The sequence below is a fragment of the Hymenobacter edaphi genome (assembly GCF_003258365.1).
GTDB classification, from domain to species: domain Bacteria; phylum Bacteroidota; class Bacteroidia; order Cytophagales; family Hymenobacteraceae; genus Solirubrum; species Solirubrum edaphi.
Window position 1 is genome coordinate 56,295 of sequence record NZ_QHKM01000013.1, and the last position, 42,599, is coordinate 98,893.

Here is a 42,599-nt window from a genome sequence, read left to right on the forward strand (position 1 = left end):
ATTTTCCAGCGTCGCGCTGGGGTCCAGCCCCGCGTGACCACACAGAAAGGCGGCACCCATCTCGGCCGTTAGCTCCTCGCGGGCGTAGCTAGCGCGGCCGCTCGGGCGCAGGGCTTCGGCCAGGTCGGGGCGGTCCAGGCGGCTGGGGTGGCCGGTGGCGTGGGTCAGCTCGTGAAACAGGGTCGAATAGTAGGCTTCGCCGCTAACGAAGGTTTCCGGACGGGGTACGCTCACGAAGTCGGGACCGGGGGCGTAGTAGGCCTGGGCGCCGCCGTGCTCGATGCGGGGGCAACTCGCCCAGTTGGCGACCAGGGCTTCGGCCGCGGCCAGGGGCTCGTGGGCGCGGTCCCGGGGCTGCTCGGGCAGGACGATGTCCACGCCTTCCACGTCATCGATGGAAAAGACGGTGTAGTACTTGATAAAGGGCGTTTTCTCTTCCTCACCGGTTTGCTTGTCGGTGCGGGTCGTGACATTGTAGTAAATCACGGGCATGCCTTTGGCGCCCTTGCGGATGTTGCCGCCCAGCTCCCGGGCCTGCCGGAAGGTGAGAAAGAACGGCGTGCCGCCCACCAGGTGCAGCAGAAAGGCGTTGATGCCGGTATAGGCCCGCCCGCTGACGTAATTGCGGGGCAGCCCGTAGGCGGCATGCCAGGGCTTGCGCCAGGCAATCTGACCGGATTCGAGAGCGGCAATGACGCGGTCCGTCACAATCTGGTACACGTCGGGGCGGGTAGTTTTTTCGGCGGTGGGGCGGGCTTGCTTTTTCATCGCTAAGTAAGGTCTAAGTGACTGTTTCTAAAACCGTTTCCTTACTTATTAAACGCAAAACAAGGGCTTATTGTTGCTTTTATGACAACAATTTTCCATTTATTTGCAGTCGCCAAACCATTTTTTCCCCACTGCCCCTGTCCCTGGATTTAGGCTGCTGTTCCGCTGTTAGAATGAAAAACAGAAGTGCCCGACAGGAACGGGCTGTCGGGCACTTCTGCTTGTTGGAGACCCGACTTATTCGGACCTACCGAGTTCCTGCTTCAGGCATTTGAGCAGGCTCTCCCGGGAGGCTTCGCCAATCTGTAACTGGCCTACCCCATCGTAGAGGTAGAAAAACACGGGGTCGGCTTTGCTGACTGCCAGCAGCCAGGATTCATCGGGCAGGTGGGGCGGCAGCTGCAGCAAGGGCGTGTACGTGTCGCGAATGAGTTCTAAAAGTATCCCCTTCATGTCGGGGCAAAAACCAGAAAAATGCCGGTGGCCGGTAAATAGCATAGCGGGGTAATGGCGTGGAAAAGAATGCAACGAGGGTTCCGGGACGGCCGCAAAAGCGGCGTCCGGGAAATGACAGCCCGACCCGTCGGCTACAGGCAAGCCGCGGGCAACCGCAGCAGCTGCGGGGGGTGTTTACCAGAAGGTTGGATTAGCTTCGATGCGGACCCACGAACAGGGCCGGGCGCTCGGAAATCGGCAGCGGCCGTCGAGCAGCGGGTGCCAGGGTCCGGCTTGCTCGCGGCAGCACGGACGGCGCATAAAAAGATGTAAACCCTGTATTCGTCTGCATGGGGAGCAGCTTGCTATGCCCGCAAAACTAAAGAATCAGACCATATTTTCGGGGAATTTCCTAGGCTAGCCGACTACCTGCTACCGCTCGGGCCCGGCAGCGCGCTCGGTTAGGGCATTGGCCCCTATGCCGCTAGGCGCCAGACGGTGGCGCTCGGCCCGGTCGCCGGAATGTTCGTGCAGCTGCACGCCGGGCTGGCGGGCCACGTCGTCGAGGGCGGCACTGGCCCGGGCCAGGTTGGGCTGGTCGAGCCGGTAACTCACTTCAATCTCGCTGTGGCGCTGGTGCGTGGCCGGGTCGGTGGCCGAGCGCAGCGAGCCGGTATTCAGGCCGCCTTCGCGCAGCTGCTCGGCCACGGCTTCGGCCCGGCCGGAAGCACCCGCCCGGGGCTCGGGCTCGTCAATGCGGACGATGGCTGTTTTGCTAACTGACTGCTCCGGGGGCAGGGCGGCCAGCTGGCGGCGCTCGGCCTGCTCGGCGGCGTCTTCCCGCAGCGTTACCAGCGGGGACTTGTCGAGTGCATCCAGCGTCTGGCTCAGCTGACGCAGGCCGCCGGGGGTGGCATGGGGCTGGTAGCGCACGTCGAGCTCGCTGCGGAGCTGGCCACTGGTGGGGTCTGCTTCCGCCCGCAGCTCCACCTGCGCGCCGGCCTTGCGCAGTAGCTCGCGCATCTGCTGGGCCTGGCTGGGGGTAGCCTCGTCCGCCGGGGTAGGTTCAGTCACCGTGAGCTGGACCGCGCGCTGCAGCGCCGGGTCGCCGCCGGCCGCGGCTACGGCCATCGTTGCGACCTGGCGCTGCTGCTCAGCCTCGCGGCGCTGAACTTCCGGGGAGCTGGCTTCCTGCTCCCGCCCGGCTTCGCGCTGCTGCGCCTGCTGGCGCTGCTCTTGTTCCTGGCGGGCGCGTTCCTGGCGCTGCTGCTCCTTGGCCAGCTCGTCGGCGCGGGCCTGCTGGGCGACCTGCTCGCGGTTGAGGCCCTGGCTGAGCAGCTCCAGGTCGCGGTTGAAATCCTTGCTGATGGCGTACTCGGTTCGAATGAAGTTCTCGGGCTGGCGCCCGGGCTCGTGCGGCTGCCGCTCCAGCTGCCCGCGCTGCGTTTCGCGCTGGGCGTGGAGCGTGCGGGCCAGCTCTTCGAGGGCCTGGCTGTCGGCATTGGGTACGACCAGGCGCACCACGGTCTGCTGCCGGGTGGCCCGCTGCACCTCCAGCGCCATGGCTTCATCCGCCGAAGGCCTTAATTGCTGCACCTGGGCGATGAGTTGGGTCAGGTGTTCGGTGCCCTCGGCGCGGGTGGCGTGGTGAAACTCGACGCGCAGGGCTGTGTGGTACTTGCCGGCGGCTGTCGCGTGCCACTCTACCGGGCGCGGCGCCTCGTCATAAGCGACCTGGCCGTCGGCCACCTCGCGGGCGCGGCGCGGGGCCTGCAGCTCGTTGAGGTAATTGATGTTGAAGCGCCGGCCAGCCGCGTCGTTGTCGTTGGCCAGCACCACTTCCTGGGGCTCCTGCTTGTCGATAAGCTTTTGAATCAGCTCCACCTGCCGCTCGGTGACGGTGCCGCTGGTAGCCACGTAGAGCGTGTTGGGCTGCCCTTCGGCGCCGCGGTGGTGCAGCTGGTGGTAGCTCATGGCGTCGACCGGACTTTCCGACACGACCAGGCGCTGCACCGGCGTATCCTTGCCCTCTGTTGGGTGCGATACCCATACCCCGGTCTTAGGCAGCTGCAGCAGGTGTTTATAGTCGTCGTTGCGCTGTTCCACGGTGGCAATGCCGTGCTCGTTGTAGAGCGGAAAGGCCGTGTTGCGGAAGTTACCCTGCTGGCTGGTGAACACCCGCCCCTGAAAAGCCGGGCTGTCAATGGTTTCATCCGAGAGGTGGCGGTGGTGCAGGTAGCTGCGGTCCGTCAGCGCGGCGTGGGTGCCCATCACGGCGGCGACGAGCCGGGCCCGGCGCTCGGCCTCGGTTTCCACCTCCGCCGGCTCGCTGGGCCTGGGCGCGTAGGCCGTAGAGGGGGGCAGTGGGGGAGAGGTGGCCGCCTGCATTCCCTGCTCCGGCTCGCCCAGGTACTGGCGCAGGGTCTGGCGCACCTGGCCTAGCGTCTGATTTTCGCGGGTTTTTACGAAGTCGATGATGGAGCCCGCATCCCGGTCGTCGCCGGGGTTCAGGTACACCTGGTGGTCGCCTTTGCGGGAAACGATGAGCATCTCGCCGTCCTTTTCCAGCTGGTGCCAGTGGCCACGGGGGCCGGCTTTTTTCACGTCGTAGCCGTGGCGCCGAGTGGCGTAGTCTACCAGGTCAATGGATTGCTTGAAGCGGTCGAGCTCCTGGGGGTTGTTTTCGCGCGGAGTAGGAGAGGCTGCGGGCATAAGAGTGATAGGAAAGGGTACAGAAACGGGTACAGACCAGCCGCACCGCCGGCATCCGGGGTGGGGAGTACATCCTGAAGGCAGTAGGGAAGAAGAGGCGCTAGCTCACCAGCTGCTCGTGGGCGGCCAGCTGCTCGCGCAGGGTAGCCAGCAGCGCGGCGTCGGAAAAGAGATAGTGCTCGCAGAGCTGGCCACCTACCGGCAGGCGCACCAGCTCCGTCTCAAAGCCGAACACCCGCAGGTGTTTCTGTACGAGGCGGTATTCCTCGCGCTGCAGGCTGCCCGTTTTCAGGCCGACGCTGGTGGTGTAGGGAAAGCCAAAGGCATTGCAGGTGGCGCGCAGGCCCCCGTGGGGCAGGCTGCGCAGGCGCAGCTGCACGTAGCGCCGGGCTTCGTCGTAGGGGATGGCCAGGGCCGGGTCGGGCAGCAGGCGGGCCAGGGAGGCCGCCACAGGCGCGGGTTTCGCCTTGGGGCGGGAAGCAACGGTAGCAGGCATAGCAAAAAGGGCAACGTGGGAGCGAAAAGGCTCCGGGGCCTTTCCGCTAGTTAGGGGGTGAAGGTGGAGACGCCGGGGCGTCGAAAGGTGGGTTGTCGAACAGGTTGAGCTCGGCCTTGAACCGGGTCAGGCTCTCGGGCGAGGTGAACAGGAAAAAGTGGCGGCGTGACTGGTGCACGATGATGCGCAGCAGCTCGGTGGGGAACTGGAAGTGGGCCATCAGGCGCTGCAGCAGCACGGCCTGGGTTTCCTCCTCCAGCTTCTTGATTTCAATCAGCCGGGCGTAGTTGAACTTGTGCTGCTGGGCCCAGGGCTTAAGCTGCCCGTGCAGCAGCGTGTTGAGGCGGTGGCGGATATAGCGCAGAACAGTGGCATAGGAAACAATAAGCGCGGGGTCGGGAAACCCCGCGTTGACCGGCTCGATGGGGGGGGCAGCCGGGGGAGTGGGTACAGAGGTGGTCATGCAGCAGCAATAAGGGGCGTGCAAGGTAACAAACCAGCCGGCCGCGTGCACTACCCGAATGCTGTCGGTACATGGCTACGCCGGGCTTACCATCTAGTGACCCCAAAGCTTCGGCATAGCTGCTTCAAAACTTCTGCAAAACCAGAACTTATACGGAAGTGCTCCGTATAGTTGCCGCAATTGCTCATAAAAAACTTCGGCCTTTCGCTTGAAATCGATGCTGTGGTTGCTGCTTTTGCTGCTGGTGGCGGCGCTGGGGGTACTCTGGTGGCGCTTCGCCATGCCGGCCAGTGCCGGGGCCGCCGTGGTTCCGCCGCCCCTGGAGGGCAACCATCCCTCGCTGCGCACCCGGCACTACCGGCTGGCCGATTTCCATCCAGCGCCCCTGGTAGTGCCAGAGGTGGCGCCTAGTACCAATGAGGAGGTGACGCCACCAGAGCCCGCTGAAACCCTGCCTCCCACGGCCGAAGCGGCGGCAGGAGCGGCGCCCACGCCAGCGGCTGTACCGGACGAGAGTGAGGCCATACCCGCCCCTGCAGACGCCGGCCGCTTACCGGAGGGCGCCCTGCACAACTACCTCTCGGCACCGGCGCCCACGGCCACGGACGAGCACAACCGTGGCGTGGAGCTCACCGCCGCCCAGCGCCGCGCCAAGATGCGCGAGCTGATGAGCACGGCCCTGGAAAACCGCCGCGCTGCCCCGGCCACTGCCTGAGGCCCTCACCCCTGCTTTTCACCTTTTCCCAATCCTTCCACCTATTTCCTTTTCCATGCAAACTCCCTTGCTCACGCGCCTGCACCAGGGCGCTGCCCAGGTTGCTGCCGGAGGCTTCCGCCTGCTGGCAGCTGGCCAAACCTACCACCCTTCCCGTGCGGAACGCCTGGCCATGGCCCTGCTGCTGGCCACGTCCCCGGCCCTGGTATTCGGCCAGGCCGGCGCCGGCGGCCGCGCCGTGGGCGCCCTGCGCAGCGTGCAGACCATTGTCATCAGCATCGTGCAGGTGCTCTTCATCATCGTGCTGGCCATCGGCCTGGTGCGCGTCGTGCAGAAGTTTATCAGCGGCGCTCCCGATGCGCTCGGGGCCCTGGGCTGGCTCATGGGCGGCGTCATCCTCTGGTTCGGCTTCAACTACTTCAAGGAAGACCTGGCCAGCGCCATGGGCGGCGGTGAAGGCGGGGTTACGCCCTAAGCAAGCCGGCCCATGCGTTCCTACAAAAGCATCGAGCGCCCCGCCCAGGTGCTGGGCATGAACCTGCCGGACCTGGGGCTGGTGGTGGGCCTGTTTCTGGCCGCCGTGCTGGCCATCGGCGTCGCGGGCCTGGTGGTTACCGTGCCACGCTTTCTCTACCTGCTGATTCTGGTCGTGCTCGTGGTGCTGCTCTACGCCCTGCGCTACCTGGCCAAGCACCGGCCCCCGGGCTTTCTGCTCAGCTGGCTTTCCTTCCACCGGCGGCAGCCGCGCCGCATCGCCCTGGGCCGCGCCCGGTCCGGGCCTTCGGCGAGCGGCCCCGCCGCTATTCCCACCCCGCATGAACATGTTTCCCACTAAGGCCGCTGACCGCACCGCGGCCCGCACCGCTGATTTTGCGGACCTGCACCCGGCCTACGCCTTCCAGGACGACAAGGTCATCTATCGGGATGGCCGCGTGGGCGTCGGCTTCGTGCTCGAATGCCCCGAAATGGAGAGCTGGCAGGCCGAAGAGTTTGCCAACTTACAGTCGGCCCTGCTCGGCGCGCTGCGCACCCTGCCCGTGGGCACGGTGGTGCAAAAAACTGACATCTACTACGACCGGCCCTTTCAGAATACCGGCGGCGACGCCCGTCCCGGCTACTTTGAGGGCAAGATGAATGCCCACTTCGCCGAGCGGTTGGTGCTCTTCCACCGGGCGTACCTGTTCATTTCCTTCGCCCCCTCGGACGAAGCCAAGCCCGTAAGGCCGAATGCCCTGAGCGCCCTGGTGAACCGCGCCGGCGAGAAGCTGGCCAAGAACCCGTTTGCCGGCGTCGTGCAAACCCTGGACACGGCCGAGCGCATCGCCACCGAGCTGCTGCAAAGCCTGCGCGGCCTCGGGGGCCTGGACTACCGCCGACTCAATCAAGCCCAGTTGCCGCAGGTCTTCACCCAGTACTTCAACTTGGAGTTCGACCAGCAGCCCGCCGGGCTGACCCGCGAAATCACCAACGTGCCGGGCGCCTTCACCGTGGGCGAAAACCGCGTGAGCATCGTCTCGCTGGTGGGGCAGGGGAGTGTGGCCCACCCCGCCGTCCGCAACGGCTACGGGGTCACCTCGCCCATGCTCTACCCGCTGACGGCGTTTCTCTCCTGCCCCCACGTGCTGACCCAGGCGCTACTGATTCAGGACTCCCGCGCCGAGCTAAAAAGCCTCGACAACGACAAGAAAATTAACAACTCGCTTTCCTTTCTGGCCACGCAGGACAACCACCTGCGGGCGGCCGAGATTGACGAGTTCACCGCCGAGGTCCGCTCGGGCAGCAAGCAGGTCGTGGGCCTGCACCTTTCAGTGCTGCTCTGGGACGTCGACGACCAGGCCCGGCGCGAGCACGTGGAAAAGACCACAGCGGCCTTCCGGTCCATCTTCGGGGCCGAAGCTGTGGTGGAAAGCTACCTGACTTTGCCGCTGTTTTTCGGCCTGGCGCCCGGCAACGCCTACCAGGTACCGGACCGCTGGCTGACCACCTCGGCCGACCGCGCGGCCTGCTATTTCCACTGGACCACGACGTACCGGCCCGAGCCCACGGGCGAGTACCTGTGCGACCGGTTCCGCAACCTGGTCAAGGTAAACCTGTTCAACACCGACCTCGACAACCAGAACGCCCTGGTTATCGGCCCCTCGGGCTCGGGAAAGAGCTACACCTTCGGCAACTTCATCGTGCAGCGCTACGAGCGCGGCGCCCGCCAGATTATCATCGACATCGGCGGCACTTACCGCAACGTGTTCCAGAGCCTGACGGGGCCGGACTTCGAGAACACCTACTTCGAGTACGACCCGCAAAACCCGATTGAGTTCAACCCCTTCCTGCTCCCACGCGAAGGGGAAAACGGCCCCTGGCACTACTCCGACGAGAAGCTTAACTTCCACCTGGCCCTGCTGGCCGCCCTGTGGAAGGGCGGCAAGGACCGGGCCCTAAGCAAGAGTGAGCGCACCATCCTTTCGCGCTTTCTCACGGGCTACTACCACGATTTGAACCAGCACGAGCGGCTGGGCCAATCGGACGAGGAGTTTCCCGGAATGGAAAGCTTTTATAAGTACGTGCAGCGCTTCGACCAGTGGATGCGGGCCGAAACGCCTGCGCCCGGGGAGGGCGACGCCACGGATGAAAGCATCGCGGTGCTGGCTCTGCAGCGGGCCCAGTACCAGACCGACATGAAGTACATCGACATGCACGAGTTCTTCCTCGTGCTGGGCGAGTTCGTGTCGGGCGGCCGCTACGCCAAGGTGCTCAACTCCACCCGTGAGGCCCAGCTGAGCCAGTACCCGCTTATCTGTTTTGACCTGGCACGGGTGAAAACCGACCCCACGCTGTATCCCGTGGTGGCCATGCTCATCACCGAGCTGAGCCTGGACCTGTTCCGGCAGTTTCCCGATGCCGTGAAGTACATCGCCCTGGACGAGGCCTGGGCGCTGCTCTCGGGCGTGCTCGAGGAGTTCATCGTCTCGATGTACCGCACCATCCGCAAAACCAACGGCAGCATCACCATCATTACCCAGGGCATCCAGGAAATTATTGACTCGCCCATCGGCTACACGCTGATTGACAACTCCTCCACCAAAATCATCCTGCGCCACTCCAACGAGGCTTCGCTCAACCGCCTGCAGGCGCCGCTGGGCCTCACGGGCCACGAGATGGACTTGATTCGCTCGGTGCGCTCCACCGACTCGTTCCGGGAGTTCTTCATCAAGCAGGGCGCTCAGGCCAAGGTGTACGCGCTGGAAGCCTCGCCCCAGCTCGATGCGGTGCTCACCTCGCGGCCTGCCGAGCGCAACTACCTCAACCAACTCGTGCGCCACTACCAGCGGCAGCGGCCGGTGGAGGTGCGCGACGCGCTGGGCAACCTGGTGCGGGACGCCGACGGACGGCCAACCTACACCACCGTCACCGAGCAGCGGCTGGACTTTGCGGTCGACCAGTTTGTGGAAGAAAAGCGCAAGCGCAAGGGGGCGCTGTCGGCATGAGTGGGCCACTTTTCCTGCTCGTCGGCATGGACCTCGACACCGACTTTATCACGGCCGCGGACGGGGCGCTGCGCAAGGTGCTGCAGGCCTGCCAGCTCTACCTGATTCCGCCCTTTCTCTCGGTGGCGCTGCTCTACACTGTGGGACGCGGCTACCTGCAGGGCGGGCAGCTGCGCATGGACTTCTCGCCCCTGCTCAAAGCCTTGTTCGTGTACTTCATCCTGTTCTTCTACCGGGACTTCATGGATTTGATTGGCGGGGCTATCGGCGGGTTTTCCAGCCTGGTGGCGCCGGATGAGCCGGGCTTTATCGCGCAGTCCTTGCGAAGCCTGACCAATCCGGCCGGCTCGCCGGCTATTCAACCAGACCAGGCTACCAATACCGCGGGGTTTGTGAACGAGCAGATAAGCAACATCTCCTCCACCTTCGACAAGCTCACCCGGTTCTCTCTTATCAACCTGCTCACCGAGCTATTCACCACCAGTACCGTGGCGCTGATTCGGCAGCTGCTGGTCATGATTCGCCAGTACATCGTCGCCTTTTTGTACGTGGGCGGCCCGATTGCTATCTGCCTTTCGGCCTTGCCGCCCTTCGCACAGCTCGGTAAGCAGTGGCTGCAGAATTTCATGGCCGTGCAGTTCTGGTCCCTGACCTACTCGCTGCTCGACACCATTTATGCGAACTATGCGGCCACCCGCCCGGGCACTGGTAATGTGCTCATGCCCACAGGCCTGACGCCAAGTGCTTACGCCGATGATTTAACCTACCTGATTAACTCTATTGGTTTCGTCATCCTCTACTGCATGGTGCCCTGGCTGACGAGCTTCCTTATCGGCTCCTCCGCGGTGCAGGGCTTCGTGGGCATGTTCACCGGGGCCGTAGCCGGAGCTGCTGGGGCTGTTAGCGGGGTAGTATTCCCTGGCGCTTACGGCGGTGGGGCAAGCGGCGCACTCGGTCGCAAAATGGGCTTCGGACCAGACAAATCGGGTGGAGGCAGTTCCGGTGGTTCCTCGGCCAGCGCCTCAGCGCCATCCGCCTCGTCAGAGTTGCCCACTATGTCCTTAGCCGATTCGGGCGCGCCAACGCGCCGTCGGCGTTAACCCTTACTTCCAATGAAATACCTTCTCATCAGCATGCTGAGCGCCTCGGCGTTTCTTACAGCTTGCAAAAACGATAATGAAGCCGCGGCCGACGCCCTACAGCAAGTAGCCCAGGCAGCGGCTAATTCCCCGGAAGCGAAAGCGCGGCAGGCAGCCTGGAAGCTTGCCACAACGCGCCCACCAGCACTACCTATTGGCTCACCCGCTAATCTTCGTCCAGCAGTCGAGCAGCTACTACCTAAAGAGGGCTACCTGAAGCTGATATCAGTCAAGCAAACCGGAGCCGCACAACCCGGAATTATGGCGCTGCCGGTTCTGTGGCGCCATGTAAAAGCTGATTACCCGACCGTAGCCCCTGGCTACCGCCTGCCATTCGAGGCAGTATTGGAATGGCGCCCAACGGGCTATGCCAAGGGAGAAAAGGTCCCCGCCGTCCTTGCCTTGCGCACCCCTGAAGCGCCTGATACGCTGGGCACCTTCGCCCTCCTGGAGCCTGGAGCCACGATTCCCGGGCAATCACAGCAGACTCCAACACTTGTGAAGCCCGGCCAGGGAGTGACTGTTCGGGGAGTCCTGTACGCCTATGCGACGACCCCAAATGCTGGCCAGCAGCCAAGTCTAATTCTCTATCCCTACCAAAACCCACTAGGGCTGCCTGACCCGCGCAAAATGGTCTACCTGCCCCTCTAAGCGTGGGCAGTGGGGCAAAAAGCCCTGGGTGGCTCAGTCCCCTTCATCATCCACCTTCTTCGACTTACCCATGAACTCTGTCCAAGACCTGAACAAGACGTTTATCACCATGCGCACGATGGCGCTGTCCGCCCTGGCCCTGCTGGGGGTGGTGACAGTGGCCTCCGGTGCGCTGCTCTACCGCGCCTACGAGTCCACCGGCCAGCGCGTGTACGTGGTGAGTGACACCGGCTCCTTCTCGGCCCAGATTGGCCGCGGCGCGGGGCACACGCCCTTCGAGGCCCGCAACCTGGTCAAGACCTTCCTGCTGACCATGTTCGGCCACGACCAGTACTCCTTCAAGCACAACCTCGATGCGGGCCTGCCCCTGATTGAAGAGCGCGGCGGGCGTTTTCTGTTTGAGAGCTTCCAGCGCGGGCAGGTGCTGCAGAACTACATCCGCTACGGCGCCCGCCAGGCGGTGACGGTGGACAGTATCCACCTGGATATGAACCGCCGGCCCATCACCGGCCGCGCCTACATCAAGCAGACGGTGTTCATCGGCGACCAGCAAAGCCAGAGCAAGCCCCTGGGCGCCAAGTTTGCCCTCGTCGAAACCGACCGCTCGGATGCCAACCCCTTCGGGCTGCTCATTACCGACTTCGACTTCATCGCCTACAACCCGCCTGTCTCGCAGGAAGAGAAAGACCAGCTGCGCGACCAGGAGCAGGCCCGGCAGCGCAAGCTGCGCGAAGAAGCCGAAGCCGCCGGCGTGCCCCTGCCGCAACCCGCCCCCACGACGCCTGCCCCCGCCGCTCAACCTGCCCAGTAAGCTACCTCTATCCCCTTCTTATGCGTTTCCCCTTCTCCTTTGCTTCCTGCGCGCTGCTGGCGCTTTTACCCGGCCTGTCGCAAGCGCAGACCCTTGCTTCGACTGCCACGCGTCCTGCCGGCGTGCAAACCCCGCATCCGGCCAACGTAGCGCCGAAAATGCAGCTGGAAATCGCCGTTTCCGACTCCTCCACCACGTACCTGGTCTTTCCGGGGCCGGTGTCGCTGGTCGACGTGGGCCAGGCGCCGCACTACCTGGTCAAGATTGAAAGCAACGCCGTGTTCGTGCGGGCCAGGCGCCGCAACCCGCCGCCCACGCCCATCCTGGTGCGCTACGGCTCGCGCTACTGGATGGGGCACCTGGTGTACACCCACCGGCCGGTGCTGCAGCTCTACGACTTTCAGGACGGCGGCGCCCTGGGCGTGAGCGCCGGCGGCAAGGCCCGCAACGGCGCCGGCGTGGATGACGCGCTGGCCCTGAACCAGGGCCACGACAAGCGCGAGCTGGCCGAGGCGCGCCTGGCCAAGCTCGCCACCGCCAAGCACGCCGACACCAGCGGGCTGCGCACGGCCGATAACGACCTGGTGCTCTCGCTGGCCAACGTGCGCAACGACAAAGACTTTACCTACCTGCGCCTGAAGCTGCGCAATACCACCACCATCGACTACGCGGTGGATTTTACCGACTTCGAGCTGGTGGAAAACTCGCGCAAGAAGTTTCTGGGCAAGAAGAAGAACGAGGCCCGGCGGCCCCTGGCGCCCGCCGGCGGGGCCGAAAGCCAGACCATCCCGGCCCGGGCCACGGGCTACCTGCTTTACGCCGTGCCGCTGTACGCGGCCACCGACCGGGGCCACCTTGAAATCACCCTGCGCGAGAAGTTCGGGGCCCGGGTGCTGGTGCTCAAAGTCCCCAGCAAAGTCATCAACACGGCTGCTGCCATTTAATCCTTTCCTCTCATGTCCGAGCACAACATGCAGCCGGTGTATCCTGCCGGCGACAACTCTACTTCTGAATCGCAGCCGGGGCCCGGTCCTGCTTCTGCTCCCACTACCCCCGCTACGCTTCGCCCCTCGGTAGGGGAGCTGGCCCGCCGGCACTGGCTGCCCCTACTCGTGGGCATCGGCCTGCTGACGGCGGTGACGCTTTTTTTCTACGCCCGCTCCCTTTCCCAGGAAGTAGCGCAGCAGGCCAGCCCCGTGGCGGCTACCTCTCAAAATTTGGAGCCCACGATTGCGCCCGCCACGCCCGAAGCGGCCCCGGCGCCCACGGACGTGCTGGAGCAAAAGCAGGCGGCTGCGCGACAGGCCGGCGTGCAGACTCTGGGCACGGTTCCCTCCCCGGACCAATTGGCCGGCGGCATGGCGGTCGATACGGTGGGGCAAGCCGCTTTGCGCCGCCGCACGGCCTTGGCCGCCGCGGAGCGTCAGGCCCGGGCCGCAGCCAACCGGGCGGCGCTACCGCCCCCTGATTCCACGGAAGTAACAGCAGTGGATGCGCAGACCGGTGCCTACCGGGCCGTGCGCATCCCGGTGGTGCAGGCCAGCTACCGGGGTAGCAGTGCCAGTGTCGACCCGCGTCGGCGTTTGCGGGCTGCGGCCCGGCCCCGCACGGCGCCCGACGGGGTGCCCTACGAGCAAAACGACGACGTGCTGGACATGCTCGACGCAGCCCCTGCCGCCTCCCGCGCCTCGTACGAGCAGATGACCGGGCGCCGCTATTTCGACCGGCGGGCTGCCCTCCGGGCCAGCGGGGCGTCTGGTGCCGCGGCAAACAACGCTTCGGGCTACGATGCCTTTGGCACTATTAAAGCCGGCTATTTCCGGTATGCCCCCGATAATCAGGCGCAGCTGCTGCCGGACATTTTCTACAAGGCCGTTATCAACGGGGAACAGAAGATTCGGACTGGTTCCGTCGTGCTGTTGCGCCTCGTCGAGGATGCCGTTATCAGCGGGCAGACCTTTCCTAAGAACCTGGTATTTGCCGGCGTGGCCAGCGTCGAGACCAACCACGTGGCCATCCGCATCTCCCGGCTGGGCCCTACCCGGGTAACCGCCGACATCTACGACTACCATTACCTGCCGGGGTTGATGATTGACCCGCAGAAGCGCCAGCCGCTGCCCGCGGCTGACAATCCCCTCAACGATGCCCGCTCCATCGGTGCCCAGGAAGTGGGCATGGCCATTGACCGCTCGGCCTCGGCGGCTAATTCGGTAGTGGGCGTGGGGGGCCGGGTGGCGGCCGCGATGGTGGGCCGGGCGTCGACACCCCGCCAGAAGCTGCGCGACGTGCGTCTGCCCGATGGCTACCCCGTGCTCATCACCACGGGCGCGACGGATGCCGGCGCGCCGACGGCCAGCAATTAAACCTTACTTTAGCTCTTCAGCCATGAAAAAGGGACTGTTTGTTGTGGTCCTGGCCGTTCTGGCCGGCACCACTTCCTACTTCGCTTCGGCTCAGATGGTCGTCAACGACCCGCCGCACATGGGCATCCACATCGGCCAGTTTGCCAAGCAGCTCAAGCAATGGGTCGAGACCGTCAAGAACTACCAGGTCATCAAGGACGCCCGGCAGATTGCCGGTGTCACTCGCGACATCACGGGTCAGGTAAAGCAGTTAACTTCCGAGGGGCTGGAGCTGCAGCGGCAGATTCAGGCCGACCTGCGCAAGGTGGAATCGGTGAAGGATTTGCGCTACGCCAACCCATTGGAGCTGTTTGGCCGGGCCATGGCCATGAACACCAGCTCGCAGCCCGACTACATGCCGCCGGTGAACAAGGCCCGGCGCCTGCGCCAGGCACTGCAGGGCCGCACGGAGCAGGACGTGGAAACGGTATACCAGGCCTTCTCTGGGTTGGATATCGGCCGCAACGGGGCCCAGTCCTTTACCTACCGTGACTATAAGAACATGCGGGAAGAAGCCTTCGCTTCGGCGTACGCCTACGAGGAGGTACTCAAGAAAAAGAACGTCGAAACGGCCTTCAACTACCAGAAGATTGCCGACGAGATGACTGCCCAAAGCGTGGAGCTCATGGCCACGTTGAAGAACCCGGGCCGCTATTCCATGACCGAGGCCGAGCGCCTGCGCGCCATGGGGCAGGCCAACGACAACATGGTAAAAGCCCTGCAGCTGCGCCAGGAAGCTGACCGGCTGATTCACGAAGCGGGCAAGCCCGGGCCGGCACGACAGGCGGTGGAAGGCGCTTACCGGGACCAGCTGCTGCAGAATCAGCTGTTAAAAAGCATTAGTCGCTCGGGAAGGTTCTAGCGACAATTCTGAATCGGGCCACTTAGGCAACAGCCCGCTCAATCTCCCGTCTCGTCCCAGCTTACTCGACCACCTCAAGGCCCAGTAGCTTCCGCACCCCGTTGTACAAGCGACGAATACGGGAGTTCCGGTAGCAGTCCTGGCAGTGGCTGAAGTTCCACAAGCAGTCCACCGTATCCGTGAACATGTGGAAAAGTAAGCCCACAGCGACAATTTGCGTTGCCGGCCACAGGAGCAGCAGCGCATACACCGGTATGATATGAAAGGAGTGCAGCGGATGGTACCCCACGCTGCAGCGCAACGGGTCGAAGATGGGTTTTGCCAGCAGGTGGTCCAGGTCAATGGCCATTGTGGCCAACATAACCAGGTAAGCGGTCTGCCACACCAAGGGAAAAAACACCAGCGCCAACACGAGCGGAAAAACAAAGTGCAGGCCATAATGGACCAGCGTTTGGGCGCTAAAGAGCTTGGGGGAGGCAAACTGGCCGGGCCCGGGCGGGGCCATCGGCCGGATGGCGCTGCTTGCGGTATCTGTGGGCGTTGCTTTAGCCTGCCTGCTGCCCGGCCCGACTGCCGGTTCCTTCTTCTCCTTGGCCACGCGGTCCTGCGTGCCGGAGGACGTAGCGCGTTCTTCCGCCTTTACCCGCCCCTGCTGGGTAGTGGGCTGCTCCCGGGCAGGGGTGACTGCCGCTGTATCTCCGCGCTGGGCCTGTGGCGGGTGGTGGTACCCGGGGGCGGCCGAAAACTTAGGGACGACAGCCGATGACCGGCAACCGGCTAAGACCACACCGGTTGCTAAGACGAGAATAAGGTGGAAAGCAGGTAGTGCGAGCATGGGGGTTGTTAGGGCCACGTAGCGGGCGACGGTGGCCACCTCGGCCGGTAGCGGACTCAGGCCGCCGGATAGTGCTCTTGGCCACCCACCGTACCCCAAAAGCAAAAAGGCAGCTCCGCGAGAGCTGCCTTTTTTGTGGCTAATCCAAGACCTAGCGGTTGCGCGTGAGCCAGTTCTGCAGGACACCAATCTCCTGGCGCTGGTCGGCGATGATGGCCTGCGCCAGCTGGCGCATCGTGGCGTTGCGGCCGTGCTGGAGCAACGCCTCCGAGTTGTCGATGGCCGCCTGGTGGTGGTCAATCATCATCTGGGCGTAGTCCACGTCGGTGCGCATGGTCATGGTGCGCGCGTTGCTCGCGGCCATCATGCGGTCCATGTTGGTTTTCTGAATTTGGTTGAACTGCGGTACCAGCGGCTGCGTGGGCTGGTGGCTGCTCAGGAACGAGTTGAACTGCGTGATTTCGGCGCGTTGCTTGGTGATGACGTCCTGAGCGATGGTTTTCATTTCCTGGTTGCTGCCCGCGCGGAGTTCTTCCTCGCTCATCTTGATGGCCGCGTCGTGGTGCAGCACCATCTGGGCGGCAAAGTCGTGGTCGGGGTCCTGGGTCTTGGCCTGCGCGTCCATCTGCGTCATCATGTCCATCATGATTTTCATCAGCGGAGTGTCGTGCTTCATGTCGTCCATGTCGTGGTCCTTTTTACAGGCCGAAAACAAGGAAACCAGCACAAGCAGGGAGTAAATGGGCAAGCGGAATAAGCGGTTCATGCGCACGGTCGATGGGGTCTGATGGTAAGCAATATAAACGCCCTGGCTACCCGCCCGGTTTTTACACCGTTGGCCTTTTTGCTTGCATAATTTCCGAGGCTACAGCAGCGAGTCCAGGCTGCGCCGGGCATGGCTGGCGGGTCCGAGCCGTTGAAATTCCGAGGGCGTCAGGCCCGTCACCTGCCCAAACTGCCGCGAGAGGTGGGCCGGGGAGCTGTAGCCCAGCTGCCCCGCCACCTGGGCAATGGTCAGCTCGCCGTAGCCGATGAGCTCCTTGGCGCGCTCCACCTTCTGGCGGATGATGAACTTCTCGATGGTCAGGCCTTCCTCGGAGGAGAACAGGTGCGACAGGTAATGGTAGTCGCGCCCCAGGTGCTGAACCAGGTAATCCGAGTAGGTGAGCAGGCGGGGGCCGGGCTCGGGATAATGAATGAGCGTCACCAGCAGGGTCTTAATCTGCTCCACGAGTTGGGCCCGCGGGTCTTCGAGCAGGGCGAAGCCCGCCGCCAGCAGGGTGTTACGCACGGGCTCCAGGTCCGGCGCCTGGCCGTCCGCAGTGGTCACGTCGGCCTCGCCCAGCACCACGCGCTGCACCTGCAAACCCAGGGCCGTCAGGTCTTCCGTCACCACCCGGATGCACTGGGGGCAGACCATGTTCTTAATCAGCAGCCGGTGGGTGCCGGGGGCAGGCAGCGTGAAGCCGGAGCGGAGTTGGGAGTTCATGAGCGGCATCTATTTTACGACCAGGCTACCGCGCAGCATGCCCATGCCGCAGGTAAACGTAAAGGTACCGGCCTGCTGGGGCAGCAGCTCCACCAGCGTCGTCTTGAAAGCCGGCAGGTCGCGGCGGATGCTGAAGTCGGGCATGAGCAGTTCCTCCGAGCATGAGTTCTCCTCGTCCCGGTAAAAGCTCAGCTGCACGGGCTTGCCGCGCTCCACTTCGATGACGTCGGGGGAATAGCCGCCCTTGACGGTGATGTCCACTTCCTGCACGCCGCTGGAGGTAGAAACGGCCGCAGCCGTCTGGCGGGCGGAAAAGAAGAAGTACCAGATGACAAAAGCCGATAGGGCCAGGCCCGTCAGCGTCACGATGATTTCGGTGGTATCCATGGCTTAGTTCTTAGCGGGGGAGAAGCTGCGCAGGCGCAGCGAGTTGGTGAGCACCGACACCGAGCTCAGGGCCATGGCCCCGGCCGCGAGCATGGGCGAGAGCAAAATACCGAAGAAGGGGTAGAGCAGCCCCGCCGCCACCGGAATGCCCAGCGTGTTGTAGATGAAGGCGAAGAACAGGTTCTGCTTGATGGTGCGGATGGTCTGGCGCGAGAGCTCAATGGCCGTGACCACGCCCTGCAAGTCCGAGCGCATGAGCGTGATGCCGGCCGCCTCCATGGCCACGTCGGTGCCGCCGCCCATGGCCAGCCCGATGTCGGCCTGGGCCAGGGCCGGCGCGTCGTTGATGCCGTCGCCCACCATGGCCACGATGCGCCCTTCGGTCTGCAGCTCCTTGACTTTACCGGCCTTGCCACTGGGCAGCACCTCGGCGAAGTAGCGCTTGATGCCCACCTGCGCGGCTACCTGGGCCGCCGTCTGGGGGTTGTCGCCCGTCATCATCACCACCTCGATGCCCATGGCCTGCAGGCGTTTGATGGCGGCGGCCGACGTCTCGCGCACGGTGTCGGCCACGCCGACGAGGCCCACGGCCTGCTGGTCAACGGCGACATACAGTACGGTCTTGGCCTGGGCCAGCAACTCATCGGCCTGCCGGCGTACAGCCGGCGAAAGGCTGATACCCGCCTCATCCAGCAGGCGGAAGTTGCCGATGAGCACGGCCTGCCCGTTCACCGATGCCTGCGCTCCTTTGCCCTCGATGGCCTGAAAACCGGTGGCCGGAATGGCCGGGGCCTGCTGGGCATCGGCGTAGCGCACCACGGCTTCGGCCAGCGGGTGCTCGCTCTGCCGCTCCACGGCGGCCACTACCTGCAGCAGTTGGGCCGCGTCCTGTCCCTCGGCGGGCACAAAGTCCGTCACGGCCGGTTCGCCGCGGGTGATGGTGCCGGTCTTGTCGAGCAGCACGGTATTTACCTGGTGGGCTTTTTCCAGGGCCTCGGCGTTGCGAATCAGCACGCCGTGCTCGGCGCCCTTGCCGGTGCTGACCATGATAGCCGTGGGCGTGGCCAAACCTAAAGCACAAGGACAAGCAATGATGAGCACGGCCACGAAGTTGACCAAGGCCAGCGGCAGGCGGGCTTCCACGGGGGCCAGGTCAAACCAGAGCACGAACGTGAGAATGGCAATGACCACCACCGTGGGCACGAAGATGGCGCTGACCTTATCGGCCAGCCGCTGGATGGGGGCACGGCTGCCCTGGGCGTCTTCCACCAGCTTCACAATCTGCGAGAGCATGGTATCAGCCCCCACCTTGGTCACCCGGAAGCGGAAAGAGCCCGTCTTGTTGAGCGTGGCGCCGAATACCGGGTCCCCGGTCTTCTTTTCCACCGGCAGGCTTTCGCCCGTGAGCATGGCCTCGTCCACGGCAGAAGTACCTTCTTCAATAACGCCGTCGGTGGCCACTTTTTCGCCGGGGCGCACCACGACAAGGTCGCCCAGCTGCACCTGCTCGATGGGCACGTCCACCTCCTGGCCGTCGGGCCGCACCACTCGGGCCGTTTTGGCCTGCAAGCCCATCAGCGCCTTGATAGCGGCCGAGGTTTGCGTCTTGGCCCGCAGCTCCAGCACCTTGCCCAGCAGAATCAGGGCAATGATGGTGGCCGTCGTATCATAGTACACCTCGGGCATGAGGCCCCGGCGCATAAACCAGCCCGGCACCACGGTGGCCGCCAGGCTGTACAGAAAGGCAGCCCCGGTGCCCACGGCAATCAGCGTGTCCATGTTGGCGGCGCGGTGCTTGAAGCCGTTCCAGGCCGAGGTAAAGAATTCGCGCCCACTGTAGAGCAGCACCGGCAGGGTGAGCACCAAGAGGCCGTAGTTCAGCCACTGCATGTTGACGCGCGCCATCATCGCGGGCCAGAGCATGAGCATGCTCAGGGGCATGATGAGTATGGCCAGCACCGTGGCTACCCAGAAGCGGCGCTTGAGCTTGACGTAGGCGAGGGCCTTTTGCTGGTCAATTTCCGCCTGCCGGTCGGCGGCGCTGGTGTCTGGCGCGCGCTCGGTTACGCCGTAGCCAGCCTTGACCACGGCCTCTTTTAAGGTAGCCGGAGTGGCCTGGGCGGGCAGGTATTCAATCGTCGCTTTTTCGGTAGCGAAGTTGACCATGGCCCGCTGCACGCCGGGCGTGCGGGTCAGGGACTTCTCAACGAAGGACGCGCACGAGGCGCAGGTCATGCCTTCGATGTCGAGGGTTTCGGTCTTGGTCGTTGGTTCCATAGAAATAAGCAGCCTATTGCTGCATTGGGCCGGGAAACCCAAGGCTCCCTAGGCTAGAAAGTACAGTACAAAGGAACGGCGCCCCCGCGGCGGGGTTAGTACGGAATCTCACCCGAAACTTGCATAATTTGCACGTTGCAGGTGGACAAGGGATTTACATAATCCGGCCGAAGGCTTGCATAATTTTGCGCTGCTTGCCGGGGGCTTTTTTCCCTGACTGCCGCCTAAAACAGCCTGATGGCCATTTGCGGTCCTTTTTCGCAGGTTAAGCGGCCACCCACAGGAACGGCCCGGAAACTCTTTATTTAGAAATGGGGTAGATAAGCGGTACCGCCTTTTCGTGGAGAAGTCTACTTTTGCGGTTGCTTAGCGCCTGTCATGTTCCGTAGCCTGTCCCCTTTCCGCCGTTTGCTGGCGACGAGCTTCCTGCTCGTCTTCGTCAACGTGTTCGTGGGCCAGTGCTACTGCGCCACGCTTAACCCAGTGCAAGCGGCCCCGGTGGCCAAGGTCACCCCGCCGCAGAAGCCTTCACACCCTGGCTGCCACGGTCACGACAATGCCACGGCAAAGCAGCAACCCACCAAGACCAAGCAGGACCATGCCCAGCACAACTCCAAGCCCGCGGGCAAGGATGACTGCTGCCAGGACAACTCGGCTGCTATCCTTAAGTCGCTCACCACGCCGGCTGAAAAGCAGCTGATGACGTCTGCGCCGGCTTTGCTGCCGGCCAGCAGCGACTTCTTTTTCCGGCCCGCTGCCGGACAGTGGGACCGCACCCACTCGGTCGTTCTGGTGCTCCGCGAGCACCTGCCCCCCAAAATACCCGACATCCGCATCTTTATTCAGTCCCTGACGGTCTGATTGATTTGACGCGCCCAAGGCTCGCCCTGGCATAGCTCTGCTATGTCCGGGGCGGGCCTTTGCATTGTCGTGTCCGCCCGGCGCTTAGCTGCCCCCTCCCTCCTTCATCTTCCTGGTTTTTACCCTCGCCTGACAATGAAAAGTTGTTGCGAAGAAGCCGGCGCACCCGCCCCCCAAGGCCCGGTTCGCCGCCTGCTGTCCTACCTGCTCTACGCCGCGGTAGCTGCCGGGCTGGGCTTCGTGCTCTGGCAGCAGTGGCAGGCCTAGCCGCCCGGCAGCAGCGCCCCGGACTACTGGATATAGTCTCCCCATCTGTTCAACCCCATTCCCCTTTTATGCACCGCATACCGCTTTCCCTGCTGGCCCTGGCTGGCCTGCTCACCGCCAGCAGCTGCTCGTCCGAAACCGAGTCCAGCAAAACCACCGACACCGTCACCACGCCCACCAACGGCCCGGCCGAAGGCACCGCCGAGCACGGCGGCGGCCACACCTACGCCTGCCCCATGCACCCCGAGGTCACCAGCACCAAAGAGGGCGACAAGTGCCCCAAGTGCGGCATGAACCTGGAGCACAACGACAAGGTGGCCAACGGCAAAACTTACGAAATGAAGCTGGTGCCCACGCCCACGCAGGTGACGGCCGGGCAGCCCACCACGCTGGCCTTCACGCCCGTGGAAACGGGCAAAGGCTCCGCACCCGTGCCCCTGGACGTGGTGCACGAAAAGAAGATTCACCTCATCATCGTCAGCAAGGACCTGGGCCAGTTCTACCACGAGCACCCCGAGTACACGGCTGAGGGCGACTACAAAGTGAAGTACACCTTCCCAAAGGGCGGCGACTACGTGCTGTTTCAGGACTACACGCCCACGGGCTCGGGCCACCAGCTCGGCCGCCAGCCCCTCACCGTGAAGGGCGCAGCCTATGCGCCGGTCAAGTTCAAGAACGACGACATGCAGTGGGAGAAGGACGGCTATAAGGCCACCCTCGCCTTCGACAAAGACCTGAAAGTGGGCCAGCTGCTGGGCATGAAAATCAACATCAGCAAGGACGGCCAGCCGGTGACGGACCTCGCCAACTACCTCGGCGCGCTGGGCCACGTGGTGGTAATCAGCGAGGACACCGAGCAGTACCTGCACGTGCATCCCAACGACCAGGCCGACAAAGGCCCCAACATCGGCTTCAACACCAACTTCGAAAAGCCCGGACTGTACCGCGTGTTCCTGCAGTTCAACCACGCCGGTAAGATTCACACCGGTGACTTCACCATCAACGTGAAGGCCTAGCGTGTGGGCTGGCCCCCTTCCGGCTTGCCTCTCTCTTTCTTCCACTTTCCCCAACCACACCCATGAAAAAGTCCGCTTTTTTCCTCGCAGCCCTTTGCTCGGGCTCCCTGCTGGTTGCCAGCTGCAACAGCGACAAGGCCGCCGATTCGACGGCTACTACCACCGAAACGACCACCGCCGAGGGCACCGCCTCCGGTGACATGGCCGGCATGGACCACTCGGCCATGGGCCACGACGGGGCCACTGCGGCCGGCGACTCGCCGCAGCTGGTGGCCATGAACGAGATGATGCAGAAGATGCACGCCAGCAAGCCCAAGGGCAACACCGACCACGACTTCGCCCACCACATGCTGGAGCACCACAAGGGCGCGGTTGTCATGGCTGACATTCAGCTGCGCGACGGCAAAGACGCCACCATGCGCCAGATGGCCGAGAAAATCAAAGCCGACCAGCAAAAGGAAATTGCCGAGCTGGAAGCCGCGGCCACCCGCCTCGACAACGCCCCGACCAACTACAAGCCCAACGACCCCACGGACCCCTTCACCAGCAAGATGAAGGCCTCGATGGACGCCATGATGCCGATGCCAAAAAGCGTGGCAGACCCGGACATGAACTTCAACATGCTCATGACCATGCACCACCAGAGCGCCGTGGACATGGCCAAGGCCGAGCTGGCCCACGGCAAAGACACCAAGCTCAAGCAGATGGCCCAGCAGATAATAGATGCCCAGGAGAAGGAAATAGCGGCCTTCAAGGACTGGCACAATAAGAACGCCGACAAAATGTAGCCCAAAGGCTACTCCAACCCACTTTACTCCTAACCCCCTCTCATGAAGATTTCGCAAATTCTCGCCGCCGCCCTGTTGCTCGCCGCCCCACTCACCGTTGCCGCTCAGCACAGCCACAAGCCCGGCACCGCCGCCCACGGCCACAAAGCCGCCGGCGAAACTCACGCCCACAAATCTCCCCACGGCGGAACGGTCCGCACGGCCGGCAAGTACCACCTCGAACTGGTGCAGCAAGCCGGGGAGGTGCACGTGTACCTGCTCGACGCCAACGAGAAAACCATGCCGCTGGACCGTTCCACCGGCACGGCCATGCTGCTGAGCACGGCGGGCAAAACCACCAGCGTGAAGCTGACGCCCACCGGCGACTATTTCGTGGCCGCCGTGCCCGCCGGCACTACCCTGCGCACGGCCATCGTGAGCCTGAAAGCCAACGGCAGCTCGCTCAGCGCCCGCTTTGAAAAGCTGGACGCAGCGGCCAAAGCCAGCAAGGCCACGGCCGCCGCCTACACCTGCCCCATGAACTGCGAAGGCTCGGCCAGCGACAAGCCCGGCAGCTGCCCGAAGTGCGGCATGGCCCTGGTGAAAAAGTCATAGACGTCGCCTGCTTTTCGGACGCCGGGCGTCCGGACCCGCTTCGTCCGGGTCGTCTGCCGCTGCAACGGTAGGCGGCCCGCTGGCTCGCTCTAACCTGATTATATGAAGTATCTGAAATTGAGAAGTGGCGTGCGTTTCCTGCTGGTTCTGGCCCTTTTGCTGGGATTCGGTTTCGAAGCTGCGCGCGCCCAAACCATCATCAGCCTGGACAGCGCCGAAGCCCAGACCCTGCGCCGGCACCCCCGGCTGCGGCAGTCAACCCAGGAAATTGAGGAGCAGCGCGCCCTCAAGCGGGGCTCGTTTGCGCCCGCCAACCCGGACTTTCTATTCTCGGCCCCTACCGGCGAGATGTGGGCCCCGGGCGTGGTGCAAACCATCGACCTGCCCAACGTCTACCGCCAGCAGCGGCGCGTGGCGCAGGCCGGCATTACCCTGGCCGAGCGCAACCGCGACGTGAGCCGGGCCAGCGTGCTGCGCGACACCCGCCTGGCGTACCTGACCCTGCAGTTTGCCGAGGCCCAGGTGCGGCAGCTCACCTACCAGGACAGCTTGTTTCGCGTGCTGCGCCTGGCCACCGAGCGTTTGTTTACGGCCGGCGAAGTCACCTCGCTGCAGCGCATCAGCACCGACGCCGAAGCCCGGCAGGTGACCGTGCTGCTGCAGCAAGCCACCGCCGACCGGCAGGCCGCCCAGCGCCGCCTGGCGTTGCTGCTGGGCCGCCCCAGCGAAGCCCTGGCCACCAGCACCGACCTGGGCCGCAGCGGCGCGGAGCTGGCCCAAACGGGCACTGCGCTGCTCGCGGGCCTGCCCACCGAAGACAGCACGGCCCTGGTGCGCAGCCCCACGCTGGCCGCCGCCACCCAAAACGTAGCGCTGAGCCAGTCGGGCATCAGCCTGGTGCGGGCCCGGCGCACGCCGGCCCTCACCCTCGGGTACCAAAACCAGGCGTTTGAGAACTCAGCCCTGAAATACCGCTTCCAGTTCGGCCTGTCGGTGCCCATCTGGTTCTGGACCTACCGCTCGCAGCTGCAGGCGGCCACGGCCCGCTCGCAGGCCGCCAGCTACCAGCTGCAGGCCCAGCGCTTGGAGCTGAGCACCCAGTACCAGCAGGCCCTGGCCGATACGCGCAAATTCTCGGCCTCGCTGGGCTACTACGAGCAGACCGGCCTGCCCCAGTCGCGGGCCATCATCAGCCAGTCCCAGCGCCTGTTCCGGGCCGGGGAAGTAAGCTACCTGCAGCTCATCCTGAGCCTGAACCAGGCCTTTGCCATCCAGAATACCTACCTGACGACCATTCGGGACTACCGCCAGGCCCTCATCGAACTTAACTACCTGCGGGGTGAATAACATGAAACAACTCCTGATTTTGCTCCTGGGCCTGCTGCTGAGTGGCACGGCCTACGCTCACGGGGGCGAGGACCACGGCGACGGGCCCAAAGCGGGCACGGCCGCTGGGGCTACTTCCTTCTCGGTCGCGGCCCTCTCCGAGCAGTTCGAGGTGCTGCTGCGCTACGAGCCCCTGGAAGGAGGCAAGCCCGCCGACTTGCGTTTGTTCCTCTCGGACTACGCCACCAACGCCCCCATCAAGGGCGCCAAGCTTACCCTGACCACCCCGGAAGATTCTACCCTGAAATGGGCGGTGACCGAGCAGGAGCCCGGCATTTACCTGGTGGAAGGGCAATTCCCCGCCAACAAAGCCTACAGCTTCGCCGCCAACATCGTGGCCGGCGAACAGGCCGATTTGCTCTTGCTCGAAGGCATTAAAGTTGGCGAGAAGCTGCCCGTAGCCGAAGCCCCCCACGCGGAATCGTCGAGGCTGTTTTCCTCTTGGAAAACCATCCTGGCCCTGGTCGGGGCCTTTGTGCTCGGCATCGTACTCACGGCCCTGCTCATGCGCCGACGCCGTCCCGAGCCCGTGCCCCAGACTTCCGAGCAGGCGTTGACCGCCAGCCGCCGCACCCCCTTCCCTTAATGCTACCCCGATATGAAAACCAAGCATAAAATCCTGGCCGTTACGGCCGCCGCGGGACTGGTCCTGACGGTGCTGCTCCCTCCACCGGGTTTGGTGCAGGCGCACGGTGGCGAAGACCACGGTGGCACGGCCAAAGCCAGCACCGGCGTGGCCCTTTCCGACGAGGTACTGCTGCCCAAGGAAAGCCAGTTCCTGTTTCAGGTGCGCACCAACCTGGCTGCTTTCTCCACCACCTACAGCCGGGCCACGCTCTACGGCACGGTGTCGGCCGCGGCGGGGGGCGAGGGCCGCATCGTGGTGCCCCAGACCGGGCGCATCGTGAGCCTCGCGGCCCAGGTAGGCAAAACGGTGCGGGCCGGGCAGACCCTGGCCGTCATCGAGCAAACGCTGGATGCCACCCAGCAAATCGGCCTCAGCACCGAGCGGGCCAACGCCCAGGCCGAGCTGCGCGCCGCCCAGCAGGACTACGCCCGCCTGCAGAGCATCGCCGACATCGCCGCCCGTAAGGACGTGGTGGCCGCCGAGCTGCGCCTGCGCCAGGCCCGCCAGAACGCCAGCATCTACAACGGCCAAGCCCAGCAGCGCCGCGTGAGCATCACCTCGCCCGTGAGCGGCACCGTGGACGTGTTTAATCTCGCTGTCGGTCAACAAGTCAACCAGGGCGACGAGCTGTTTCGGGTCATCAACCCCGGCAAGCTGCGCGTCGAAGCCCAGGTGTTTGCCCAGGACCTGGACAAGGTCACGCCGGGCGCCATGTTCCGAATCGAAGGGCTGCAGGGCCAGACTGGCGTGCCCGCCCGCCTGGTGGTGTTCAGCAACGTGGTGAACCCGGTCAACCAGGCCCGCCAGCTGGTGCTGGAGCTCGACGCCCAGCAGGGCAGCGCCTACCGCGCCGGCCAGGCCGTGAACGTGCAGGTCGTGGGCCAGACCGGCGGGGGCAAGCCCCAGCTGGTGGTGCCCACCTCGGCCATCACCGACCTCAACGGCAAGCCCGTGGTGTTTGTGCACACCGAGCCCGAGCGGTTCAAGATTCGCTACGTGCAGCCCGGCGCCGTGAATGGCCAGCAGACCGTGCTGGTGCAGGGCGAAATCAACGAAAACGACCGGGTGGTCACCGCCGGCACCTACCAGCTCAAATCCATTTACCTCAACCAATAACCCTTTTCCCGTTTCCCTATGCGCCGTTTCCTCCTTGCCCTGTTGGCCGTTCCCGCCCTGTCGGCTACCGCTTTTGCCCAAACCACGCCCGCTGCAGCGGCAACCCCCAGCGCCGATGAGGCGGCTGTGCGGTCCGTGCTGACTAAGTACCAGCAGGCCGTGCAAAAGCTCGATACCACGGGCACCGCCCGCCTGTTCACGGCCAACTCCCAGGTGTTCGAGTCGGGTGGGGTGGAAGGCTCCTACCGGCACTACGCCGAGCACCACCTGGCCCCCGAGCTCAAGGAGTTTAGCGCCTTCACCTTCAGCGACTACAAGGCCGCCGTGCAGGTAGACGGTCCTTATGCTTTCGCAACGGAAACCTACACCTATACCATTAACCTCAAGAAGGACCCCAAGGAGAAAGAGGCCAAGGCGCCCATCGTGCGTCGCGGGGTGGCCACGTCGGTGCTGCGCAAAAACGCCGCCGGCCAGTGGCAAATCATGAGCACCCACACCTCGGCCCGCACGCCCCGGGTCAAGAAATAAGACGCACAGGGCGTGCCCTGTCCGCCCCACCGGCCCACCGGCCGGACTACACCGAAGTCGCCCTTGAGGCTCCTTCCACTTTGCGCTAATACCCCATGCTTGATAAGATAATTCGCTTTGCCCTGCAGAACCGCCTGCTGATGCTGGCCTTCGCCATGGGCCTCCTCATTGCCGGTTCCTACACCGCCAGCCAGCTGCCGGTGGACGTGCTGCCCGACCTCGACCGCCCGCGCGTGACCGTGTTCCTGGAAGCGCCCGGCATGGCCCCCGAGGAGGTGGAGGCCCTGGTGACACTGCCCGTGGAAACGGCCCTGAACGGGGCCACCGGCGTGTCGGCTGTGCGGTCCAACTCGGCCATTGGCCTGGGCATGGTGTTCGTGGAGTTCGACTACGGCACCGACATCTTCACGGCCCGCCAGATTGTGAGCGAGAAGCTGCAGACCACGGGCGAGCAGCTGCCCGAGGGCATTACGCCGGTGCTGGGCCCCATTTCCTCGGTCATGGGCCAGATCATGCTGGTGGGCTTGTCGGGCGGCAAACAGACCAACGCCGCCGATTTGCGCACGCTGGCCAACTACACCGTGCGGCAGCGCCTGCTCAGCATTCCCGGCGTGGCCCAGGTCATTCCCATCGGCGGCGACAACCTGCAGTACCAGGTGCTGCTGGACATGCCCCGGCTCAATGCCACGGGCCTGACGGTAAACCAGGTGGAGGAAGCCCTGCGCCAGTCCAACCTGAACACGACGGGCAACTTCTTTGACCGCAACGGCTCAGAGGTACTCATCCGCAACCTGGGCCGGCTGCGCTCGGTGGCGGACATCGAAAATATCATCGTCGGCTACCGCGAGCAGTCGCCCATCCGGGTGGCCGACGTAGCCAAGGTGGAGTTCGGGGCCCGCTTCAAGCGCGGCGACGGCAGCGTGAACGGCCAGCCGGCTGTTATCCTGAGCATCGAGAAGCAGCCCGGGGCCGCCACGGTGGGCCTGACAGCAGCCGTGGAAAAAGCCCTGGTGGAGCTGAAGCCTTCTTTGCCCCAGGACGTGCAGGTGAACACGCGGCTGTTCAAGCAGTCGGAGTTTATCGAGTCCTCGATTACCAACGTCGAGGAAGCCTTGCGCGACGGCGCCATCTTGGTGGTCATCATCCTGTTTGCCTTTCTGCTGAACGTGCGCACCACGTTTATTTCCCTGGTGGCCATCCCGCTCTCGTTGCTGGTCACGGCGCTGGTGTTTCGCTTTGCCGGCATCAGCATCAACACCATGACCCTCGGCGGCCTGGCCATTGCCATCGGCGAACTGGTCGACGACGCCATCGTGGACGTGGAAAACGTGTACCGACGCCTGCGCGAAAACAAGCAGCTGCCACACCCGCAGCCGGTGCTCAAGGTTATTTACAAGGCCAGCTCCGAAGTACGCAACTCCATCGTGTACGCCACCATCATCGTGGTGCTGGTGTTCCTGCCGCTGTTTGCCCTGGAAGGCATGGAAGGCCGCATTTTTGCGCCGCTGGGCATTGCCTACATCACCAGCATTGTGGCCTCGCTGTTCGTCTCGCTCACCGTCACGCCGGTGCTCTGCTACTACCTGCTGCCCAAAATGAAGCAGATGGACCACCCCGAAACCGACGGGGGCCTGGTGCGCTGGCTTAAGAAAAAAGATACTCGCCTGTTGGGTTGGGGCCTGCAGCATCCCAAGGCCATCCTTGGGGTAACCGGGGCGCTGTTCGTGGCGGCCATGGCGCTGATTCCGTTCTTCGGCACCGAGTTTCTACCGGCTTTCAACGAGGGCTCCCTGACGGTCAACTTCTCCGCGCCCGCCGGCACCTCGCTCGCCGAGTCCAACCGCCTGGGCACCCTGGGCGAGAAGCAGATGCTCAAGATTCCGGAAGTGGCCTACACCGCCCGCCGCACCGGCCGCGCCGAGCTCGACGAGCACGCCGAGTCGGTCAACAACTCGGAAATCGAGGTGGCCTTTAAGACCGAGGAAGAGCTGGAGAAGGAAGGCAAGACCATGCGCAGCCGCGACGAGATCCTGGCCGACATGCGCGACAAGCTCAGCTTGATTACGGGCGTGAACGTGAACATCGGCCAGCCCATTTCCCACCGCCTTGACCACTTGCTCTCGGGCGTGCGCGCCCAGGTGGCCATCAAGGTATTCGGCAACGATTTGCTGGAGCTGCGCCGCTACGCCAACGAAGTGCGCGCCGTGGCCGGCACCGTGCCGGGCGTGGTCGACTTACAAGTGGAAAAGCAGGTCCAGATTCCCCAGCTGCTCATCCGGCCCAAGGACGAGGCCCTGCGCGCCTACGGCATGGCCCGCGGCGAAGTGGTGCGCGACCTCGAAACCCTGTTCCAGGGCGCCGTGGTCTCGCAGATGCTCGACGGCCAGAAGCGCTTCGACCTGGTGGTGAAGCTGCCCGAAGCCCAGCGCAACGACATCGCCGCCATCAACCAGACGCGCATCGAAACGCCCACCGGCGCCATGATTCCGATCAGCCAGGTGGCGGAGGTCATCTACGAGCCGGGCCCCAACACCGTCAACCACGAAAACACCCAGCGGCGCATCACCATCTCCCTGAACGTGGCCGAGCGCGACCTGGGCTCGACGGTCAAGGAGATTCAAGCCAAGGTGAATTCGCAGGTGAAGCTGCCCCCCGGCTATTACCTCACCTACGGCGGGCAGTTCGAGAGCCAGCAGTCGGCCTCCCAAAAGATTCTCTGGCTGAGCCTGTTTTCGCTGGCCGGCATCTTCCTGGTGCTGTTCTCGCACTTCAAATCCAGCTACATGGTGGGGCAGATTATGCTCAACATTCCGCTGGCCCTCATCGGCTCGGTGGTGGCCGTGCTGGTCACGGGCGGCACGTTCAGCATTGCCTCGCTCGTGGGCTTTATTACGCTCACCGGCATTGCCTCGCGCAACGGCATCATGATGATTTCGCACTACATCCACCTCGTGGAGCACGAGGGCGAAAAGTTCGGCCTGCCCATGATTATCCGCGGCTCCCTGGAACGCCTGGTGCCGGTGCTGATGACGGCCCTGGTGGCGGCGCTGGCCCTGGTGCCGCTCACGCTGGCCAAGGACGCGCCGGGCAAGGAAATTCTGTACCCGGTGGCCACCGTCATCCTCGGCGGTCTGCTCTCGTCTACCTTCCTCGACATCATCGTGACGCCCGTGGTATTCTGGCTGGTGGGCGAAAAAGCCCTGGCCCAGTACTTCGCCTCGCACCAGGAAACGGGCCTGGACGACCACCCGCAGGAACTTGACGCGCAGCCGCTCACCCCGCCTTCGGATTTGAATCCGGTGCTGCCCACCCGTTAAGCGATGCTGCACGCCTTTCTGCATATCACGGTGCCGGGGCTGTATGCCCTGGCCTTTCACCGCCCCCACTGGCGGCGGGTGTGGCTGGTGCTGGCCAGTGCCCTGCTGCTCGACCTGGACCACCTCTGGGCCACCCCCTTCTACGACCCGGGCCGCTGCAGCATCAACTTCCACACCTTTCACACCTACTGGGCCATCGGCGGCTACGTGCTACTGCTGCTACCCGCCCGCACGCGCATCTGGGCCGTGGGCTTCCTGCTGCACATGGTGCTGGACTACACCGAATGCTGGCAGCGCGGCATTTACCTGCCTTAACCTCGCTTGCTGATGCCTAATCGCTCCGCTTCTGCTTCGCCCACCACTGTGCTTTACATCAAGCACATGGTGTGCGCGCGCGGTATCCGGGTGGTTCGGCAGGAGCTGGAAGGGCTGGGCTTGCAGGTGCTCGACGTGCGCCTGGGGGCCGCCACGGTCGCCGGAGAGCCGGAAGACCTGGACTGGCCCCGCCTGCGGGCCACGCTGGAAGCAGCCCGGTTTGCGCTGCTCGAAACCTTTCACCAGACCCTGGTGGAACGGGTCAGCGTGGCCGTGAACCGCCTGTTGCGCGAGCCCGGCGAAAGCCTGCGGCACCGGGCATTCGGGGCGGCGGTGGCCCGTGAGCTGGACCTGACGTACGGGCAGCTGAGCGCGGCCTTTGCCCGCTTGGTGGGCGATAAGACGCTGGCGGCCTACATCCTGAGTCAGCGCCTGGCTTATGCGCAGGAGCTGCTGCTTTCTTCCTCCCTGAGCGTGGGCCTAATTGCCCGGCACCTGGGCTACACCAGCCTGGCGCACTTCTCCGGCCAATTCCGGCGCTTGGCCCGCTGTTCGCCTTCCGCATATCGTCGGCTGCTGCGGGCCGAAAGGGCTCCGGTGGTAGGGGAGGAGGCCCCAAATCATGCAAGGGAAGAAGACTAATATGTAAAACCTTGGGCCACAGAGAAGGTATACTTAGGCAGCGACCCGGTTGGGTTGCCTTGTTCGTTCACCTACACCCCTTTCCCATGCATACCCAAAACCAAAGCCTGCTCGACGCCCTCAATGCCTGTATCGCCGCCTGTGAGCATTGTGCTACGGCCTGCCTGCAGGAAGACAACGTGAAGATGATGGCCCGCTGCGTGCTGTTGGACCGCGACTGTGCCGACATCTGCGCCCTCACCGCCCGCTTCACTGCCCGCGGCTCGGAGCACGCCGCCCATCTGCTACGCGAGTGCGCTGAAATCTGCAAGGCCTGCGCCGACGAGTGCGAGAAGCACGGCGCTCACTCCGAGCACTGCCGCCAGTGCGCCGAGGCCTGCCGCCGCTGCGAGCAGGCCTGCCGCCAGGGCATTGCTGCTTAAATATCCTCGATACCATGGGAAGCCAGCTCGTCGCGTACGGGCTGGCTTTTTCGTGGGCCCCGGTGTGTTAATTATGCTGGTTCGCGGCCTAATTCTGTACGCCGGGCCTGGGCGACACCCCTACTTTTGCGGGGTCCTTCACCCGCCCCAACTGCCTCGCTGATGACAATGGCTCCCGCCCTGCGCAAATTCATGCTCACCGCCCACATCACGTTCTCGGTGGGCTGGCTCGGCGCCGTGGCCATGTTCCTGGCCCTGGCCATCACCGGCCTGACCAGTACTGATGCGTTGCTGGTGCGCACGGCCTACCTGGCCATGGGGCTGAGCGGCTGGTTTGTTATTGTGCCCTCCAGCCTGGCCGCGCTGGCCACCGGCGTGGTGCAGGCGCTGGGCACGCCCTGGGGCTTGTTTAAGCATTACTGGGTGCTGGTCAAGCTGGTGCTCACGGTAGCGGCCACGCTGCTGTTGCTGCTGCACATCCAGCCCATCGCCTACCTGGCCGAGGTAGCCGCCAAAGCCGACCTCTCGGCAACTGACCTGCGCGGGCTGCGCCTACAGCTGCTGGCCGATGCCGCGGCCGCGCTGGTCGTGCTGCTGGCAGCCACCGCCATTTCGGTGTACAAGCCCTGGGGCCGCATTGGTAAGTGGCGGCTGCAAAAGCAGGCGCATGCCCAAGCCGTGGCCGCGGGCCACGCAACTGCTATGCCCACCCCCTGGGGCCGCTATTTGCTCATCGCCGGGCTGGTGCTGCTCCTACTCTTTGTCATCGGCAAACACTTGCTCGGCGGGGGCATGGGCCACCATTAAAGCTAGCGTGCGACGTGTCAGGCAGGCAAAGGGGGATTAGCTGCTACAAATCATGCAAGCCTGAAGCCTAATTGTGTACCCCTTCCCGGGCACGTGCCGCTACTTTTGGGTGTTTTAATTCCGAACCCGCCCACCACGGGCGCCACGCATTTACTCCCATGAAAACGCTCCAATTCAACACCAACATCAACTGCGGCGGCTGCATCAAAGCCGTAACGCCCACCCTCAACGGCGAGAAGGCGATTGCCTCCTGGCAGGTCGACACGGCCAACCCCAACAAGGTGCTCACCGTGACCGGCGACGTGACCGAGGAGCAGGTGCTGGCGCTCGTAGAAGATGCCGGCTTCAAGGCTGAAAAGGCCTAGACATTTTAGTGAGTGCCACCCACGGAATACGGACCGTGGCTGTTTGAACTACCCCGCGGCCGTACCCGGCGGGCCCATCTTAACCACCAGAACCGATGAAACGCAAGATGATGATGTTCGGCGCCGCGGCGCTGCTCTCCGGCGGCGCCTTGTTTGGCTTCACCAGCCCAACCCCGACCGCGGCGGATTGTCCACTGAAGGGCACCCCCGATTGCCCGCTGGTGCAAAACTGCGCCCAGGCCGGCACTCCGGCCTGCACGGCGGGAGCCCCTAGCTGCTGCGCGGCCAAGTAAGCTGCCCACGCTCGTGTAAAACGCCCGGCCCCAGTAGGTCGGGCGTTTTTCGTTTTAGCGTTTCCTGGGACGGCCTGTAGTCAGGACCAGGTTGCTTGAAATTATGCAACCGTGCGGCCGTTTGCGTGTAAACATTGTCGCGGTTTGACTACGTATGGTACCCAACAGGGAAAGCAACGACCGCCTGGCTAGGACCAGTGGTCAGCGCGGCCTCTCCATTACCCATTGGGATTTGCCCCGGCACTGCTGCTTGCGGTCAGCCGGGGTTTTTCCGTGTACCGGCCTTGGCTCATTCGGCTCTATGTTTTCAGATTTTCCCAATCTGCACCCCCTGGTGGTGCACTTGCCCATTGTCCTGATACTGCTGGCTGCGGCATTGCAGGCCCTGCTGGTATTCAAGGACTGGCCCCAGGTGCGCTGGATTGCCTTGGCCGTGATGGCTGGGGGCTTTGCCGGGGCGGTGGCGGCCAGCACCGTGTTTCATGCGGCGGCAATTGGCCTTTCGCCCCGGGCAGCGGCCGTGTACGCGGCCCACGAGCAGTTCGCCGGCTACACCACCTGGCTCTCGGGCATCACGCTGCTATTGGCCGGCATCGGGTTTTACTTTAAGGTGCAGCGCCGGGCCTACGAGGTGCTGGTGCTGGTGGCAGCCGTGGCGGCGGCCGGCGCGCTTTCCGTGGCCGGGCACCGAGGTGCGCAGCTGGTGTACGTCGAGGGCGTGGGTCCCAAGGGCAACCTGCTCGATAAAAGCCACGGCCACGGCGGGGAGGATGCCATGCCCGGCATGGACATGCCGGCTTCCGAAGCGGACGCCCACAACGAGGAGCTTGGCCCAAGCGACGGGACTCGCCCACCATCAGTGGCTACGCCAGGTACCTCCCCGGCCAGCATGGAAGGCATGAACATGGGCCCCGGCCCGCAGGCCGCCCAGCTAGGTCAGCGCCGTCAACCCATGGAACAAATGGAAGGCATGAACATGCCCACCCAACGGCGCGGCGGCCAACCGCAGCCGGCGCCGGCAGGACGGGCCGCCCAGCAGGGAGCCATGGCCGATATGCCGGGGATGAACATGCCCGGGATGCGTACGCAACGTCCCTCCGGCCAAGGCAGCCCGCGCAAAGCGCCGCCCGCCCCGATGGACATGGGCAACATGCCCGGCATGGACATGGGTCCTGCCCGCTCGAAAAACACCTCCCCAAGCAAACCCGCCATAGGTACTATGAAAGGCATGGAAAACATGCCCGGCATGCAGCCCGCCGGCGGCCAAAAGCCTGTGACAACGCGCCAGCAGATGGACGATATGTCCGGAATGCCGGGCATGAAAAAGGGCGAGGCTATGCCCGGTATGGGCGATAGGAAGGGAATGGAGAAGCCCGGAACGGGCGCCATGCCGGGCATGCCGGGAATGGCCATGCCCAGCAGCCCCATGGATAAGTACCGGTTCGAGGACAACAACCCGGCCCGCAGCACCCCCAAACGCGACAAGTAACGACCGATGCGAATACTCTTTCTACTGGCTGCCCTGCTGGCCGCCATGCCCGCCTGGGCGCAGCACACGCCGGGCATGCGTATGGGCAAAAGCGCCGAGCCTCACCTGACCCAGTCTGCGCCCCCGGCTGCTCAGCTGCAGGGCAAGGTCGTGACGCCTCGCACGAGCTACGTGGGCAAGCGGGTGGAGTACGACCTGTACGTGGACGAGCGCCTGGTCAACTTCACGGGCCGCACCCGCCGGGCCATCGGCATCAACGGCCAGATTCCGGCCCCCACGCTCACCTTCAACGAGGGGGACACCGCCGTGATTCGGGTGCACAACCAGATGCACATGGAAACCAGCATCCACTGGCACGGCCTGCTGCTGCCCAACGAGCAGGACGGCGTGCCCTACCTCAACACGGCCCCGGTCGAGCCGGGCGGCACCCACACGTTTACGTTTCCCCTGATTCAGAGCGGCACCTACTGGTACCACTCCCACACCATGCTGCAGGAGCAGGACGGCGTGTACGGCTCCATCGTCATCCACCCCAAGCGCATTCCCTACGAGATGAAGGAGTACGTGCTGGTGCTCTCCGACTGGACCGACCACAAATCCAAGGAGGTGCTGCGCTACCTCAAGCGCACCGGCGAGTGGTTCGCCGTGCAGAAAGGGGCTACGCAGAGCTACGGCGAGGCCCTGGCCGCCGGCTACTTCAAGGACAAGCTCAAGCAGGAGTGGGGCCGCATGCCGGCCATGGATTTGACGGACATCTACTACAACAAATTCCTCACGAACGGGCAGGAAAAGGGCTATTTCAAGGACGCCAAGCCCGGGGAGGTGGTGCGCCTGCGCGTCATCAACGGCAGCGCCTCGTCCTACTTTTACCTGCAGTACGCCGGCGGTCCTATGCAGGTCATCGCCGCCGACGGCATCAACGTGGAGCCCTTCCCCGTCAACAAGCTCGAAATAGCCACGGCCGAAACCTACGACCTGCTGGTCACGGTGCCCGCTGTGGGCGCGGCCGAGTTTCGGGCCACGGCCAACGACATCACCGGCTACACCTCCACCTTCATCGGGCAGGGCGAGCCGATGAAAGCCCCGGACCTGCCCCGCATCAACTACTTCCAGATGATGCGGGAGATGAACAGCATGGAAGGCATGAGCGGCATGGACATGGGCGGTGCCGGCATGACCAAAGAGCAGGGCAGTGGGGAGATGAAAGGCATGGACATGGCGGGCCACCAGGGCCCGAAGCCAGCCCGTCCGGCTGCTGGTTCGTCGATGCCGGGCATGGATATGCAGCACGGCGCCGCGCCTGCCACCACGGCCCCCTCACCGCAGAATCGGCCCGAAAATACCCAGGAAAAGGCCGGCAAAAGCATGGGCAGCATGCAGGATATGGGCGGTATGGCGGGCATGGACATGGGAGGAATGGCCGGGATGAGCGGCATGGGGGGCAGCGCCGGCGACTTCAACTACAACCTGTTGCGGGCCCTTAACCCCACCGCGCTGGACTCGACCAAGCAGTGGCGGGAAATTAACCTGACCCTGACCGGCAACATGCTGCGCTACGTGTGGTCGTTTGACAACAAGACCCTCTCGCAGGCCGACAAGATTCCCATCCGCAAGGGCGAGAACGTGCGCATAACCTTTACCAACACCACCATGATGCGCCACCCGCTGCACCTGCACGGGCACTTTTTCCGGCTCGTGAATGCCCAGGGTGCTTATTCGCCGATGAAGCACACCTTCGACATTCAGTCCATGGGCAAGGTCACCATCGAGTTCGACGCCAACGAGGAACAGGACTGGTTTTTCCACTGCCACATCCTCTACCACATGATGGCCGGCATGGCCCGCATCGTGAGCTACGAGGGCACCCCGCAGAATGAGTACGCCCGCACCGACTACAAAGAGCTGAAAAAAGAAGACAACCAGCCTTACCTCTGGGCCGACCTGATGGCGCACTCGCAGGGCGCTTTTCTGGAAAGCACCCTGTCCAACAACCGCAACGCGCTGGAATTCGAGGGCCGCGTGAACTACCAGGGCAACTTCGAAACCGAAACCCACCTGCTGCGCTACCTCGACAACCGGCAGTTTCTCGCCGCCTTTGTCGGCTTTGACTACCGTAACAACCGCACGCTGCTTGCGGAGGGCGAGCGGAACACCAAAAACAACCGGCGGGTGTTCGACGTGGGCCTGTACTACCTGCTGCCCCTGCTCGTGCGCTCGGAGCTGCGCCTGGACAGCAACGGCAAGGTGCGCCTGCAGCTGGAGCGCACGGACCTGCCCCTAAGCAACAACTTCTTCGCCGACCTGCTGGTGAACACGGACCGGGAGTACAATGTCGCCTTCCGCTACATGGTCAGCAAGTACGTGTCCTTGAGCACCAACTACGACAGTGACTACAAGTGGGGCGCCGGCCTGACGCTCCACTATTAATCGCCCGGAGGTGTAGCGTTAATTGCAGGCCTTCACCAGGGCGGTCACGCTGAGCGTGGCCGTGGCGTCCGTGGTGTAGTTGTCGTTGTTGACGCACACGAAGAAGCGGCGTGTCCCGGGGGGCAGCGACATTGGCCGGGTTTCCTGAGGCGTGTTGGTTTCCATGCGCAAGCACGAGTTGGGAATGGTTATCGAGCCTTTCGTGGCTAGAAACTGCTGCATGGCCGCCGGACTGGTGGTGATGTACCAGTGGCACTTGGTGGACGTCGTGGGCGGCTTGGTGTCCTGCTTCGACAAAGTGGAAGCGGCCATGGACAACAGGGCCACCGTACCGGTGGCCGGATTGCTCAGGGCCGCGGCCATGCTCAAGGCCGTGGACCAGGAAGCGGGCTGATGGCCGTCGCGGATGTCGAGCTTGTACACGATACCCACCGTGCCCTCGGGCACGTCGATTTCAAACACCTTTCGGCTTAGGTGCATGCAGTTACTGCAGTGAATCTCCGCGCTGCTGAGCGGCAGGGCATCCTCCACGGCGTATGTGCACTTGATTTCGCGCCCGTCCTCGTGCCAGCTGCGAAAGTCGGATTGCTGGGCCCCGTTGACGTAGGTACCCCGAAAGCTCAGCTTTCCGTTCTCGTGCCAGCCCGTGCACAGCCCTGAAGGCACGTCGGGGTGCTCTTTGACCATCTTGCCTTCCCACTGCTTTTGCCAGGAAGGGTAGAAATAGTCGCGCACGGTGCCCACGGTTTTACCAGCCGCGTCGTGGCGGGCAATACGGGCGTAGGCCACTTCCTCCAGCGTCTCGGTGCGCTCCCAGTCCCGGTCGAAGTAGACAGTATCGGCTGGAGGAAGCGATACCGCGGCCGGCTTGGGACGCTGGGCTAGCGCGGTAACAGTACTAATAAGGAGTAGGAACTGCAGAAAGTAGAGTTTTACCATACAGAGTAAGCCAGCGGAAAAGACAGAGTAGCGGTTGGTAAATGTACTGACAAGTCGCTTTCTGTCTAATCCTCACATGGGGCTACATGAATGGGTAGGCAGCAAGTTGAGACATCATAATTGTTACTTAAGATGCCAAAATTATCACGCAACGCTGAGCCAACTCTTTTTTCGATAAGGTATGATAAGTCTTAGTTATCATACCTTATTCGCTACTTTTGGGGAACGCCCATTTTTCGCGTTTTCACTCCTTATGTATTGGCTGCCGTGAACTCCGTTCTTGCTGTTACCACTTCGCCCACTTCCGCAGGCCTGGCACACCTGACCGAGCATACTACCAAGTATGTCGAGGCCGGCCTGCAAGGCGCACCTAACACGGCCCGGGCGTACGCCGGGGACTGGCGCCGCTTCACCGAGTGGTGCACCGCGCACGCACAGGTAGCGCTGCCGGCGTCGGTGGATACCCTTGCGGGTTTTGTGACCCACCTGGCCGAAGCGGGCAAAAAGGTGTCGACTATTCAGCGTAGCTGCGCGGCCATCAGCAAGGCCCACGCGCTGCGCGACCTGGCCTCGCCCACGGACGACAAGAAATTCAAGGTGCTCATGGACGGCATCAGCCGGTTGAAGGGCGTCCGGCAAAAGCAGGCGCCGGCGTTTTCGCTGGCCAGCTTCAAGCGCACGCTCAAGCACCTCGATGCGACCACGCCAGCCGGCTTGCGCGATAAGGTCATCTTGCTGCTGGGCTTCACCGGCGCCTTCCGCCGGTCTGAGCTGTCAGCCCTAGATATGGATGACTTGTCATTTTCAGAGGATGGGCTGACCATTAACCTCAAGCGCAGCAAGACCAACCAACTGGGGGGAGCAGAAGAAAAGGCCATTTTCTATTCGCCGGACCCCGCGCTTTGCCCCATTCGGACGCTGCAGGCTTGGCTGCGGTTGCTGGAACGCACTTCAGGCCCTATTCTGGTCTCGTTTCGCAAGGGTGGCCGACTCACGGACCGCCGGCTGACCGATGTGCACCTTAACAAAATTGTGCAGCGGCATCTGGGCCCGAAGTTTACGGCCCACTCCCTGCGCGCTTCCTTCGTGACGGTGGCCAAGCTCAATGGCGCTGATGATAGCGAGGTAATGAACCAGACCAAGCACAAGACGAGCGAGATGATTCGACGCTATACCCGCCTCGACAACGTGCGCCAACACAATGCAGCTCAGAAATTAGGCTTATAAGCCTCGACAACTGATTTCATTGCTTAGAGGGCGCTATGAGCTTGTGAGCAGGTACAAAGCAGCGGCTTTGGTGAGCAGCAGCCCGACAAAAACCAGTAGTGAAGTTGCTGCATAACCTAGCATAATATCCAGCTATATCAGTAAATATTATTCGCTTTCTATCATTTCGCACCAACTACTAGTTGCCCCATTTCTAGCTGCCATGCCCAAAAGCAAAAAATCGCGTTGTCCCGCTACCAAACTAACTCCGGCGCAACCGGAAGTAGCGGCGACCCTACCAAGCAACTTAAGCAGCTATATCGAGGACCTGGCGGCTCGCCGGGTGGGTGGCGTTGTGAACCTGCGGGGCATCAGCTTTCAGTTACTCTACGCCTGTGAACGAATGCTCAGCCTGCTGCAACCCGGCAGCCCAGTTGCCATTCAGTTGGAGGGCCTAGAGGACGTGGACATGCACAACGTGCTCGTTATTGGGCAAACGGAGTACGTTCAGCTGAAAACGTCCGTGAACGATCTGGCCCCCGCTCGCTTCTGGGATATGGGAGTTCTGCAGAACTTTCTGGAAGTATACAGAGGGGCACCGACGGCCACGTTTACCCTGGTGCATAACATGCGCTTGGCCCCCGCCTTGCAGCCACTGGTGCAGGGTGAACCCGCGGCCCTGGCGCATTGGGGCGCCAAGCTGCTAGCGTTCGATAAGACCCTCAGCCGCGAGCAGTCCGCTGACTTTCTGCGGCGGCTGCGCTGGGAGTACGTCACCGAGGCGCAGCTGCACGAGCGGTGCGTGCAAGCCTTACTGGCCAACTTTGACATTCATGCCCGCAGCGAGGAACAGTACCTGAAGGCCGTTTTCTACCACGCCTTCGACTGGTCGCGACAGCGGGTAACGGTCACCTACCGCCACCTGGCCGAAAGCATTCAAGGCGTGAAGGACAGCTATTCTGCCGCCCCTCTTAACGAGGCCCTGCGGCACAACTGGCTGGAGCGCGTGGGCTACGGGTTTGAAGCGCAACGGTCGGCCACCGCCTACTTTGCCGGCCAGGCGGCCCGGCCTCACCACATTGCCGACCATTTGCCGGTGCGGCGAACGGACTGGGAGGCGCGCATCGAAGCGGGGCTAGCGGCTCACGCCGTCGTGGTCGTTCGATCGTCCAGCGGGCAGGGGAAATCCACCCTGGCCTGGCAAGCCGGCTACGCGCAGCAGCAGCGCGGCGGCCAAGTGTATGAAGTCCGGAACTGCGGCCGACCGGAAATGGCCAACGCCATCGTGGAATACCTACGGGCCTGGGTGCGGGTGGGCGAGCAGCCCTTGGTCGTGATTGACGGATTGGGTTCCCACGTGAGCGAGTGGGCCGCGGTGGTGGAGCGGGTAGCGGATTTGCCCGTCCGATTTCTTATTACCTCCCGCGAAGAAGACTGGTACCGCTTCGGCTCGACTGGTGCCATGGTGCCGGTGCACGTCGTCGACGTGACGCTGGGGCGGGACGAGGCCGAGCGCATTCACCACGAACTAAGCCGGCGCGGCCTGCTGGCCGACCACACTAACCCCTGGCAACCCGCCTGGGAGGCCGTGGCCGAGCGCCAACTGCTGATTGAGTACGTGTACCTGCTCACCCAGGGAGAGCTGCTGCGCGAAAGGTTGGCCGGCCAGATACGAGAGCTGAACCGGGAATCGCGCAACGCCGCGGCCAAGCTGGAAATCCTACGGCTGGTGGCCGTGGCCGACTGCTTGGCCATTCGGCTTGATACGGGCTGGCTGGTGCGCTACGTGGCCGATACAGTGGGCTTCGACTCCGATCGAGGCGAAGTACTTAATCAACTGGAGCGGGAGTACTTTTTGCGCTTCGGTACGAGCCGCGTGGAAGGGTTGCATCCAGTACGGTCGCGGCACCTGGCGGACTTGCTGCACCAGGTACTGCCCCTGGCCGACACGCTGGCCGGGGTATGCCGGCTGCTCACTCCGGAGCAAACCCACGAGTTTTTCGCCGGCCTACCGGGTTTGCTGGCGGCTCCCGACCGGCGCCAATTGTATGAACAACTGGCCCCGCTGCTGGCCCCGCGAACGTTCTTGGAGATGACGGCCGCCCTGGACGGCTTGCTGTGCGGGGAGGCCCTGCACTACTGGCAGCAAAACCAGACCATAATAGCTGAAGTGGTTTCGGGCGGAGGCCTGGAACTGTTTGTGTACGAAACGATTCCTTTTGCCAAACCCGATGTCTTGAGCAGTCTAAGCAGCATAGACGGACTTGAGGAAGGCCTGCGTCATTTGCTGGAACACTCTCATAAACTGGCCCCGCTGGTGTGGGCAGAGTCCGAGCTCCTGCTGTTTGCCTCTCTGCTACACGCTCAAGCGCCTTTGGCCGTTAGTAAACCGAGCTATCTGGGACTGGGCCGGCTGGGCGACTGGCTGCACCGCCTGAATTTGCCCTTGCCTCTACTATCGGGTTGTGAGATGCCGGCCCTGCTGCTCGCACTGCGTACCAAGCCGCTGGCCGAAACCCAAGAACTGTTCACCTACCTGTGGATGGCTGACCCAGCAACAGCCCAGGATTTTACAACGCAGCACAAAGCGGTGCTGCTGGCTTACCTCAAACAACAGACCGACACGCCCACGTTGCGGGAGGAAGACCAGGACCTAGTGGCGGAATACCTGCTGGAATTCAGTGATGGTGACCGGGGGAATGACCTAAGCGTGGAACGCCTGCAGGTGCTGGCGACTTTTCTGCCCGGTTACGCACATTATCGCAGCAGTGCAGTACTATTTCCAATTCGCCCGGCTTATCTCTACACCGTGGCCCTAATGAATGCCGAAAAACGGATGACGGCCGACATTTTGCTCATGCCCCGGGCCGCGCGCATCAACCGGCTGTGGGCCGACACCATTCTGCACCTGTACCGGGCCAAATCGGTTTACGAATGGCAGAAACACCTGCTGTCCTTGCGACAACTTGCGCTGGAACTCGCCAAGCGCTTCGTTCGGTTTCTCGAAATTAGACTTGAGCAGCAAAGCGGCCGGGATAAGGCCGCCATCGAAGCCATCGTCACGCAAAGCGAGCAACTGGAGGCGCACCGGCAGCGCCGGCCCAAGCTGCCGGCAAATAAGTTCGGTTCGTTGGTGGGTGATTGGGGCGGTCTAGCCGAAACGGACAGAGTGCTAAGGTAGGTGATTGGCGAGGTCGGTTTCGAACTGGTGGGGCGAGCGGTAGCCGAGAGCGGAGTGACGGCGGTCGAGGTTGAAGTAGGTGTCGAGG

General features: G+C 63.4%; 41 protein-coding genes (1 of these 41 only partly in view). 30 read left to right on the plus strand and 11 right to left on the minus strand.

Features of this window, described 5'->3' with window-relative positions:
• The 5 genes from DLM85_RS23260 to DLM85_RS23280 all read right to left on the minus strand — a co-directional run.
• Positions 1–768, minus strand: the 5' portion of a protein-coding gene (locus tag DLM85_RS23260; RefSeq protein WP_111480586.1) for an ArdC family protein. Its footprint begins 528 nt before the window's first position; the window shows 768 of its 1,296 coding nt (coding positions 1–768); the start codon lies at positions 766–768; the stop codon falls past the left edge of the window.
• Positions 769–1,005: 237 nt separating this feature from the next.
• Complete coding sequence (locus DLM85_RS23265; protein ID WP_133257225.1) at positions 1,006–1,266, minus strand: hypothetical protein; 261 nt, start codon at positions 1,264–1,266, stop codon at positions 1,006–1,008.
• Between the two features lie 369 nt (positions 1,267–1,635).
• On the minus strand, positions 1,636–3,915 hold the full coding sequence (locus tag DLM85_RS23270; protein ID WP_111480588.1) for a toprim domain-containing protein: 2,280 nt from the start codon (positions 3,913–3,915) through the stop codon (positions 1,636–1,638).
• Between the two features lie 100 nt (positions 3,916–4,015).
• A complete protein-coding gene (locus tag DLM85_RS23275; protein WP_133257226.1) occupies positions 4,016–4,411 on the minus strand; it encodes a hypothetical protein in 396 nt (131 codons plus the stop codon).
• Positions 4,412–4,457: 46 nt separating this feature from the next.
• Positions 4,458–4,874, minus strand: a complete 417-nt coding sequence (locus tag DLM85_RS23280; RefSeq protein ID WP_111480590.1) for a hypothetical protein — start codon at positions 4,872–4,874, stop codon at positions 4,458–4,460.
• Positions 4,875–5,091: 217 nt separating this feature from the next.
• Between DLM85_RS23280 and DLM85_RS23285 the strand changes: the two genes are divergently transcribed.
• From DLM85_RS23285 to DLM85_RS23325, 10 genes are all read left to right on the plus strand, one after another.
• Positions 5,092–5,589: a hypothetical protein gene (locus DLM85_RS23285; protein ID WP_111480591.1), complete on the plus strand. Its 498-nt coding sequence runs from the start codon at positions 5,092–5,094 to the stop codon at positions 5,587–5,589.
• 55 nt (positions 5,590–5,644) lie between these two features.
• Positions 5,645–6,064, plus strand: a complete 420-nt coding sequence (locus DLM85_RS23290; protein WP_133257227.1) for a hypothetical protein — start codon at positions 5,645–5,647, stop codon at positions 6,062–6,064.
• Between the two features lie 12 nt (positions 6,065–6,076).
• Positions 6,077–6,424: a hypothetical protein gene (locus DLM85_RS23295; protein ID WP_111480593.1), complete on the plus strand. Its 348-nt coding sequence runs from the start codon at positions 6,077–6,079 to the stop codon at positions 6,422–6,424.
• A complete protein-coding gene (locus DLM85_RS23300; protein WP_111480594.1) occupies positions 6,405–9,071 on the plus strand; it encodes a VirB4 family type IV secretion system protein in 2,667 nt (888 codons plus the stop codon). Before DLM85_RS23295 ends, DLM85_RS23300 begins: the two co-directional genes overlap by 20 nt.
• 26 nt (positions 9,072–9,097) lie before the next feature.
• Entirely contained in the window at positions 9,098–10,171 is a 1,074-nt protein-coding gene (locus DLM85_RS23305; RefSeq protein WP_111480595.1) for a hypothetical protein, read from the plus strand.
• A gap of 12 nt (positions 10,172–10,183) precedes the next feature.
• Positions 10,184–10,861 (plus strand): hypothetical protein, encoded by a 678-nt coding sequence (locus DLM85_RS25215; RefSeq protein WP_133257228.1) that lies wholly within the window; start codon positions 10,184–10,186, stop codon positions 10,859–10,861.
• 70 nt (positions 10,862–10,931) lie between these two features.
• Positions 10,932–11,672 (plus strand): conjugal transfer protein TraK, encoded by a 741-nt coding sequence (locus DLM85_RS23310; protein WP_111480596.1) that lies wholly within the window; start codon positions 10,932–10,934, stop codon positions 11,670–11,672.
• A 20-nt stretch (positions 11,673–11,692) separates the two neighbouring features.
• Entirely contained in the window at positions 11,693–12,616 is a 924-nt protein-coding gene (locus DLM85_RS23315; RefSeq protein WP_111480597.1) for a DUF4138 domain-containing protein, read from the plus strand.
• Positions 12,617–12,628: 12 nt separating this feature from the next.
• Positions 12,629–14,035, plus strand: a complete 1,407-nt coding sequence (gene traM / locus DLM85_RS23320) for a conjugative transposon protein TraM (RefSeq protein WP_133257229.1) — start codon at positions 12,629–12,631, stop codon at positions 14,033–14,035.
• A gap of 22 nt (positions 14,036–14,057) precedes the next feature.
• Positions 14,058–14,936 carry a hypothetical protein gene (locus DLM85_RS23325; protein ID WP_111480599.1) on the plus strand — a complete coding sequence of 293 codons (879 nt, stop codon included), beginning with the start codon at positions 14,058–14,060 and terminating at the stop codon, positions 14,934–14,936.
• A 61-nt stretch (positions 14,937–14,997) separates the two neighbouring features.
• Here DLM85_RS23325 and DLM85_RS23330 read toward each other — a convergent pair whose 3' ends face one another.
• From DLM85_RS23330 to DLM85_RS23350, 5 genes are all read right to left on the minus strand, one after another.
• On the minus strand, positions 14,998–15,534 hold the full coding sequence (locus tag DLM85_RS23330; protein ID WP_243636095.1) for a DUF6122 family protein: 537 nt from the start codon (positions 15,532–15,534) through the stop codon (positions 14,998–15,000).
• Positions 15,535–15,922: 388 nt separating this feature from the next.
• Entirely contained in the window at positions 15,923–16,537 is a 615-nt protein-coding gene (locus DLM85_RS23335; protein ID WP_111480600.1) for a DUF305 domain-containing protein, read from the minus strand.
• A 99-nt stretch (positions 16,538–16,636) separates the two neighbouring features.
• A complete protein-coding gene (locus tag DLM85_RS23340) occupies positions 16,637–17,260 on the minus strand; it encodes a helix-turn-helix domain-containing protein (protein WP_111480622.1) in 624 nt (207 codons plus the stop codon).
• Positions 17,261–17,269: 9 nt separating this feature from the next.
• Positions 17,270–17,647 carry a cupredoxin domain-containing protein gene (locus DLM85_RS23345; RefSeq protein ID WP_111480601.1) on the minus strand — a complete coding sequence of 126 codons (378 nt, stop codon included), beginning with the start codon at positions 17,645–17,647 and terminating at the stop codon, positions 17,270–17,272.
• Between the two features lie 3 nt (positions 17,648–17,650).
• On the minus strand, positions 17,651–19,924 hold the full coding sequence (locus DLM85_RS23350) for a heavy metal translocating P-type ATPase (RefSeq protein ID WP_111480602.1): 2,274 nt from the start codon (positions 19,922–19,924) through the stop codon (positions 17,651–17,653).
• Positions 19,925–20,302: 378 nt separating this feature from the next.
• Here DLM85_RS23350 and DLM85_RS23355 point away from each other — a divergent pair, with 378 nt between their 5' ends.
• The 18 genes from DLM85_RS23355 (at position 20,303) to DLM85_RS23435 (ending at position 37,185) form a co-directional block, all read left to right on the plus strand.
• Complete coding sequence (locus DLM85_RS23355) at positions 20,303–20,785, plus strand: hypothetical protein (protein WP_133257230.1); 483 nt, start codon at positions 20,303–20,305, stop codon at positions 20,783–20,785.
• 135 nt (positions 20,786–20,920) lie between these two features.
• Positions 20,921–21,052 carry a hypothetical protein gene (locus tag DLM85_RS26255; RefSeq protein WP_262898883.1) on the plus strand — a complete coding sequence of 44 codons (132 nt, stop codon included), beginning with the start codon at positions 20,921–20,923 and terminating at the stop codon, positions 21,050–21,052.
• Between the two features lie 68 nt (positions 21,053–21,120).
• Positions 21,121–22,068 carry a heavy metal-binding domain-containing protein gene (locus tag DLM85_RS23360; protein ID WP_111480604.1) on the plus strand — a complete coding sequence of 316 codons (948 nt, stop codon included), beginning with the start codon at positions 21,121–21,123 and terminating at the stop codon, positions 22,066–22,068.
• A gap of 62 nt (positions 22,069–22,130) precedes the next feature.
• Positions 22,131–22,856: a DUF305 domain-containing protein gene (locus DLM85_RS23365; protein WP_111480605.1), complete on the plus strand. Its 726-nt coding sequence runs from the start codon at positions 22,131–22,133 to the stop codon at positions 22,854–22,856.
• A gap of 42 nt (positions 22,857–22,898) precedes the next feature.
• Positions 22,899–23,450: a heavy metal-binding domain-containing protein gene (locus DLM85_RS23370; protein ID WP_111480606.1), complete on the plus strand. Its 552-nt coding sequence runs from the start codon at positions 22,899–22,901 to the stop codon at positions 23,448–23,450.
• A gap of 102 nt (positions 23,451–23,552) precedes the next feature.
• On the plus strand, positions 23,553–24,797 hold the full coding sequence (locus DLM85_RS23375; RefSeq protein WP_111480607.1) for a TolC family protein: 1,245 nt from the start codon (positions 23,553–23,555) through the stop codon (positions 24,795–24,797).
• A 1-nt stretch (position 24,798) separates the two neighbouring features.
• Positions 24,799–25,422, plus strand: coding sequence for a hypothetical protein (locus DLM85_RS23380; protein WP_111480608.1), 624 nt, complete (start codon positions 24,799–24,801; stop codon positions 25,420–25,422).
• A gap of 12 nt (positions 25,423–25,434) precedes the next feature.
• Entirely contained in the window at positions 25,435–26,580 is a 1,146-nt protein-coding gene (locus DLM85_RS23385; protein ID WP_111480609.1) for an efflux RND transporter periplasmic adaptor subunit, read from the plus strand.
• An 18-nt stretch (positions 26,581–26,598) separates the two neighbouring features.
• Complete coding sequence (locus tag DLM85_RS23390) at positions 26,599–27,108, plus strand: YybH family protein (RefSeq protein WP_111480610.1); 510 nt, start codon at positions 26,599–26,601, stop codon at positions 27,106–27,108.
• 95 nt (positions 27,109–27,203) lie between these two features.
• Positions 27,204–30,425, plus strand: coding sequence for an efflux RND transporter permease subunit (locus DLM85_RS23395; RefSeq protein WP_111480611.1), 3,222 nt, complete (start codon positions 27,204–27,206; stop codon positions 30,423–30,425).
• Between the two features lie 3 nt (positions 30,426–30,428).
• Positions 30,429–30,740 carry a DUF6122 family protein gene (locus tag DLM85_RS23400; RefSeq protein ID WP_111480612.1) on the plus strand — a complete coding sequence of 104 codons (312 nt, stop codon included), beginning with the start codon at positions 30,429–30,431 and terminating at the stop codon, positions 30,738–30,740.
• 12 nt (positions 30,741–30,752) lie between these two features.
• Positions 30,753–31,382, plus strand: coding sequence for a helix-turn-helix domain-containing protein (locus DLM85_RS23405; RefSeq protein ID WP_133257231.1), 630 nt, complete (start codon positions 30,753–30,755; stop codon positions 31,380–31,382).
• An 86-nt stretch (positions 31,383–31,468) separates the two neighbouring features.
• Positions 31,469–31,804 carry a four-helix bundle copper-binding protein gene (locus DLM85_RS23410; RefSeq protein WP_111480614.1) on the plus strand — a complete coding sequence of 112 codons (336 nt, stop codon included), beginning with the start codon at positions 31,469–31,471 and terminating at the stop codon, positions 31,802–31,804.
• 162 nt (positions 31,805–31,966) lie between these two features.
• Positions 31,967–32,611 carry a hypothetical protein gene (locus DLM85_RS23415; RefSeq protein WP_207891091.1) on the plus strand — a complete coding sequence of 215 codons (645 nt, stop codon included), beginning with the start codon at positions 31,967–31,969 and terminating at the stop codon, positions 32,609–32,611.
• Positions 32,612–32,769: 158 nt separating this feature from the next.
• Positions 32,770–32,976, plus strand: a complete 207-nt coding sequence (locus DLM85_RS23420; protein WP_111480615.1) for a heavy-metal-associated domain-containing protein — start codon at positions 32,770–32,772, stop codon at positions 32,974–32,976.
• Positions 32,977–33,071: 95 nt separating this feature from the next.
• Entirely contained in the window at positions 33,072–33,269 is a 198-nt protein-coding gene (locus tag DLM85_RS25220; RefSeq protein ID WP_073289192.1) for a hypothetical protein, read from the plus strand.
• A 301-nt stretch (positions 33,270–33,570) separates the two neighbouring features.
• Positions 33,571–34,758, plus strand: a complete 1,188-nt coding sequence (locus DLM85_RS23430; RefSeq protein WP_111480617.1) for a DUF2231 domain-containing protein — start codon at positions 33,571–33,573, stop codon at positions 34,756–34,758.
• A gap of 6 nt (positions 34,759–34,764) precedes the next feature.
• The gene (locus tag DLM85_RS23435) at positions 34,765–37,185 is read left to right on the plus strand and encodes a multicopper oxidase domain-containing protein (protein ID WP_111480618.1); all 2,421 of its coding nucleotides are present in this window, start codon (positions 34,765–34,767) and stop codon (positions 37,183–37,185) included.
• A gap of 18 nt (positions 37,186–37,203) precedes the next feature.
• Here DLM85_RS23435 and DLM85_RS23440 read toward each other — a convergent pair whose 3' ends face one another.
• A complete protein-coding gene (locus DLM85_RS23440; RefSeq protein ID WP_111480619.1) occupies positions 37,204–38,124 on the minus strand; it encodes a toxin-antitoxin system YwqK family antitoxin in 921 nt (306 codons plus the stop codon).
• Between the two features lie 267 nt (positions 38,125–38,391).
• Here DLM85_RS23440 and DLM85_RS23445 point away from each other — a divergent pair, with 267 nt between their 5' ends.
• A complete protein-coding gene (locus tag DLM85_RS23445; protein ID WP_243636096.1) occupies positions 38,392–39,351 on the plus strand; it encodes a site-specific integrase in 960 nt (319 codons plus the stop codon).
• Positions 39,352–39,553: 202 nt separating this feature from the next.
• Entirely contained in the window at positions 39,554–42,511 is a 2,958-nt protein-coding gene (locus DLM85_RS23450) for a hypothetical protein (protein WP_133257233.1), read from the plus strand.
• The last annotated feature ends 88 nt before the right edge of the window (positions 42,512–42,599 follow it).

Excerpts from the sequence above, each read along its gene's own strand:
- DLM85_RS23290 (WP_133257227.1), top strand. The coding sequence starts at position 5,645 with ATGCAAACTCCCTTGCTCACGCGCCTGCACCAGGGCGCTGCCCAGGTT.
- DLM85_RS23380 (WP_111480608.1), top strand. The coding sequence starts at position 24,799 with ATGAAACAACTCCTGATTTTGCTCCTGGGCCTGCTGCTGAGTGGCACG.
- DLM85_RS23295 (WP_111480593.1), top strand. The coding sequence starts at position 6,077 with ATGCGTTCCTACAAAAGCATCGAGCGCCCCGCCCAGGTGCTGGGCATG.
- traM (WP_133257229.1), top strand. The coding sequence starts at position 12,629 with ATGTCCGAGCACAACATGCAGCCGGTGTATCCTGCCGGCGACAACTCT.
- DLM85_RS23375 (WP_111480607.1), top strand. The coding sequence starts at position 23,553 with ATGAAGTATCTGAAATTGAGAAGTGGCGTGCGTTTCCTGCTGGTTCTG.
- DLM85_RS23385 (WP_111480609.1), top strand. The coding sequence starts at position 25,435 with ATGAAAACCAAGCATAAAATCCTGGCCGTTACGGCCGCCGCGGGACTG.
- DLM85_RS23340 (WP_111480622.1), bottom strand. The coding sequence starts at position 17,260 with ATGAACTCCCAACTCCGCTCCGGCTTCACGCTGCCTGCCCCCGGCACC.
- DLM85_RS23305 (WP_111480595.1), top strand. The coding sequence starts at position 9,098 with ATGGACCTCGACACCGACTTTATCACGGCCGCGGACGGGGCGCTGCGC.
- DLM85_RS23400 (WP_111480612.1), top strand. The coding sequence starts at position 30,429 with ATGCTGCACGCCTTTCTGCATATCACGGTGCCGGGGCTGTATGCCCTG.
- DLM85_RS23370 (WP_111480606.1), top strand. The coding sequence starts at position 22,899 with ATGAAGATTTCGCAAATTCTCGCCGCCGCCCTGTTGCTCGCCGCCCCA.
- DLM85_RS23450 (WP_133257233.1), top strand. The coding sequence starts at position 39,554 with ATGCCCAAAAGCAAAAAATCGCGTTGTCCCGCTACCAAACTAACTCCG.
- DLM85_RS23415 (WP_207891091.1), top strand. The coding sequence starts at position 31,967 with ATGACAATGGCTCCCGCCCTGCGCAAATTCATGCTCACCGCCCACATC.
- DLM85_RS23285 (WP_111480591.1), top strand. The coding sequence starts at position 5,092 with ATGCTGTGGTTGCTGCTTTTGCTGCTGGTGGCGGCGCTGGGGGTACTC.
- DLM85_RS23270 (WP_111480588.1), bottom strand. The coding sequence starts at position 3,915 with ATGCCCGCAGCCTCTCCTACTCCGCGCGAAAACAACCCCCAGGAGCTC.
- DLM85_RS23430 (WP_111480617.1), top strand. The coding sequence starts at position 33,571 with ATGTTTTCAGATTTTCCCAATCTGCACCCCCTGGTGGTGCACTTGCCC.
- DLM85_RS23275 (WP_133257226.1), bottom strand. The coding sequence starts at position 4,411 with ATGCCTGCTACCGTTGCTTCCCGCCCCAAGGCGAAACCCGCGCCTGTG.
- DLM85_RS23325 (WP_111480599.1), top strand. The coding sequence starts at position 14,058 with ATGAAAAAGGGACTGTTTGTTGTGGTCCTGGCCGTTCTGGCCGGCACC.
- DLM85_RS23360 (WP_111480604.1), top strand. The coding sequence starts at position 21,121 with ATGCACCGCATACCGCTTTCCCTGCTGGCCCTGGCTGGCCTGCTCACC.
- DLM85_RS23280 (WP_111480590.1), bottom strand. The coding sequence starts at position 4,874 with ATGACCACCTCTGTACCCACTCCCCCGGCTGCCCCCCCCATCGAGCCG.
- DLM85_RS23365 (WP_111480605.1), top strand. The coding sequence starts at position 22,131 with ATGAAAAAGTCCGCTTTTTTCCTCGCAGCCCTTTGCTCGGGCTCCCTG.
- DLM85_RS26255 (WP_262898883.1), top strand. The coding sequence starts at position 20,921 with ATGAAAAGTTGTTGCGAAGAAGCCGGCGCACCCGCCCCCCAAGGCCCG.
- DLM85_RS25220 (WP_073289192.1), top strand. The coding sequence starts at position 33,072 with ATGAAACGCAAGATGATGATGTTCGGCGCCGCGGCGCTGCTCTCCGGC.
- DLM85_RS23410 (WP_111480614.1), top strand. The coding sequence starts at position 31,469 with ATGCATACCCAAAACCAAAGCCTGCTCGACGCCCTCAATGCCTGTATC.
- DLM85_RS23350 (WP_111480602.1), bottom strand. The coding sequence starts at position 19,924 with ATGGAACCAACGACCAAGACCGAAACCCTCGACATCGAAGGCATGACC.
- DLM85_RS23435 (WP_111480618.1), top strand. The coding sequence starts at position 34,765 with ATGCGAATACTCTTTCTACTGGCTGCCCTGCTGGCCGCCATGCCCGCC.
- DLM85_RS23405 (WP_133257231.1), top strand. The coding sequence starts at position 30,753 with ATGCCTAATCGCTCCGCTTCTGCTTCGCCCACCACTGTGCTTTACATC.
- DLM85_RS23335 (WP_111480600.1), bottom strand. The coding sequence starts at position 16,537 with ATGAACCGCTTATTCCGCTTGCCCATTTACTCCCTGCTTGTGCTGGTT.
- DLM85_RS25215 (WP_133257228.1), top strand. The coding sequence starts at position 10,184 with ATGAAATACCTTCTCATCAGCATGCTGAGCGCCTCGGCGTTTCTTACA.
- DLM85_RS23420 (WP_111480615.1), top strand. The coding sequence starts at position 32,770 with ATGAAAACGCTCCAATTCAACACCAACATCAACTGCGGCGGCTGCATC.
- DLM85_RS23355 (WP_133257230.1), top strand. The coding sequence starts at position 20,303 with ATGTTCCGTAGCCTGTCCCCTTTCCGCCGTTTGCTGGCGACGAGCTTC.
- DLM85_RS23345 (WP_111480601.1), bottom strand. The coding sequence starts at position 17,647 with ATGGATACCACCGAAATCATCGTGACGCTGACGGGCCTGGCCCTATCG.
- DLM85_RS23395 (WP_111480611.1), top strand. The coding sequence starts at position 27,204 with ATGCTTGATAAGATAATTCGCTTTGCCCTGCAGAACCGCCTGCTGATG.
- DLM85_RS23315 (WP_111480597.1), top strand. The coding sequence starts at position 11,693 with ATGCGTTTCCCCTTCTCCTTTGCTTCCTGCGCGCTGCTGGCGCTTTTA.
- DLM85_RS23390 (WP_111480610.1), top strand. The coding sequence starts at position 26,599 with ATGCGCCGTTTCCTCCTTGCCCTGTTGGCCGTTCCCGCCCTGTCGGCT.
- DLM85_RS23265 (WP_133257225.1), bottom strand. The coding sequence starts at position 1,266 with ATGCTATTTACCGGCCACCGGCATTTTTCTGGTTTTTGCCCCGACATG.
- DLM85_RS23310 (WP_111480596.1), top strand. The coding sequence starts at position 10,932 with ATGAACTCTGTCCAAGACCTGAACAAGACGTTTATCACCATGCGCACG.
- DLM85_RS23440 (WP_111480619.1), bottom strand. The coding sequence starts at position 38,124 with ATGGTAAAACTCTACTTTCTGCAGTTCCTACTCCTTATTAGTACTGTT.
- DLM85_RS23300 (WP_111480594.1), top strand. The coding sequence starts at position 6,405 with ATGAACATGTTTCCCACTAAGGCCGCTGACCGCACCGCGGCCCGCACC.